The sequence below is a fragment of the Pseudomonas sp. S2_H01 genome (assembly GCF_054668305.1).
This window is the reverse complement of the sequence record NZ_CP162756.1, coordinates 1839907-1897577: the sequence shown is the minus strand read 5'-3', so window position 1 is coordinate 1897577 and position 57671 is coordinate 1839907. Positions and strand designations below refer to the sequence as shown.

The window sequence follows — 57671 nt, the reverse complement described above, 5'->3', positions numbered from 1 at the left end:
CAGGGGTTGGCGTTCAATTGATCCTGCCCATGGAGCTCTGCAGCTGGCTGCGAAGCGAGCCCTGGCCTGGACGGCGCACGCCCCGCGCTCAGGTGCTCGCCTATGCCGTGGAGGAACAGCTCAGCGAGGACCTGGACCAACTGCATCTTGCCATTGGAAAGCCGGATCGGGAGCGTCGGTTTCCACTGTTGATCATCAGCAAGACGACGCTGCTCGGCATTCTGGATGCGTTTCAGCGCGCTGGCATTCAGGTGATTGACGTTTGGGTCGATGCCGACAGGCTGCCCACGGATCGGCCCTATGGGGTCTGGTGGGGCGGTCGGTGGATGTTGGGCGGATCAATCGAGGGTCGACTCGCGTTGTCGGAGCAGGCGCTCGACGTCATGCGTCATCGCCTGCCCATTGATATCCGTTGGAGGGATGAGCGCTCTGACGATTGTCCGGGGTTAAGCGCATTGCTCAGCGCCAGCAACCGAGATTCGATCAATCTGATGCAGGGTGAATTTCGTCCCACGCGTCAGGGTTGGCTCTGGGGCCCATTGCTGCTGACGATGATGGGGGTATTTCTGCTGTCGTGGGGCTTCAGTCTTGCGCGTGCTCAGCATCTTGAGTCATTGGCCGGGCAACTGTATGAGCAAAGCCTACAGCGTTTTCACAGTCTTTATCCAGACCAGACCCGCGTCGTCGATCTGTCGGCGCAGCTCAAAGCGTTGCAGGGTAATGCCGCAGAAGAGCGGGGGCCGATGAGCGCGCTTTTGCAGGTGGCGGAGCAGGTTGTGGGGGGCAGCGGTGTGCAGGTGCAGCGAGCGGAATTCAGCGCGACTGAGGGTTGGACGTTATCGCTGAATGCCGGCAGTTTCGACGCGTTGGAGCGGCTACAGGAGCGCGGCGTGCAGAGCGGGCTACCGGTCCGGTTGGAAGGCGCCAGCAAGAGCCGTGATGGTGTGAAAGCATTATTGACCCTGCAGGGCGGAGCCAAATGAAACCTCGATCGCAATGGTTCGCGGCGTTCACGGGACGCTGGCAGCAATTTGGGCGGCGCGACCAACTGACGCTCATCGTGCTTGCAATGTTTCTGCTATCGGTCGGTATGATCAGCGGCGTCTGGCAGCCAACCAAACAACGCCTTGAACGCGCAGAGCGCAGCTATCAGCAGCGTCTGTCGTTAGTGTCGGAAATGCGGCACGCCAAACCCACGCGCCGATCCAGCGTGGGTCAGCCCTGGGCCAGCCGGATAAGCGACAGCGCAACAGCCGCGGGTCTTGAGTTATTGGAGCTGAACAGGGATTCGGCAAGCCTGCGCGTGGTCGTCAGTGGCGAAGCAGGCGCGCTACTCAGCTGGCTGATTCAGGGCGAGCGTGAGGGCGCACACATGCAAAGCCTCACATTGGACAGGCAGGAAAATCAGCTGCACGCTCGGGTGGCCTGGGGCGTTAATTGAGTAACGAGGACGTGCCTAGACCTGCACATTCACCGCCAAGGGCTGCACCTTGGCAAGTTTCAGCGCCACGCCCAACGCCGCGAGCAAGACCAAACCGATGAACACGCCGATGCCGTTCCAGCCGGCGTAATGCCAGAACACGCCACCGCCGGTGCCCGCGACGCTTGAGCCGGCGTAGTAGCTGAACAGGTACAGCGAGGACGCCTGCCCCTTGGCTTTGATCGCGCGGCGGCCGATCCAGCTGCTGGCGACCGAGTGAGCACCGAAGAAGCCAAAGGTGAACATCAGCACGCCAATGACCACGACGGCCAGCGGGGTGAACAGGGTCAGGGCCAGACCCACCAGCATGAGCACGATCACGGCCCACAGCACGTTTCGGCGTCCGAGCCTGTCCGCCAGTGCGCCGATTTTTGCCGAGCTGTAGATCCCCGACAGATACACGACCGAGAACAGGCCGACCACCGCCTGGCTCAGGTTGTAAGGATCGGCCAGCAGGCGATAGCCGATGTAGTTGAACAGGGTGACGAAGGCGCCCATCAGCAGGAAGCCTTCGAGGAACAGCAGCGGCAACCCTGCATCGCGGAACTGCAGGACGAAGCCTTCCAGCAGGTTACGGGCGTTCAGCGCATTGGGCCGGAAGTTGCGCGAGGGCGGTAGAAACTTCCAGAACAGACCGGCAGCGCCGAGGGCGATCAATCCCATGATCAACAGCGAGGTGTGCCAACTGACGAAGTCGCTCAGCACGCCTGTGATCAGCCGCCCGCTCATGCCGCCAATGGCGTTGCCGCCAATGTACAGCCCCATGGCCAAGCCAATGTTCTGCGGATGAATCTCTTCACTGAGGTATGTCATGCCTACCGCTGCCAGGCCGCTCAACGAAAGCCCGACCAGCGCGCGAGTCACCAGCACGCCTTCCCACGTCGGCATCAGGGCGCTTGCGATGGTGAAAAAGGCGGCTGAGAACAGCGCGAAGACCATCACCGGTTTACGGCCCAGACGGTCAGAAATCGGCCCCGTGATCAACAGGCCGATGGCGAGCATGGCGGTGGACACCGACAAAATCAGGCTGCTCTGGGCCGCGTTGATCGAAAACTCCCGGGACAGCACCGGCATCATCGGTTGCACGCAATAGAGCAGGGCAAACGTGGCGAAGCCGCCGGAGAACAGAGCGAGGACGGTGCGAATGAACGCAGGCGTGTCTTTTTCGATGTAGGTATCGCCCAGCGGGATAGCGGCTTCGATCATTTCAGACTCGGACGCGGCGGGGGGTGCAGCAGTATTCACGATGGACCTCTGGGAGAAGCGGGCGGCGATGTAAAAAAGAATATCGCTGGCTAACCATTCTTTCCAATATATTGTTCGACCTGTTTGATAGGTTTGACGACCTAATAGGATTGTCATGGAACTACGTCACCTGCGTTACTTCATCGCCGTTGCCGAAGAGCTGCATTTTGGACGCGCCGCCGAGGTGCTCGGCATCTCGCAACCGCCGCTGAGCCAGCAGATTCAAGCGCTGGAGCAGGAGCTGGGCGCGCGCCTGTTCGAGCGAACCAACCGACGAGTGGAACTCAGTGAGGCGGGCAGACTGTTCCTCGACGAAGCGCGCCTGGTACTGGCGCAGGTCGAAAAGGCCTCTGATGTGGCGCGACGTGCGCAGTTGGGGGAATTGGGGGAATTGAAGATCGGGTTCACCGCGTCCGCCCCATTCACCTCCAGCATCCCTCAGGCGATCTTTGCCTTTCGGCAACGTTACCCTGCAGTCCATTTGGCGTTGCAGGAAATGAGCAGCAAAGAAGTTGCCGAGCGGCTTGAGGAAGAGTCGATGCAGGTCGGCATCATGCGACCCTTGCCGTTACCGGATTCTTTGGTGGCGGTGGAGCTGTTGCGCGAACCGCTGGTGGCGGTCTTCCGTTCCGATCACCCTCTGGCGGCGGGCAGCGAACAGGGCATGTACCTCAAAGACCTGGCGACGGAGCCTTTCGTGTTCTTTCCCCGGACCTATGGCAGCGGGTTATACGCGCAACTGTTGGATCTGGCCCGGGAGGCGGGATTCAGCCCGATGTTCACTCAGGAGGCAGGCGAGGCCATAACCATCATCGGCCTGGTGGCGGCGGGATTGGGTGTGACAGTGCTGCCCGCGTCGTACCAACGGATGCGGATCGATGGTGTGGTGTATCGAACGTTGCTTGATCCCGAAGCGACGTCGGCGGTGTGGCTGGTGCAGCGCAAGGACCAGAAATCGCCGATGGCGAAGGCGTTTGTCGAATTGGTGACGCGCAAGGCGGGATGATGACGCAACCTTCTGCATGAGCACGCTTGCCCACGATTGCGTTGTGTCAGACATCCACGAGGTTGGATGTGAGGACTCAATCGCAGGCAAGCGTGTGCTTATAGGGTAATCAGGATCGGAAAATCACTGAACCTTCGCCAGATCGCCCTTCAGCGCGACGCCGGCCATCAACGCGCCCGCATGGCACTCGTAAGTGGCCGGGTCCTTGCGCTCGATCTTTTTGTAGTAGCTGGCGATGTTGACCACTGCGTTGGCACCCGCACCTTTGGCAGCCTCATTCAACTGCAGGATCGCCGACTGCAGTACCCACTCGCACGCTTCGGTATCGGTCTTGTTGAAGGCGTTGGTTTTCTTGTTGGTCGCAGCGTTCGGCGACAGCACGGTCACCTTGCCCTTGGGCTGTACGCCCGCCAGGTAGAACTTCACCGAGCCATCGAGCTTCTTCTCCTGAAGCATCTGCGCAACGACCTTGTCGAACGGCAAATACAGCGCGGTATCACGCGCCTGGCTGATGCCCGGCAGGGTGCCCAAAACGATTGCGGCCGTGGCGGCCAACATTTTCAGCTTCATGGTTTCGCTCCTTGAGGTGGACAACAATTACTGCGCGGCTTGGGTAATGCCTTGGGGCGTTACGCCGTTTGCCATGTTCTTCGCGGTGGTTTCAGCCTGATCGTCGCGCAACTCGCGCAGGATGCCCTTGTCCAGCAGTCGCACCCAGCGGTTGTAGTTCTTGTGGATCTTGCCGTCTTTGTAGCTGAGCTCTCGGCTGTCGCGGTATTTGATCTGGTAGTGATCGGCGGTGTACGGGATATCGATTTCTGCGTGGTACTGCCCGCGCACGGTGATCTCTGCCTGAACGAGGTCCGGACCGACCCGCTGCACGCTCCATTTGCGTTTGACCAGTGTGGTCAGGATCGCCTGTTTCATTTGTTCATGATCGGCATGCAGTGTCGTTGGAAGGGTGCGGTCAGGGGTAACCAGCGGTTTACTGGTACAAGCTGCGACGGATAACAGGGTCAGCACGATCAGTGACGCGCGAAGCAGGGAGGGCATTCCATTTCTCCAAAGGGTGGGTAAAGCGATCACGGCCAGCGACGGAAAATCAACGACGTGTTGACCCCGCCAAAAGCGAAATTGTTGTTCATCACGAACTCGTGACTCATGCGCCGGGGTTCGCCGCGCAGGTAATCCAGCTCGCCGCAGCGGCTGTCGACGTCGTCCAGGTTGAGGGTGTGGATGTAGCGGTCGCGGTTCATCATCTCGATGCTGAACCAGGACTCGAGGGCGCCGCAGGCTCCCAGCGTGTGGCCGAGAAAACTTTTCTGCGAGCTGATGGGCATGCGCGAACCGAACAGGCTCTGGGTGGCGAGCGTTTCGGCAATGTCGCCCTGCTCGGTGGCGGTGCCGTGTCCGTTGACGTAGCCGATGGCGTCCGGTGAAAGATTCGCGTCTTCCAGGGCCAGCTCCATCGCCCGGCGCATGGTCAGTTGCTCGGGGCGCGTGGTGTGTACGCCGTCGGCGTTGCTGCCGAAACCGACGATCTCTGCATGGATGTTCGCGCCACGGGCGAGCGCGTGTTCCAGCTCCTCGAGCACCAGCATGCCGCCACCTTCGCCGATCACCAGGCCGTCGCGGCCACTGTCATAAGGGCGCGGGCTGGTGTGCGGCGCGTCGTTTTTCAGGCTGGTGGCGTACAGCGCGTCGAACACCATCGCTTCAGTCGGGCACAGCTCTTCCGCGCCTCCGGCGAGCATCAATGGCAGGCGCCCGAACTTGATGGCCTCGTAAGCGTAACCCACGCCCTGACTGCCACTGGTGCAGGCGCTGGACGTTGGAATCAGGCGTCCGGTGAGGTTGAAGAAGATGCTGATATTCGCCGCCGTGGTGTGCGGCATCATGCGCACGTACGAGTTGGCGTTGAGGCCTTCGGCCACCGAGTTCAGCAGCATGTTGCCGAACGCTTTGATCTCGTCCGTACTGCCGGTGGACGAGCCGCAGGCCACGCCCATGCGCCCGTCACGAATGATGGGGTCGCCGAGCAATCCAGCGTCCTGAAGCGCCTGTTCCGAGGCGCCGACCGCCAGACGGGAGACACGGCCCATGCTGCGCAGTTGTTTGCGGGTCCAGTGCGACGGAACGGCAAAGTCATCGATGGGGCCTGCCAGACGCGTGTTCAGTTCGCTGAAACGGTCCCATTCGTCCATGCGCCGAATGCCGCTGCGGTTGCGGCTGAAATGGGCTTCGATGCTGGCCCAGTCGCTGCCCAGCGAAGTGATACCGGCCATGCCGGTGACGACGACGCGCTTCATCAGCACAAGCCTCCGTTGACCGCCAGGACCTGGCGGGTGATGTACGAAGCTTCCGCCGACATCAGAAAATTCACGGCACCGGCGACTTCTTCCGGGGTGCCCATGCGTTGCGCGGGGATCATCTTCATCAGTTCATCCACCGGCACGTTTTCGTCGAGCATCGCGGTGTCGATCAGGCCCGGCGCGACGCAGTTGACGGTGATCTTGCGTTTGCCCAGCTCGATTGCCAGCGCCTTGGCCGCTCCGATCACCCCGGCCTTGGACGCGCTGTAGTTGACCTGGCCACGGTTGCCGATCAGGCCGGAAACCGACGTGATGCAGACAATCCGGCCCGCGGCGCGGCGGCGAATCATCGGCATCATGATCGGGTGCAGAACGTTATAGAAACCGTCCAGGTTGGTGCGCATGACCATGTCCCAATCCTCATCGGTCAGCGCTGGAAATGCGCCATCGCGGGTCAGACCTGCGTTGCACACCACGCCGTAATACGCGCCGTGTGTTTCCACGTCAGTCTCGAGGATGGACTTGCAGGCAGCGCGATCGGCCACGTCGAACTGCAACACGCGAGCCTGTTGGCCCAGTGCCTGAATGTCGTGTTGAACGGCTTCGGCTTCGGTGCGACCGCTGCGACAGTGCAGCACGATATCGTAACCGGCCTGCGCCAGACGCAAGGCGATGGCGCGGCCGATGCCACGGCTGGAACCGGTGACCAGGATTGAGTCAGTCATGTACGGCTCCTTCGGCCAGATAGTCCGCCGATTGTGGCGGACGATAAACGTTGAGGCGGGCAGTGGCCTGAATGCCGGGGCCGCTCAGATTGCACTCGAACACACCCATGCCGCTGTCATCCTGCAGTGAGCGTTGCGCGTGGATGATCAGTTCGCTGCCCGCCGGAAAATGCTCGACGTTGCACTCGAATTTGCGCGTGCCCAAGAGAAAACCCAGCGCCACCGGCTCCCCCTTCACGCGCGCCTGACAGCCCGCGTAGGCCGCGACGCTCTGGGCCATCAGCTCGATGGCGACCCAGGCTGGAAGGCTGCCGTCCGGGCGATTGAAAAGGCCGCCGGGCCGCACGTTGATGCGGGTGCGGATCTGTTCTTCGTCGAACCCCAGCACGTCGTCGATGAGGATCATGTCGCCCGCGTGAGGCAGCAGGGCGGCGGGGGGCCACGGAGATGGGGTCATTGAGTTCACGCTCCTTCTCCGATGATCAGGCTGACGTTGTTGCCACCGAAGGCAAACGAGTTGCTCATCAGGCGACGCGGTGAATGGGATTGCAGCGTATCGCCCGGTTTTACCCAGGCCATGGCAGGCAGGTTTGTATCGGCCTGAGCGTCCCACACATGAGGCGGTAACTGCCGGTCGGGGTTTGCAGGCGACAGGGTCAGCCAGCAGAACGCCGCTTCCAGTGCGCCTGCCGCGCCGAGGGTATGGCCGCTCAGGGGTTTGGTGGACGAGCACGGCACGCCGTTGGGGAACACTGCATTGACCGCCAGGCTTTCCATCGAGTCGTTGTGCTGGGTCGCCGTGCCGTGCAGGTTCAGATAATCGATCTCATCAGCGTGCACGCCCGCGTTGTTCAGCGCCTTTTGCATGGCCTGTTGTGCGCCGCGTCCATGGGGTTCTGGCGCGGAAATATGATGGGCGTCGGAGCTGGCGCCGGCACCCAGCAAGGCAATGCGGTGGTCGCGGCTGGCTTCTCGCGTCATCAGAAACAGCACGGCCGCCTCGCCGATATTGATGCCGCTGCGGTTGACCGAAAACGGGTTGCAGCGCTCGCTGGAAACCGCCTCCAGCGATGAAAAACCGTTCAGCGTCAACCGGCACAAACTGTCCACGCCGCCACACAGCACGGCGTCGCACAGGTTCATGTCCAGCAGGCGTCGAGCACTCTGCAGTGCGCGGGCGCTAGAGGTGCAGGCGGTGGAAATCACATACGCCGGACCGCTCAATTCAAGCCACGCGCTCAGGAAATTGGCGGGGGCGCTGAGCTCCTGCTGACGGTAGTCATAGTCTTCGGGAAACGCATCGTCGCGCAGGTACGTGGCAATGCCCCGACTGGCCTCGTCGATACCCGAGGTGCTGGTGCCGAGGATCACGCCGATGCGGTCACGGCCGTAGCGGGCGATGGCTTGCTTGATGTCGGGCTCAATCTGCAGGGCGGCCGCCAACAGCAGCTGGTTGTTGCGACTGGTTTGCTGAACAAGCGCGACCGGGATGTCCGGCAGCGGGCTTCTCACGGCGGCGACCGGCAACGAACGTTCCGGCACCCAACCGCTTTCGGCTTGTATGCACGAGGTGTCGCCGGCGAACAGCGTGCGCGCAACACTTGCGCGGTCGTCGCCCAGCGAGCAGATCAGCCCCAGTGCATTAAGGTAGGCATTCATTTCGAAGCCTTGCCTTCGAGCGGGCTGACGACGTATTTCAGTTCGCCACTTTCCAGGGTGATCCGGAAGATGCCTTCCGACGCGTAATCGACTCGCCAGCGATCTTCCATCATGCGCCCGTGGGGCAGCAGCTGGACGCCGGGGTAGTCGAAGCGGACCTCTTGCTCCGAGGTCAGGGCGAACAAAACGGCCGCGAACAACTCCCGCGCTTCGGGGTTTGGCGGTAACAGGCCGTCAGCCTTCCAGGTGTATTCGCGCAATTGCTGACGTGCCACCGGAATGCCCAGCGGGTCCATCAACGACCAGCGCAGGCCATGGCGTTCTTTCTGAACCACCAAGAGCCAGTCCTGACGTTGACCGGCCTGCTCGCGTTGCACGTGCAATTGCTGCGGGAACTTGATGTGCGGGATTTGCGCGGGCAGAGGGGCATGGCTGGTGCAAGCGCTCAGCAACAGCACGCAAACCAGCAGTCGGGCGCGAATCATGGTGTGTCACCTTCAAGTGATGCCTGTGGCGGTTTGCGTGCGACGACATTGACCAATGTCTCTTCACGCTCACCAAAGGGCTTGGGTTTAACCAGTTTCAGACGTTCCAGCACGCCAAAGTCCTTGGCGCGGCTCCACCACAAATAGGGGTAGGAAACGTTCTGTGCGACAAATTGAAAACCTTCTGTGCGCAGCATGTCCAGATATTGCGCCGCGCTCTTCTGCACGTGCATCGGATGGCGGAAGAACCAGCGAATTACCCAGGTGTCGATGTAGGCTTCGGTGGACTCGGCGAACAGCAGATAACCCCCCGGCTTGAGCACGCGATAGAACTCGGCGAGGGCCTTTTCCTGTTCGACCAGGTGATGGAAGGTCTGGTGGCAGAACACCATATCGACGCTGGCATCAGCAAGCTTCAGGGCGGCGCAGTCACTGCCGATCAGCTCGACGTTCAAACCACGGCGTTGGGCTTCTTCGGCGCTGAGTTTCAGGCTGAGCGGGTCGGCATCGACACCGAGAATCTGCGCCGGGTTGAACACCTTATGCAGGTACTGAAAGGACTTCCCCTGACCGCAACCGGCGTCGAGTATCACGGGATGGTGTGGCGGCTGCTCGGTGAACAGGCTGCGCAGGTCGTTGGTCGCGACACGCAGCACGTGATGCTGCCAGGTGTGGCTGCGCAGGAACAGGAACCCCAGCCGGGTTTCTTCGACGTAACTGTCGCTGAAGAACTGTTCGCTCATCGGTCGGTCCTCGCACAGATCTCGGCCAGCATACGCAGGCGGCGCTTGGGTTCGGCAACGAACGGATTGCGCTCATCCCACGCATAACCGGCCAGGATCGAACAGATCATGCGGCGAATGTCGTCGGTGCTATCGGGGTAGAAAATGACGTCCTGGAAACCACCTTCGTACCAGCCCTCGACATACGCGCGGAAGGTGTCCACGCCGCGCTTCAAAGGGGCAGCGAACTCGTTTTCCCAGTCCACGGCCTCGCCTTGCAGCTGACGGTGCAGCACGCCAGCGGCCATGCTGGCCGAGCGCATGGCGATGGTTACGCCTGACGAAAACACCGGGTCGAGGAACTCCGCTGCGTTTCCCAGCAGCGCGAAGCCCTTGCCGTGCAAGGTTTTGACGTTGGCCGCGTAGCCCCCGATGGTGCGCGCGGGGGTGTCCCAGACAGCGTTTTGCAGTACGCGGCTCAGGCTCGGTGTTTCGTCGATGAACGCGCGCAGACAGGCGTCCAGATCGGCAGGCTTGTCTTTAAAGCGCTCTGCGGAGGCGACGACGCCCACCGAGCAGCGACCATCGCTGAACGGGATCGACCAGAACCACACATCGCGCATCGTGGGGTGAACCGTGACCAGAATTTTCTCGCGATCAAAGCCCTGATCATCGATGCGGTCTTCGACGTGGGTGAACACCGCCTGACGTAGCGGGAAGTTCGACGGCGCTTCCAGATCCAGCAAGCGGGGCAATACGCGGCCGTAACCGCTGGCGTCCAGTACGAAGCCTGCCTGCACGCGGTAGGCGGTGCCATCGGCGCGCTGTACGTCGAGCACCGGTTGCTCGCCTGCAAAGTCAGCCGCCGTGATGGTTTGCTGGTAACGGATTTCCACGCCCTGTCGCGCCGCTTCATCTGCCAACAGTTTGTCGAAATGGGCGCGCTGTACCTGGAAGGTTGTCGGCTTGCCGTTGCTGAACGTTTCACCAAAATCGAATGCGCTGTAATCCTCACCGCACGCGAATGCCGCGCCGTTCTTGAGCTGGAATCCTGCGGCCTTTACGGCGTCGAGCATGCCGGCTTCCTCGACGAAGTCCAGGCAGTGTGACAGCAGGCTTTCGCCGATCGAGAAACGCGGGAATTGCTGGCGCTCGATGATCAGAACGTCGTGGCCCTGACGTTTGAGCAGTGCAGCGGCGATGGCTCCGGCTGGGCCGGCACCCACCACGACGATCGGGCGACATTCCATTTCAGCTATTAGCACAAGGTTTCCTTTTCGAGTGTTTGACGGTATTGGCGTCGTGCGAGGGTAGAGGCCGGTCATCGCCAGCCCATGGCGCAAGCAGGAAGCTGAACGCCAGGCCCAGGCTCACCGACAGGCCGAAGTTGCTGACTGCCGGTGTGCTGGAAATCGCCAGCAAGCCGAACGACAGCCACGTGGTGGCTGCCGCGAGCAAGGTGCCCAGCAGGCTGACGGCGGCGCCGCCGACCTGCTCGCGCATGAGAATCGCGTAATCGACGCTGATGGCCGTGACCAGCAACAGACCGAACAGGCTGAACAGCGTCAGCGGCTGACCCAGCCAGCCCAGGCTCGCCAAGCTGCACACGGCAGCCAGCAACGGTAGCGCGATCACCCGCAGCGCGCCGCCCAGGCCGAACGGTACGATCAGCAACAGGACGATCAGCACGCAGGACAGCAGTTTGAGCTCGGCGGCGCTGATCTGCGTGGCGGCGAACACCTTGTTCAGGTCGCCCAGGCGATCAACCAGTTGCACCCCGGGTAAGTCCTGCGCCTGGCTGCGAAGCAGATTGGCATCGTTCAGACCCTGAAGGCTGACGATGCCGGCGACGCCACCGTCAGCGTTGCCCATCCACAGCAGGCGCCAAGGCTCGCCCAACGGGCCGGCCAATACCTGATTGATGTCCTGCGGCGGCAGGGCCCGCAGCGTTGCCAGCTCTTTGTTTAGCGCTTCCACCGGTACGCCCAGTTCCAGCAGCGGTTGCCAATGATCGGGCAACGTATCGAGTGCCTTGCGCGTGGCTTGTTGTTCGGTTGGCGTGGCCACCTGCTGGTTGAGCGACAGATACCCTTGCAGCTTGCCGAGCGCGACCAGTTGATCCAGCCGCTGACTGAGTGCGGCTTGCCGCTCCAGCAACTGCTGCTGATCCGCGCCGCGCACCAGAAAGAACTGGCTGGTGGGCTGATAGCCGGTGATGCGCGCCACCGCGCGCGCTTCATCGGTGAGGCTTTGGGGCGCGGCGATCCACTGGCGGATGTCGTTTTTCGTGGTCAGTTGCCACAAGCCGGTCGCGCAAAAAATCAGCAGTAAACCCAGCAGGACCGGCGTGCTGACGCGGCTCAGCAGTCGGGCGCGAAGGCCCATCAGGCGTTCAGCGACCTTGAGCGGCCATTGTGCCGGGCGCAGCTCGACGCCTTGGAGCAGAGCAGGTAACAGACACACGGCCGTCAGGTATGCGCCGATCAGGCCGGCGGCGGAGAACACGGCAATCTGCGTCAGGGCAGGGAACGGTGTCCAGGCCAGCGCAAGGTAGCCGATGCAACTGGTGGCCAGACTCAGGCTCAGGCCCGACACGGTCAGGCGCAATGCCGGCCAGCTGCGCCACGGTTGCAGGCTCCAGCCCTTGGACAGGTAATGCAGTGGGTAGTCAACGGCAACGCCGATCAGACTCGAGCCCAACACCAGTGTCATGACGTGCATCTTGCCGAACAGCGCAATGCAGGCGGTGGCACCGAACAGCATGCCGACCACGACCGGCAAGAACGCCAGCAAAACCCGCCAGCGTTTGAAGGCCAGCAGCAACAGAAGAAGGATGCCCAGGGTGGCACCGCCGCCGACCCAGGTGATTTCCCGCGTGGCTTGCTGCTGACCATGGGCCGCGTACAGCAGGCCGCTGGCTGCCAGTAATTGAGCGTCGGTCTGGCTGGCCTGGGCGCGCGCCTCATCGAGCAGCGCCGAAACCTTCAGCGGCAGGCTCATGTCGAACGCGTCCGCCTTGGTTCGCGCCCTCAATAGCACCCAGTGCTTGCCGTCGGCGTGGGCGATCAGCGCGCCGCTGCCGATGTCCAGTTGCACCGAACCCTGGGTGGGCTGGCTGTTCTGGATGCGGCCGGTCAGCCCCAGCCAGTCATCCTGGCTGGGCACCAGGCTGAAACCGCCGAACGGGTCGAACAGGCTTTGGACACGTTTCTGAATGAACGCCTGGGGCTGTTCGATCAATTGCGTTCGGTCGCTGTCCGACAGCATCGCCAGTCGGCCTTGCAGCAGTTGCTCACGCAACGCCGGAAGGTCGGCCTGCAGGTTCCACTGAACCTTTTCGAACAGATCGCTCGCCTGCCATTGATCACTGATCTTATGGGCCAGTTCTACTGCTTTCTGTTGATCGGCATGCCCGACCAGCACCAGCATTTCGCGGTTCAACGGCTCTTGAATACGTTGCTCGGCGCGCAGCTCCAGGGCGTCAGGGCTGCTGCCGGGGACCAGTTCCATCAAGTTCGCCGACAGGGGCGCGCCGGCGTGCCATTGCCAGCCCGCCAGTGCGAGCACGGCCAGCAGGACGATCAGGAACAGGCGCGGCAACAGACGTTCAAGGCGCAAAATCAGCGCGCTCCGAATCGCTCAGCGGCGTGGCGCTGGTGCTGTCGATCATCTTCAGCAGGGTGCTGTCGCCCTGGGTTTCCAACAGCTCGATACGTTCAACCAGCGCGCCGCCGTCAATGTTGATCTGCTTGAACACCTGTTGCAGCAGCAGAGAGCGTGGCACCAGTGTCAGTTGCCATGCCTGGGCGTCGCCGGTCACGTGCAAGTCGAAATCACGCTGCAAGCCGCTGCTGTCACCTTGCAGTACCGCCAGGAACAACCGGTTCTGCTCGGCACCGGCGCTTTTGCCGGGAAGCATTTGCCAGCGGCCGTCTTCATCCATCGCGCGCCGGGCGATGCCTGCGGAGGTGATGCGGTAATCCTGTTTGAGCGGCGTATTCAACAGCCACAACAAGCCGAAGTCTTTCGCCAGCACGAAGTCGCCCTTGCTGGTCAGCGGTTGCGGCAGCGAACGCAAGTGTTTTTCCTGAACGAAACGCCCATGGATCACACTCGGTTTTGCCAGTTGCTCACTGAGTTGCTGCAGGTCGAAGGCGTGGGCCAGCGTCGTCAGGCTCAGCAGCAGCAACGTGCAAAATGCTTTGCCAGTGCGCTTCATGACAACGCCCTCTCGACGGCGGCGACGAACACCTTGGGCGAGGCCAGCTGCATTTCGCGACTGTTGACGTCGACCGCGACCTGAACAGTACTGGCGCGGGTCAGACGTTCACCCGTCACCTTGTCTGTGATCAGGTAATCGATCTTCAGACGGTTTTCCCATTCCACGAGGCTGGCGCGCACGTTGATGCGTTGGCCGAACACTGCGCCGCGCACGTAGCGCAGTTGCAGGTCGATCACCGGCCACGCGTAACCCGATTCGAGCATGTGGGTGTAGTTGTGCCCGAGTTTGTCGAGCAGTGCGCAGCGCGCGACTTCCAGGTATTTCACGTAATGCCCGTGCCAGACCACGTGCATGGTGTCGACGTCGAAAAACGGCACCAGCACTTCGGTGTCTTCGTGGATAACGCCTTTGCTACGCATGCAGCCTCCAGTGCTGGTCGGCGATGCGCTTCAGACACAGGCGCAGTTCACCCTCCAGCGCGCGGTCTTCGATGACGGGCGGGAAGTCTTCACGCAGTTGCGCGTGCATGGCGGCCAGCACCGGCGGAAGGGGTCGCGCTTCGGCGTCGCGGCTGCGCAGCCACACGCCCTGATTGGCCGCGATCAATGCCGCTGCCGCGACCTGTTCGGTCAACTCCAGCACGCGAATGGCGTCGCGAGCGGCGATGGTGCCCATGCTCACCTTGTCCTGGTTGTGGCACTCGGTGGAGCGGGAGAACACGCTGGCGGGCATGGTGTTTTTCAGCGCTTCGGCGGTCCAGGCACTGGTGCCGATCTGCACGGCCTTGAAGCCGTGGTTGATCATTGCGCGATCCGCCGCAGCGCCGGACAGATTGCTCGGCAGTCCATGGTTGTAACGCTCGTCCACCAGCAGCGCCAGTTGGCGATCCAGCAGGTCGGCGACGTTGGCGACCAGGTTCTTCAGGCTGTCCATGGCGAAAGCAATGTGACCGCCGTAGAAGTGGCCGCCGTGAAGCACGCGCTCGGCTTCGGCGTCGATGATCGGGTTGTCGTTGGCGCTGTTGAGCTCGATCTCGATGAAGCCGCGCAGCCAGTTCAGGCTGTCGGCCAGCACGCCCAGTACGTGGGGCGCGCAACGCAGGGAGTAACGATCCTGCAAGCGATGCAGCGGCGCGGTGGGTGCGTCGATGGCTAGGTCCTTGCGCAGCCAGGCGGCAACTTGCATCTGACCCGGATGCGGTTTGGCGGCGAACAGACGCTCGTCGAAGTGTTCCGGATTGCCTTGCAGGGCCACCACGTTCAGCGCCGTGATGCGGGTCGCGAGTTTCAACAGGTAGTCAGCGCGGGCAAACGCCAGACACGCCAGGCCGGTCATGACCGCGGTGCCGTTCATCAGCGCCAGCGCTTCCTTCGGGCGCAGCACCAGCGGGTCCCAGCCGAGCTGACGGTGCACATCCGCAGACGGGCGACGCTCGCCGTTGAACATCACGTCGCGCTCGCCGGACAGCGTGGCCGCGACATACGAAAGCGGGGTCAGGTCGCCGCTGGCGCCGACCGACCCTTCTTCCGGAATCAGTGGCAGGATGTCGTGATCAAGAAACGCCTGCAGACGCTCCAGCAGTTCGACGCGAACGCCCGACACGCCATGGCACAGGGAGCGCAGGCGGGCGGCCAATACCGCACGGGTCGCCTGAGCGTCGAGCAGTTTGCCCAGGCCGCAGCCGTGGAAGGTGTACAGATGACGTGGCAGCGCCTCGACGTGTTGCAGCGGCACAGCGACGACGCAAGAGTCGCCATAGCCGGTGGTGACGCCGTAGATGACGCCTTCCTTGTCGAGCAGGGAATCGAGGAACTGCGCCCCCTTGGCGATGCGCTGGCGATAGTCCTTGTCGCTTTGCAGCGCGGTCGGGCGCTGCCGGTTGGAGAGGGCCAGGACTTCCTCAATGCTCAGAGGACGCTCGCCGAAGATGATCGGCTCAGGTGCTTGGTTCGTCATCGGATTTCCAGAACGGGTAGAAGTTGAACCACTGCTGCGGCGCTTGCAGGCAGTAGTGCGCCAGACGGTCGGCGTAACGTTGAGTCCATTGCGCGATCACCTGCTGGCGATCACTGCGCCGCCATTCGATGGCGGCGGCAAACGGCTCGAGCACCACGCGATAACCGGCAGAGCCTTTGAGACAGAAAATCAGGTTGATCGGGCACTTCAACAGGCCGGCCAGCAGCCATGGGCCTTGAGGGAACGCTGCCGAGTGGCCGAGAAAGTCCACCCGAACGTTGCGTCCGCCGTGCAGCGGGACGCGGTCGCCGGCAATCGCCAGCCACTCACCGCGGTCCAGGCGCTGGCTCAGTTGCAGCATGATTGCCGGGTCCAGTTCGCTGACTTGAATCAGCCGCAAGTTGGTGGCGCCGGCTTCGCCCAGCAGGCGATTGAAGCGCTCGGCGTGCTTGGTGTGGACCAGCACGTTCATCGTGACTTTTTCGCCCAGTTCGGCGAGTGCGCGACAGACTTCGAGGTTGCCCAAATGTGCGCCCACCAGCATCTGCCCACGCTCGCCGCGCAATTGATCGCGCAGGTTGGCGGAGTCGATGATTTCGATCTGCTCAAGGCCAAGCTTGCCGTTCCAGACGTCGAGCTTGTCCAGCAACGCCTCGGCGAAGGCCATGAACTGCTTGAAGACACGCCAGGTGGTGGGGCGCAGTTCATGTCGCTGAGTCGAGTCGGCCAGGCGTTGCTGGTATTGCCAGGCACTGCGACGAGCGCTACGACCGAACAGGAAAAAGTACAACACGATGCCGTGCAGTATCGGGCTCAACACGCGGCGTCCGAGGACCTTGACGCCCCAGGCGGTGAGTTTCATCAAAAGGAAACTGCCGCGCTCTTCGTGTTCGGCCCAATGCTGTTTGTTCTCGCCCTCGCTCACGGCAGCCACCGCCGCCAGAGAATCAGCGGAAAACGCGCCAACATGCCGAAGAACAGCTTGGCGTGCATCTTCGAAATCAGCGCGTTGTCATGAAACAGCCGGAAATGCGAGAGCCCGTCCTGCGGGTAATGCACCTTGGTCGGCAGCCACTGCATCGGCTGATTGCGCCACGACAGGCGCACGAGAATTTCCGGGTCGAAGTCCATGCGCTTGCCCAGATTCACGGTGTCGATCAGGTGCAGAACCGGTTTGAGCGGGTAGACGCGAAACCCGCACATGGAGTCGGGAATCTGCAACGACAGGCTGTTGATCCAGACCCAGACGTGCGTCAGGTAGCGGGCGTACAGGCGACCTTTCGGCACGCTGGCGTCGTATTGGGGATAGCCACAGATCAGCGACTTCGGGTGCTGGCGGGAGCTGTCGAGGAACACGGCGATGTCGTTCAGGTCGTGCTGACCGTCCGCATCGACCTGCAGCGCGTGGCTGAAGCCCAGCTTCGCCGCCTCACGCAACCCGGCCATGACCGCACCGCCCTTGCCCTGATTGACGGGCAGTTGCACGAGAAACACGTTGTCCTGCCCGGCCAGTGTCTGGAGCACGGCGGCGCAAGCGGGGCTGCTGGCGTCATCGACCAGAACGCACGGCAAACCCGCGTCCAGCAGCTCCTGAACCACGGCAGGTACGGCCAGTTCGTGGTTGTAAACCGGGATAACGGCGCAGGGGTTATGCATTGAAAAATCCTTTTCGAACACGACGCTGCGCTCCCACAGGTCTGGCGCTCATCCCGCAAATCAGTGACTCAAACATCCGCGTTCACCCACAAAATCCGTCCACTGGAACAGGCCGCGTCGCCATTGCGGTAAGCGAAATGCAGTTTGCCGCGCTCCTGATCGAAGCGAAGCGTGAGGCTGAGGCGATCGCCGGGGCGCACCAGTTGCTGAAACTTGAGCACTTCCATGCCCGCGAAACGGGGCGGCAGGCTCATCAAGTGTTGCCCCAGCGTGATCGCCCAATCCACCTGCACCACGCCCGGCAGAATCGGCGTGCCGGGGAAGTGCCCGGTGAAATGCGCCAGATCCAGGGGCACGACCAGCTCAAGTTGCAGTTCGTCACCGACCTGCTGCTGGCTGACCCGTTCAGGCCCTTGAATGCGGGGCGCCACCAACAGGGCCTCCACCTGCGCTTGAGGCAGCTTGCCCTGGGGGTTGAGCGGCAGCTGGGTCAACAGACGCCAACGCCTTGGCAGCGCAAGCGCCTCGCAGTGAGGCACCAGATGCTGGCGCAAGGCGTTGGTCAGCGCGCGCCGGCCCTGATTGCGCAAGGCGTGAACACCGCTGGCGCTCAGCACCACCAGCGCGCCCAGCGATGCCCGGTTTTCCCGCACCACGCCAAAGCGGGCTTCGCTGACCCAATCATGAGTGGCGAGCGCTTGTTCGAGCAGCGGCAGAGAAATGCGCTTTTCTTCCAGTTTGACGATGCGGTCCAGCCGACCCAGCAGTTCGAAGCGACCCTCTTCGGTAAACCGTGCAGCGTCTGCCGTCTGCTCGACGTGCCCGGCAGGCAGATAAGGGGATTCGATGCGAAGCGCGCCATCGTCGTCCTGGCTCAGCTTCACGTCGTCAAATGCGCGCCACAACGGGTCGCCCTGACGCCAGGCAATCCCGCCGGTTTCCGAGCTGCCGAGAATTTCTGTCGGCCACTGACCCAGGCGGTCATGCAGGCTCTGTGCGGCGTCTGTCGGCAAAGCGCCCCCGGACGAAAACACCCGGCGCACAGCGCTCATGCTGCTCCAGTCGAGGTTATCGCCCATGCGCTTGAGCAGGGCAGGGCTTGCGACCCAGGCGAACGATTCATGCTCACGACTCGCCCGCTGCAGGTCTTCGGGGAAGGGCAATTGCTTGCGCACGAAACGACGACCGGCGCACAGCGGCCACAAAACCCGGAACAGCAGTCCGTAGATATGTTGCGCAGCCACGCTGCCGATGATGCAGGCGTGGCCCAGGTCCGCGCCCCACAACCGCTCCAGGGCCGTGACTTCATTGGCCAGTTGCCGAAGCTTTTTCTCGATCAGCTTGGGCTCGCCGCTTGAGCCGGAGGTGCACAGGCTCAACACGCACGTGTCGAGGTCCAGGGATGCCGGTTCGAGTGGGTCAGCGCTCAGGGTGTCCAGTTGAATATCGCCGGGGAGATCGGTGAGCCACAGGTCAACGCGGTGCGTCCAGCGCTCACGGGTTTGCGCCTGCAGGTCGGACGGCAGCAGGACACTGACGCCCGCGCGCCATGCGGCGAACAGGGCCACGGCGAGATCGCCGGCGTCTTCCAGGTGAATGGCGACGCTGGATACCCCTCGCGCTTGCAGCGCGCTGGCGACACCCAACGTTCGTTCACGCCACTGCGCATGGCTCAAGGCGGGCGAGTGAGCAACCTCACGGGTGGGATCAGCGTCCAGCAACAGCCGTTCAAGGTTCATCCAGCTCATGCACGGCCTCGAACACGCTGGCGAACGATCCATTCGGCGGCAAACAGCGTCGCCATCAAACCGTAGGCAATGAGGCCGGTGTACAGCGTCCACCAACTCAGCGGCGCCCATAGCGTAAGCGCGGCAGCCACCAGGCCATTGAACAGGAAAAACAGGCACCAGACCTGCGTGACGTGGCGCGTATAGCGGATGGCGATGTCTGGCAGGTCGGGGTCTGTCAGGCGAGCCAGCCGCTCCACCATCGGCATACCCCGCAACAGGCTAAGTCCGAACAGCGTCAGCATGAAACCGCTGATCAGCACGGGATACCAGCGCAACAGTCGCGAGCTGTCAAAGACGACCAGCAGCAGACAAAAGCCGATGGCGACCAGTGCCATGCCCAGGTTATCCGGACGTCGCTCACCGGTCAGTACCCGGGCCGCCCACAGAGAGCCGAGCAACAGCGCGAATTGCCAGGGCGAGAAGTGCTCCATGCCGAAATACACGGCGAACGGGTACAGCACACCCGCGAGCACCAGCAACAGGCCGGTCAGGCGACTCATGCGGCGGCGTTGACCAAGCGGTAAACCGCTTCGACCACATCGCCGACGGTGCGTACGGACTTGAACTCTTCGGCGGCGATTTTCTTGCCGGTCTTGCGTTTGATGTGGTCGATCAGGTCGACGGCATCGATGCTGTCGATTTCGAGGTCCTGATACAGATTGGCTTCGAGGGTAACGCGCTCAGGTTCAAGTTCGAACAGCTCAACCATTGCAGTGCGCAGGGTTTCGAAGATGTCTTCACGGGATTGCATGTTCAGTCCTCAGGCCACTTGGCGTGCGTTGACGAAGGCCGCGAGGCTGTCGACGCTGGTGAAGTGGGTGCGTGTGTCTTTGGCGTCGGCGTCGATCTTGATGCCGTAGCGTTTCTGAATGGCCAGGCCCAGCTCCAGGGCGTCGACCGAGTCCAGGCCCAGACCTTCGCCAAACAGCGTCTGGTCGTTGCCGATGTCATGGGTGCTGATGTCTTCGAGGCCCAAGGCATCGATGATCAGCTGTTTAATTTCCAGGTGCAGATCGCTCATCTGTGGCGAGCTCCTTGATGAAGTGGTGGTGCAGATGGTCATTGAGCTTGCGCGACGCCACAGGGGCCGGGCCAAGCGCGGCAAACGCCGCTGGGTCGATATCGTTGCCCACACGCAGGTGAAAATGCGGGCGGCGCAGGGGAATGCGGTACCAGGGTTCGGCCTTGGTCAGGGTGGTCGGCGACACATGGATCGTGACCGGGGTGATGACGTTCGCGCCGCGCAGCGCGATGGCCGCCGCACCGCGATGGAACGCAGGCGCCTTGCCCGGTTGGGTGCGCGTGCCTTCGGGGAAAATGATGAGGGTCTGGCCGATCTGCAGCAGATGGGCGGCGTTCTCCAGCATGTCCGCGCTGCCGTCATTGCTCACATAACCGGTGGAGCGGACCGGGCCCCGGGTGAACGGGTTCTGCCACAGGCTCTGCTTGACCACGCAGTTGGCGTCACGCACCAGGCCGATCAGAAACACCACATCGATCAGTGAGGGATGGTTGGCAATGATCATCTGGCCCGGGCGTCCCAGGCACTCGGCGCCTTCGACTTCGTAGGTCAGCACGCCGACCCTGGCCATAAAGCGGATGAACATCCAGAACAAACGGCTGATGGTCCGGCGGGCGCGGCGTTGGTGGGCACAGGCGTTGCCCGGCAGTAATGCCAGCAACGGAAATATCGCCAAACGCAGGCACAACCCGCCCAGCCCGAAAAGGGCGAAACTCAGGGCTGTTGTCAGCAGTCGCCAGTAGTAGGCGTCACGACTTTTGCTCAGCGGTTGTGTTGCCAGTTCCATTGCCGGTTTTTCCAGGGATGCTGCAGAGCGCACTGTTGTGTCGACAGCGCGCGTAAAAGGTTGAGGGCGTGTGGCCATTTGCTGGAGACATTCGCGCCGTCGTTAGACTGACAAGTGCTCAACGCCAGCTGCCATTCGTCGCCTGGCGTCAACAAAAGCCCGAGTGCATAGGGGAACGGCACGTCGTCGATCCAGGGGGCATAGGCGGCAGGGGGCTGCTCTTCGGTCACGATCAGCAATACGGCGGGTGCCCCTTCGTTCAGCAACGTCGCGGCTTCCAGCACACCATGCTCAAGCCCGTCACCCGCTGCCGCCAAGGCTGTCATTTCACTGGTTTCATTGCGCAGGATGGACCACAGGCCAATCACGGCGTTGTGCACAGAAAGGCTGAATTGGGTCGGCGACAATGGCTGATCGGCCGCCAGATCACTTAGGATCTCGAAGGTGCGGGGCGTCTCGCCGTGTCGTGAGACAAACACCAGCGGCAGTTGTGCGTGCCCTTCAGCCAGCGGCCAACCCACACTGAACGCCATCCGCGCCAAGCGGCTCAGGCGTCGCCGTTGCATGGCGGGCAGAAAAGACACGTCTGGCGCTTCGCCCTGATCGCTCAGGCGTGTCGGGTTCTCGCCCCATTGGCGCCAGTCCTCGACCGTCGTCAGCCCGGGAGCCCACGCGCGCCACTGTGCAATGTTGAAGTTGATCACGAATTATCATCCCGCCCCTATGCGGGCTTACTTCCTGGCTTCGAGTATCCGAAGTGACACCAACCATGGCGCGGCGCTATCACCGAGTGGCGGGCATTATCCCGATGCATGCGATCTGTAGCAATTTGTAAGTAGGTAATTTCACGTATTCACGTAGGATTCGTCCGTTTCTGTTGTCTCTTTTGCCTGAAGCGCTCGCCCTAGTAGCAGGGTTTGCCTAGACTCGGCCCATTCATCGGGTCGCCGGGCGATCCTCCACTGCAACACAGCAACAGGGAGTTTTCACATGCGGCGTGTGGTGTTCAATCAGAAAGGTGGCGTTGGCAAGTCGAGCATTGCCTGCAATCTGGCGGCCGTGAGTGCCCATGAGGGCCACCGGACGCTCTTGATCGACCTCGATGCTCAGGCCAACTCGACGCAATATTTGACGGGTCTGACCGGCGAGGACATCCCCATGGGCATCGCCGACTTTTTCAAGCACACGCTTTCCGCCGGCCCGTTCTCGAAGAAAAACCAGGTCGATATCTACGAGACGCCCTTCGAGAATCTGCACGTGGTGACGGCGACCGCCGAACTGGCCGACCTGCAGCCCAAGCTCGAGGCCAAGCACAAGATCAACAAGCTGCGTAAATTGCTGGAAGAGCTCGACGAGGATTACGACCGTATCTATCTGGATACACCGCCCGCGTTGAATTTCTATGCCGTGTCGGCATTGATTGCCGCAGACCGCGTGTTGATACCCTTCGATTGCGACAGCTTCTCGCGCCAGGCCCTTTATGGCTTGCTCAAGGAAATCGACGAGTTGAAGGAGGACCACAACGAAGAGCTGGAAGTGGAAGGGATCATCGTCAACCAGTTCCAGTCACGCGCCAGCCTGCCGCAACAGATCCTCGACGAACTGATCGCCGAGGGATTGCCGGTGCTGCCGGTCTACCTCAACAGCTCGGTGAAGATGCGCGAATCGCATCAGGCCAACATGCCGCTGATCCATCTGGACCCTCGGCACAAGCTGAGCCAGCAGTTCGTGGAGTTGCATCGGTTGTTGGAGAGCAATGCGGCTGACTGAGGGGGCGCAGGCGCTAGCGGTAGCCACACCTCAGGATGTAATGGTCATAAGCAATACGTCGTCCATCCCAGCAATAGGCCTGCACGACGCTAGTTATCTGGTGGCAGGCGAGGGGCTGGTGTGGGTGATTTGCTGCACAGCTTGATAATCACGCGATACGCGACTGTGGCGGCGATGAGGTCAATCACCCACATGGTGGGAAAATAGAGGTCCTCCGGGTTGGCTATACCTAAACAACTTGCCGCATGGAACCAGTATTCACGTTGTTCCGCGGGCATGGGATATGGGTACGTGTGCAGGAATAACACCGCGAGTATCAGCAGAGTCAAAAACAGTAAAACCTTACACGCCTTATGGGCAAGTGCTTGCATGTGCGATGACCTCTATCCACCCATAAGCGTGCAACCCCGTGGACTTCACGGGTATTTTGCTGGCGCCGGTCAACGCGTGCCCCGATTCCGGTAAACGCTGTTGCCAGAGAAGGCCATGAACTTGCCGATGCCGAAAATGGTCAAGGGCGAAAATTCTGAGTTATTGATTACGAATCGTCCGTGAAAAGCCATAGAAACTCCCGTCGATAGCTTGCTTCTGCCGTACGCGCAGCACTCGCCGAACAACGAAAAAATTAAAGTCGTCCACGGTACGCAACGCCATGCCTAGGTGCTGTCAGGGCCTTCGCGGTGTCTTGTATGAAAAATCCGTAGAGCCCTCTCTGTTAATGATGTGCAACAGAGCGTCTAAACCACTCTCGGTGGATGTTCTATCTGGATGGATTTCGTCAGGCGTTTCGCCCGCTTACGCGCCTGCTCTGCCTCATCCTTCGGAATGGCAATGGCCGCGTCCATATCCGCCACCAGATGATCCTGGCTGGCGATCAGTCGATTGCTGCCTTCTGCGCAGCCGCATTTCACGGTCTGCGTGTGCGTGGCCACCGCGATCAACTGATCGATGAAGGTCGGGTTGCCCTGGGCAATGAACCCGACTTGCTCGCATTCGGGACACCATACCGGGTCGCCCATGCGGGCCAGGCGGCGGTCCTCCCATGTCAGTGATCCCGAGGCCTTCAAAACGGTGCCGCCTGTCGTCGTCGCGTCGCCTTCTCTGATCGCACGTGTCATCGCTTACTGCTCCAGGGTTGCGGTGGGAATGGCAAACCCTAGACGCTGATGTCGGCGACCGTCGTGCTGAAAAGCGCTTTCAGAAATGACCTACATCGTTGGCTGTCGTGCGCTTCAAGCTTTGGCGAAACAGCTGTCAAATTCCGTGGCTGGCGAGCCAGGCGATCAGTTGCTGAAGCGGCATGGCGCCGCTCTGGCGCGCGACTTCGCGGCCGTTCTTGAACAGAATCAGGCTGGGAATCGAACGAATGCCCAACTGGGCCGAAAGTTGCTGATTGGCTTCACTGTCCAGCTTCGCCAGACGCACGCGACCGCTCAACTGCACGGCCGCCTGCTCGAAGGTGGGCGCAAAGGATTTGCACGGCCCGCACCAGTCCGCCCAGACATCCACCAACAACGGCAGATCGCCCTTGATCTGACTGGCGTAGTCGCCTTGGGTGAGGTTGAACGGCTTCGTCAGCAGAACAGGCTGCTTGCAGCGACCGCATTTGGGCTGATCAGCGACCCGGTCCGCAGGGATGCGATTGAGGCCGTTGCAGTGAGGGCAGGGGATCAACAGAGCGTCGGACATGGTGGCTACCTGAGAGAAGGGCTGATAACCGGTAAGTGGAGGCTGGGGCGAGTTTTATCAAGTTGATTGCTCACCTTGTGTTCTGAGTGTTCGGCAACGCTCAGGATGTCTTGATTAATACGCTCGCGACCTTGGACGCGCGGGTGTACAGGCGATTTTGTTTCTGTGGTTTATCCCAAAGAACCCCCCGTTCGCCCAGCTATCCGCCCTGCATCTCCATCGATAGCCTCCCATCAAGGGGCTATCAATCCACCTTCCGGACATCCGCCCCTGACCCTTCATTGCCAGGGAAACGCCGATGATCAGTCAGTTGCAAAACGCTCTTTCCGCCATCATGCCGAACAAGGTGGCCGCGTCGACCTCTTCCGAAAAACCGAGTGATCCGGCCGTTGTGGATAAAACCACGAAGACGCCTGCCGACAAGGCGACCTTCTCAACCCTCGCCAGCCAACTGAGCGAAAGCACGGCGCGTGCGGCCGCGCGGGATGCGGTCATGACCCATGCCGAGTTAGGCAAGTATGGCCTCAATCGCATCAACGAATTTCTGGTCGAATCGCCCAAGGCCAACAACTACACCCGGGCGATGGAAGTGCCCGATACGCGTGACCCCGAGCTATTGGACCGGGCGCGAAGAGCCAGTGAGTTTGTCACCCTGACGCTGGCTGGTCACTCGAATGCGAAGAGCCCGTTTGAGAAGCTGTCTCGCGAACAGCTCAACGTGATTGCCTACGATGACAGCGGCGCGTTCACCCTGAACGAACGACGCGCGGCGTACCAGGGCGTGCAGAAAATCGACGATGCCTGGCGCAAGACCGCTATTCCCGCCGGTATCCTCGAGCAAGCCCGCACAGGCAACGCGACAAAGTTCTACAACGAAGCCCTCAGCTACTACAAATCGCTGCCTGCCATCGAAAAAGCAGTGGACTACCCAAAGGACACCGAGGCCCTGCTTAAAGCAAGGATCAAGTCCGATCCCGCACTGCCGAGTTTCCCGGGCGCCGTGACCCGTCAGGGCGGCGATCGCAAACTGACGCTTTACGACATCCTCGCCGGGATCGTCGATACCCAGAAAAGCAAGGCCGACCCGGGCAGTCCGCTGCTCAGAAAGAAATTCACCCCCAGGACTTCGGCGACGCCAGTGTCGTGGAATGAACGATGGGCCAAGCAAGAGGCCTCTGCGGCCAAGGCGGTCAAACCCGTACAGGCAGCGTCCCTCTCAACGTCCCTCCCTGGTGGATCGAGCGCCACCGCGTCAATGGGTAAGGGAGAGGCGGTGAGCAGTTCGACGCCGACTGCAGAATAGTCGGCGGTATCACTTCAAGACTGAACGCTTATGGGAGTTGCAAAGAGGGTAATAGTGTTGTGCTCCAAAAGGACTATCCGTTCGAGTCGTTGTGGTGATGGTGGGTATCTGATTAGCTTTTTTCAGATCTAACAAAAAGGATGATCAAAATGAAAAATGCCAAGACGATTAAATCTGCCATCTCGGTGGTTGCAATGCTTAGTGCGGGATCGGCTATTGCGACGCCGCAGGTTACCGTAAGCTTTACTAACAATACGACGGAGGTTGCGACTTACCAGTCCGGTGGTAGCAGGAACGAATTGACGACGTATTCGAACGCCTCTCCTAAACCTTCCAATGTGGAGAGCAGAAGTACTCGAAGTTATATCGTAAGTGCGACGGGCTCTTCACCCATTACCTATGCGATGGTGACGTAAAAATCCGGGGGTTAGTCGTGCCAGTTCACGACCAGTTATCTGATGAACTCTACGCCGGGTGGTGTCAGAACACCCAAGTGGAATAAAAACGCTGTCGCCAGTGGTGGTGCAAGATGTGACATCAGTATCACTGCTGTGAACTATTCCAATCACGATTGGAGCGTAAATCTCATAATGCGTTAATAGGTTCAGCTTAAGGGTGGCCGCTAAATAAGTGGCCATCTTTAATATGACAATACTGGAGGGCGATATGATCCAAGGCATAGGCGTCGCGATAACGGCACCTGTCAGTGTGAAAGTGGACAAAGAAACCACCGCTGGCAGTGAGGTTGTGAAAGAGCCAGATTCTTCGAGGGTGCAGACGGATAACGCAAATGTGTCTCTGCTGGCCCGGCAATTAAGTGAAAGCGCGCTTCGATCCAGCAAACGAGAACAGGAACTGTCTCGTGATGAACTGGCTGCTTATGCAAAGAAGCAGATAAACAATTTTGCGTTGGACGGGTACACGTTCGGGAAATCCCGGCACGATGTGGAGCAGCCCGACACAGATGATGCCGAACACCTGGCTCGTGCGAAACAGGCCACCGAATACGTCAACCAAACCATCAACGGTAGCCGTTACGCAAAAAATCCGTTTGCAGGCTTGTCTCGAGATCAGTTGTCACTCATTGCTTACGATGACAGTGGCGGTTACACCATCAATGAGCGGCGGGCGGCGTGGTCTGAAAGTGAGCGTATCAAGTCTGAATGGGAGAAAGGAGCGGTCACTCGCTGCCAATTGGAAAGCGCGCAAACTGGGAGGGTTCCGGTGTTCCTCACGGAGGTCCTGAACTTCTACAGAGGGCTGCCAAAGATTGAGCAAGTTCAGGATTGCTACCCAGGAGATTACGAAGCTGAGTTACTGGAGAAGATTCGTGTGGAGTTGGCCAGCCGCGGTGGGGAGCCAAATGAGCTGGCGGAGCGAGGACTCAATTTGTACGACATTCTGGCGAGTATCGCGGTGGCAGAGAAAAAAGAGGCAGAGGCCATAAGTGACCTCTCTGTACAAAAGCACTCTGCGCAGGCGCCCACCTCGGCCTCTGTTTTCGATAAGCCTTCTCCGTCTTGTGATGCCGAACCCTCGTCGATCACTACGACGAACAACTGATCTCCAGATGCTTGCCCCAATCCGGCGGACGCTGTGCATAACTGTCCATGCCGGGCTGTTCCTCGAATGGCGTGCACAGCACTTGATGCAGTCGGCGGACTTCGCTGTAGTCGCCTTGCTCGGCGGCTTCGATGGCGCGTTGGGCGAGGTAGTTGCGCAGGATGTAGAGCGGGTTGACGGCGTGCATCCGGGCGCGACGGTCTTCCTGATTTGTGGCCGGTTCGCGGGCGATGCGGGTTATGTACATCTGGGCCCAAGCGTCGAAGCCGAGCATGTCGACGAAGTCGTCGCGCAGGCGACTGACGGTGATGTCGGCGGACTCTTCGCCCAGGCGGCGGAAGAACAGGCTGTAGTCGACGGCGCTGCTCTGCATCAGTTGCAGCAAGCGGGCGATGAGCTCGGCATCGTCATCTTCGGCCGTGGTCAGGCCAAGGCGGCGACGCATCAGATCCAGGTAGTGCGCCTGGTACAGCGGCAAGAACATGCCCAGTGCTTCACGCAGCGCTTCGACGCTGATGAACGGCGTCAGGGCTTGAGCGAGTGCGCTGAGGTTCCACTGGCCAATCGGCACTTGATTGCTGAAGGAGTAACGCCCTTCGTGATCCGAGTGGTTGCAGATGAAGTTCTGATCGAAGTCGTCCAGAAAGGCAAACGGACCGAAGTCAAATGTGATGCCCAGAATCGACATGTTGTCGGTGTTCATCACGCCGTGGCAGAAACCGTAGGCCTGCCACTTGGCGATCAGTTCGGCCTGACGTTCAACGATCGTGCGGAACATCGCCAGATAGGGTTCCGGCTGTTCCAGACATTCGGCGTAGTGCAGCGACAGGACGTGGTCGGCCAGTTCTTTCAACTGATCGTTCTGCTTGGTGTAGAAGAAATATTCGAGGCTGCCGAAGCGCACGTGGCTTTGCGCAAGCCGCAACACCATCGCTGCGCGTTCCTGCTTTTCCCGCCAGACCGGCGTACTCGAGCCGATCACGCAACCCGCGCGACTGGTCGGGATGCCCAGCGCGTGTAGCGCTTCGGACGCGAGAAATTCGCGGATGGAGGAGCGCAACACGGCGCGACCGTCGCCCATGCGCGAGTAGGGCGTCTGGCCTGCGCCCTTGAGGTGCAGGTCCCAATGTTCGCCTGCGTCGTTGTACACCTCGCCGAGCAGCAGGCCACGGCCATCGCCCAGGCGTGGGTTGTAGGAACCGAATTGGTGGCCGGAATAGACCATGGCGCGCGGGTCGGCTTCGGCCCATAGCTTGTGGCCGCTGAACAGCTCGGCGAACACCGGCTCTTCGGCTTGCGCAGCGTCCAGGTCCAGTAGCGCCAAGGCCGCATCGCTTGCGACCACCAGGCGTGGCTCGGCAATGGGTTCGGGCAGTACGGACGTGGAAAACGCGTCGCCCAGGCGGGCGAAGCGATTATCGAAGGTCAGCTCGTCGAGGGCTTTCAAGGGATGCCTCCAGCAGAATGTCCGACCATTCTGCTGGGATTCTTCGGGTCAGTCGAGCTTGACGTCCGGCGGCTCAGGCACATCCTTCGGGGCGGAGGGCATGGCAGTCGGCGAGGCGGGCGTCGGTGCGATGGTTTTCGGCTCTGGCTCGATCGGCACCATTTTGTACTCCTGTCCCTGCATGTTCTTGAGGTAAACCTCCATCTGCCGGAACGAAATATTGATGTGCTGTTTCTTGAATTCCTTGTTAATGAACCGGTTGATCTCGTCGAGCACCGGGTTGCGGTCCCCAAGGTCGCGCACGTGCATGCGCAGTTCATGGTCGAGCGTGCTCTCCCCGAAATTCAGGAAATAGACGATCGGCTCAGGTTCCTTCAGAACCCGAGGGTTTTCACGTGCGGCCTTGAGCAGAAGGTTGCGAACAAGGTCCAGATCGGAGCCGTAGTCCACGCCAAGCTTGAGCGTGACGCGGGTGATGGTGTCGGTCAGCGACCAGTTGATCAGTTGCCCGGTAATGAACGTCTTGTTCGGGACAATGATGTCTTTGCGGTCGAAGTCGGTGATGGTCGTTGCACGAATGCGGATCTTGCTCACCGTCCCCGACAGGTTGCCGATGGTGATGGTATCGCCGATCCGCACCGGGCGTTCGAACAGGATCATGATGCCGGAGATGAAGTTCGCGAAGATCTCCTGCATGCCGAAACCCAGGCCAACCGAGAGTGCGGCGACCAGCCATTGCAGCTTGTCCCAGCTGACGCCCAGTGCCGACAGCGTGGAGACGAAACCGACGCCCGCGATGATGTAGGACAGCAGCGTTGTGGTGGCGTACGAGCTGCCCTGCTTGAGGTTCAGCTTGGACAGCACCAGCACTTCCAGCAGACCGGGCAGGTTACCCGCCAGCACGAAGGTGATGCCGATGATCACCAGTGCGCCGATGAGGTCGCCCAGGCTGATCGGAACCATGCTCATGTTGGCGCCGGTGCCACTCGTGTATTCGTACAGGGTGATGTTGTCCAGGTACGAGAACACCGTGATCAGGTCGGCCCAGACGAAGTACAGGGCCCCGACGAAACCGGCCAGCAAGGCCAGACGAATCAGTCGCAGCGACTGCTGGTTGACCTGTTCGATGTCCAGTGTCGGCTCTTCCACCGGTATCTCGCCGTCGCCCGCCTCTTTGGCAGCCTGACGTTTGGCCAGCGCTCGCTGATAGGCCAGACGCCGCGCCGCGACGCCAAGGCCGCGAACGAAGGCGGCTTCGATGACCAGCCACAGCATGAGGACGTAGAGGGTATCGATCAGTCGGTCGCTGAGTTTCAGCGCGGTGTAGTAGTAGCCGAAGCACACGGCAACGAACAGCGCGACCGGCAGCGCGGTGAAGGCGAGGCCCACTGCACGACGGAACAGTGAGGCGTTCTGGTGGGTCGGGCTGGTGAGCAGCAAACGGCCGAGCAACCACGTCATCAGGGCGTAGCAGGTCAGCACCACGGCGATGCCGATGACATCGTCCGCCAGCGCCGACGGTTCATGCTCCGCGACGGCAACCACGGTGACCAGCGCCAGCACCACCAGACCCAAACGACGAATCCAGCCGCGCAAAAATTCCACCTGAGGCTTTTCCCAGCGGAAGTGCAGCTGCGCCACGCCACCCGGCGCCAGAATGCGGTACGCGGTGTAGAACACCAGCCAGGCCAGCGAAATTTGCAACAGTGCCGCGCCCAGATTGACGTTCTGTTCCCGCGCGTCGATCTGCAGCGCCAGCGCACACGACGCCAGCGCGAGTGACAGCGGCATGGCCAGCAGGATGTTGATGAAAATCGCCAGCGGCGTTTGCCATTGCCGATCACGCTTGAAGTGTCCGATGTCCCCGTGCAGCCGGTTGAGCTTGTCGTAGAGCGCCTTGCGCTTCCACATCAAGGCGCCGATCACCAGCAGCAGCGGCAGGAAAATCAGGGGGCGCTGGGTCAGGCCGTCGGCCAGTTCACTGAGGCTGGAGGTCCAGGGCAGGGTGGTGATCTGTTTCATCAAGCGCGGCTGAACGCGCTCGAACCATTCCAGATCCAGCGGTTTGTTGCTCGGGATCCAGAACATCTGCTCGTCGAGGGTCTGACGCAGGCTAAGCGCCGTGCTGACCAGTTGCTTCTGGTTCAGCTGCAACGTGATGGACTCGTTGAGCAGCGCGCTCAGTTCGCGGTTGAGGCGTTCCAGCAGGTCGGTTCGGGTGGTTGCCAGGTCCAGCAGCGTCTTGCGCAGCGCCGGGGTGACGTCTTCCGGCTTCTGCGTTGCCAGCAAGCTGTCGACGTAGTTGCTCGGGTTGCTCATCTGTTCGCGCTGCTGATTGACCTCGAACTGATACAGGCGGATGTCGGCGATTTCGTCGGCCAGGCCGCTGTCCAGTTTCAGCTTGGGCAGAGACTGCTTCTGTTTGTAGAGAATCTTGGAGAGCAGCAGGCTGCCGCTCAACACGTTGATCTGTTCGTCCAGCGCCTGATCGGTCTGGGTGATGGCGTCCAGCTGGGTCTTGGTCTTGAGGTTCTGTTGCGTCAGTTCGTTAAGGCGGTCGGTGCCGCGCAACAGGTAGTCGGAGAGTTTGAGGTTCGCCGCACTTTCAGTCGCCAACAGGCTGCTTCCGCCGGCCTTCTGCGCTTCGATCGACAGCTGCGTCACGGTTTCCTGGGACTGCGCGCGGCGTTTGTCGTTGATCAGGGTCTGCAGGTCCTGGATTTCCTGATCCTGACGGGCGACCTTCTCGGTGAGCAAGTCACGTTGGCTGCCGCCTAGATCCTGCAACTGGCTGTTGCCCGCCAGTTCCTGACGACGCAGCGCGATCAAGGCGTTGATCGAGGCCAGTTCGGCGTTCAGCTGATTGCGCTGGTCGGCATTGATCGCCTTGCCGGCGTCTTTGCCGCTCTTGAGGATGCCGTTGATGGTCTGGATGCGCGTCTGGCTGCTGCTGATTTCCGCTTGCGCACGCTCGGGGCGGGTCTGCGCGGTAATCGTCATGCTGTTGGCATCGTTCAGGGCTTTCTGCAGGTCGGCCTGCTGGGTGCTGCGGTCGCTGAGCATCTGCTCAAGTTGCGGAACGCTCATGTTGGCGTAACGCTGGGCGACAGGCACCTGACGAATGCCTTTGAGGCGCGTCAGCTCTTTCTGGTTCTCGGTGGTCTGCCTGGGCGCGTCGGCCAGCTGTTTCTTCAGGTCATCGAGCTTCTTCTGGTTGTCCTTCTGGCTGGCGAGGAAACCGAGCGTCTGCTCCAGCACTTGCTGCATTGCCTTTTGATCGTCAGGCGACAGTTTCCGGTCGGCGATCTTGTCCAGGCTCTGCTGAACGGCTTCGCTGGAAGGTGGAGGCGTGTCGGCGGCAAGCGCCGGGAGTGACGACAGGCATAGCCCAAGCAGGGCCGAGGCAAAAAAAGTACGCAGCGTGAACATAGACACCGGGTCGAACAATCAGGAAAGGAGAGCAGTTTAGAGGAAGAGCCCGGGACCCGGGCGGCTTCCTTCGGGGAATCTGACGCCCACTTTGAGGATCTTGTTCCCGTCCATAACCGCAACTGTCCAAATAGTTCCGTTCCATTCGACCTGGTCGCCGACAATCGGGGCGCCGCGATTCTTCTGAATGATGAACTGGCTGAGCGGCATATTCGAATCCAGGCCGTCGAGCTTCAAACCGTACAACGCCGCGACAGCCCCGAGCTGAGCGTCTCCCTCGAGCACGAAGTCGCCGAAGAAGCGCAAATCCAGACCCCTTTGTGGTGCCTGGCTGAACAGCTTTCCGAGCGCCGGAAGGTTGTGTTCATGGCCAATGACGCAGAGCAGGTCACCGGTCTCCAGAACCGTACTACCCGACGGATGGAGCAGTTGCTGACCCCGAAAAAGGGCGGCGATGCGTGTGCCTTCCGGCATTTTCAGCTCGCGAAGGGCGGCGCCGATGCACCATTTTTCCGCGCCGAGTCGGTAAACGAACAACTCCCACTCGCTGGTCACGTGGACTTCCAGCGCCGCTCGTGAGATCGGCGCAGGATCCGGCGGAACCGTCACCTTCAGCCATTTGGCGACCCACGGCAGGCTCGTGCCCTGAACCAGCAGCGAGACGAGCACGATAAAGAACGCCAGGTTGAAGTACAGCTGAGCGTGCGGCAGGCCCGCCATCAACGGAAACACCGCCAGAATGATCGGCACCGCTCCGCGCAGGCCGACCCAGGCAATGAACGCCTTTTCGCGACCGTGAAACACCCGGAACGGAAGCAGGCCGGCGAGCACCGACAGCGGGCGCGCCACCAGAATCATCCACAGCGCCAGGCCCAGAGCGGGCAGGGCGATGGGCAGAAGGTCATGGGGCGTGACCAGCAGGCCCAGCACCAGGAACATGCCGATCTGCGCCAGCCAGGCCATGCCGTCGAGCATGTGCAAAATGCCGTGACGGCTGCGGATCGGTTTGTTGCCGAGCACCAGGCCACACAGGTACACCGCCAGAAAGCCGCTGCCGTGGATGGCGTTGGTCAACGCGAACACCGCCAGGCCGCCTGCGACCACGAGGATCGGATAGAGGCCGTTGGCCAGATTGATTCGGTTGACCAATTGCAGCATCAACCAGCCGCCGCCCAGACCGATGATGCCGCCGATGCCGAACTCCTGAATCAGATGCCCCAGCAGGCTCCAGTGCAGCCCGGTCTGGCCGCTGGACAGCATGTCGATCAAGGTGACGGTGAGGAACACCGCCATCGGGTCGTTGCTGCCGGATTCGATCTCAAGGCTGGCGGTTACCCGCTCGTTCAGGCCCTTGCCGCCGAGCAACGAGAAGACGGCTGCAGCGTCCGTGGAACCGACGATAGCGCCGATCAGCAAGCCTTGAATGATGTTCAGGTCAAACAGCCAGGCCGCAACCATGCCGGTCAGCCCGGTGGTGATGAGCACCCCGACCGTGGCCAGCGACAGTGCGGGCCAGAGCGCTACGCGGAAGCTCGCGACCCGCGTTCGCAAGCCGCCGTCGAGCAGGATCACCGCGAGTGCGAGGTTGCCGACCAGATAAGCGGTGGGGTAGTTGTCGAAGATGATGCCGCCGCCGTCGACGCCCGCGACCATACCGACCGCCAGGATGATCACCAGAATCGGAATGCCAAGGCGCGAGGACAGCGAGCTGACCAGAATACTTGCACCCACCAGCAACGCGCCGATCAGGAACAGGCTGTTGATGGTCGTGGCATCCAAGGGCGGTACTCCAGACATAAGCAGAAATTGAAAGCACGGGCGGACTGACCATGCAGTCGGCGTGCCAAGGGATTTAACCTGTTGAATTGGCAGGCTGTCAAAGCTTTGCCAATTAATACATGGCGCGCCCGAAGGCTGATCGCAATCGGGGTGACCGCGTTCGCGCATGTCATAACTATCTATCGCAGCAGACTGGACGGCCTGTGATCACGTACGGCTTCCCTCCTTCAAGGACTCAGGAAGCCATGACTTCTGCAACGCATCAGTTCAATCCCAATGACCAACAGGTAGTGCGGGAAACCGCTCGCCAGTATGTCGCCGACTATCCGGATCTGCATGACATGGCCCGTCGTGCCGCACAGCGCATCATCTTAAAACGCACCGGTAAGCGGCTAGAGCCGGAGACTGTCTACTGGCATCGATTCAGCGGTGCCGTCAGCAGTCCTCGGACGTTTTCCGGTTGGGAGCATGCGGGCAAGCCGGTCGAGTCGATGACCCTGATCGAGTTGCTCATGCGCCGTTTTACTCCACAGGATCAGGTGTCAACTGACGAGCTTTCGATGTACGGAGGCTTTTACACCGACCGGGCGGATCACGGCATTTTCAACGAGAACAACGAGGTGCCGCTGCTCGCCCGAGACGTTCTTGCGGATTTTTGGGCGCTGGATTTCAGTGCGGGCTATCAGCAGAAACGCGAACGGTTCTGGCGCGATCATGATCAGACCTTCTGCGTGCTCGCCAAGGCTGAGTACCTTGCGGCAGCAGGGCGCTCATTGCGTGATGGGCAGATCTCCATTGCGGATTTCGATGCGTTGATCGACGGGATGTTGGGCGAGGGGATCGCCAGCCCGACGCGCGCCTTGCTGCAAGCACCCGTCCGGTCGACGACCAAAAACACGTTCCACTGGCTGGATATCGGCGGCTTCAAGGCGCGCGACATCTTGCGAATGGTCGACGAGCACGGTGCCCAAACGCTGTATGTCCCTGGGGAACTCACGCCGTTTCATCGTTTTGCCGGGGCGCGTGAGGTGTTTGATTGGGTCAAGGCACGCTTTGCGTCAACGGCCACCCGTGAAGCGGCACGCAATCACTTTCTGCGTTCATCCGTTGATCTGCCGACGCGCATCGCAGCGTTCGATCAGCTTATCGACAGGTTACTCGTCCACGAATGGGAAGAGGGCCGGGTCTTGGTCAATCAGATCAAAGAACCGATCCCGGGTGATCCCTTCGAGTATTTGCGTAATAACGCCAAAGAGGACATGGCGGCCGATGCTCGCGTGCTGTTGACCAGCAACACCGAACTGCACAAGAAAATCTGGATGGGGTATCTCGATGCCTTCGTTCGGGTCTCGGGCAACCTTGCGTTGTTGGGCTGGCCGATCGCATTGGCGGTGATCGGCGCCAGTGCCGTCAATATCGGGCTGAACATTGATCAGGCCTTCTCGGGCAAGACGGCCGCTCAGCGCAAGGCCGGCGTATTGGGCGCGATCGTCAATGCCATATACCTGGCCTTCAATTTACCCCTTTTGACCGGCAGCGCCCGTGCCGCAGTGCGCGGGGCGGACGAGGCAGTGTCGTCGCCAATACCCGTCAGCCAAGAGCCCGCGGTCGACGCACTGGCCAACCTGAACGGTAACCATCTGACCCTCGACGGGGTGACGCCGCAGGCGACCACGGGAAGATGGCGGGGCATTCAACAGCTCGCAAACGGCGAAACATGGATCACGCTGGGCGGACTGCCCTACCGGGTGCTGTTCGATGAATCGTTGCCCGGTTGGAAGGTGGTGGACCCGCAGAACCCGTTCGCTTTTTCTTCGGGGCCGCCTGTTTTCCTGAACCCTCACGGCGAGTGGGAGCAGGTCGCCAGAACCGGCCTGGCGGGCGGTGCTCCTTTTGACATTCCCTTGGGTACATCCGTGCAGCCAACCTCCACGGCCTACGGTGTCACGGGTTCCACCTTCTGGGATCACTACATGCTGATCAACGTTTACGAGGAAAAGCATCTGGCGGAGGCGGCGATTGCGCGTCAGGAAGCCGTCATGGATATCTACCGGATGGAGCCGGAAGAAGAGGTGGTGACCGACTCCGAAGGCGAGGAGGTGCACATTGATCCGTGGGACGCCACGCCCCGGGTGTTCAGAACCCCCGATGCGACATTTCATGCCCCTAATATTCGTCGCTACACCGATGATGGCGGGGTCTATAACCAGTACCTGCGCACCGGCACGGTCTACGAAGACGCAGAGCACCCCGGATTGGCGACGACGGCCGAACAGGTCGAGGACATCCGGCGGTTCGTCGATGACATCGGCACATTGGGCTTTAACAATGACGTCACGCTATATCGTGGCGGCAGCGGTGAGCGAAGCACCTCGGGACAGTTCTTTCGCAGTGGCCGCGTTCAGGTGGGTGATGTGCTCACCAACACCGACATAGCCTCCTTCAGCGAAAACCCTTATCAGGCGCGCACGTTCGCCAGCAATCAAGCGGGCGCCAACGCTGTTTCCATTACGGCACCGGTTACCTTTGACGACAGTTCGGTGGTGTTCGAACTGCCGGCAAAGCAGTACCTGAATGCAACGCCGATTGCGCCGTTCTCGACCAGCCCCGGAGAGGCTGAGTCGGTGTTTCTGCCTGGGCGCTATTTCCAGATCGAGCAGCTCGATGAGGTGCGCGGCGCCTTCTACCGGTTCATGAGGGTGCGAATCAAAGAAGTGTCAGCACCGGTTGCGGGTCGACAGCTGTTGAATATGCGCACTGGCGAGCCGTTCAGTCGCGCGGCCTATGCAGCGTTGCTGGGGCCTGAGGGCACATCGCTGGTGGATCGTTTCTTTCCTCAAATGCTGACTTCGCAGGTGTGACCGCTAAAGCACTGCCCCATAAATAGTTACCGCCTCCGGCTTTTTTCAAGCTGATTACGTGCATGACTTTCCTACAGACAAGGACAGGAAGTCATGCAGTCAACCACGCTCGGAATGACCACCATCAACGCGCCCCGCGCGTTATCTGACGGCGAGACGCTTCAACGACGCGCCGCCGCGCTCATGGGGACATACCCCGACCTTTACGCCATGGCGTTTCAGGCTGCCCGTGCGATTGTCATCAGGCACACGGGCAAACCCTTGGATCCGGCTAAGGTGTATTGGCATCGCTTTAACCGGGCGAACAACAGCGGCGCCACCTTCACCGGTTGGGAACACGTAGGGCCGCCGTCCGAATCCATGACGCTGATCGAACTGGTCATGCACCGCTTCAGTGCCAGTGACACGGTGTCCGCTGATGAGCTGAACACCTACAGCGGCTTTTACACGGTGGGTGCCGATCAACGCTTTTACAACGAACACAATGAAGTCCCGATGCTGCCCAGCGACGTGCTGCAGGATTTCTGGAAGCTGGATTTCGCCACGGATTGCAAACACAAGGTCGAGGCGTTCTGGCGTGCTCATGAGCAGGATTTCTGCACGCTCGCCAAGATCAACCTGCTGTCGTCGGCAGGCTTGGCGTTGAGCAAAAAGCGGTTATCGATGGACGATTTTCAGACCGTGCTGATGGCGATCACCGGTGCTACCGACCCCCACGTGACGTGGGACATGCTGCAGGAGAACCCGGGCTTTTCGGCGGGTGTGACGATGCAGGTGTTTCAGCTTGCAGGGCACGAAGCCAGAGACATGCTGCTCATCAAGAACGGGCAGGGACGCCGGATCGTGTTCAAGCCCGATGTGCAACCGATGTTCCAGTGTTTTGCCGATGAACCCGCGCTGTATCAATGGGTGCAATCGCAACTGCGCGAGCCTGAAACGAAGGCGGCGCTGGTGTCGCATTTCGCACGAGGGGCCGAGCAGCTGGCATTTGCAGACGCCAGACTGTCCGCGCGGGCTGATCAGCCATGGTCGGCCGAGCAGACGCTCATCGGCGATTCCCCGGCCGCGAGCCCGCAGTCTGTTTTCGAGCGCTTGCGCGACACAGCGCAGCGTGAAATGAACGAGGACCTCAACGCCCAATTGACCAGCAATGCCAGCCTGCGCAAACAGATGTGGATCGGCTATCTGGGCGCGTTCATCCGTATGGCCGGCGGTGTGGCGCCGCTGGCGTGGCCGGTTGCGCTGAGCCTGGTGGGCGCCGGCATCGCCAGTGTGGGTTTGAATATCGACCAAGCCATCCATGGGCGTACCAAAACGCTGCGCAAGGCGGGCGTGATCGGCGCGATCATCAACGCGGTGTACCTGTTTCTCAACCTGCCGCTATTGGCCAGTATCGGTCGTGCGGGAGAAGCTGCGCCGTTACCTGAGCGTGCATCCGGAGCGGACACTGAGTCACTGGCGGGCCTTGAGGGCAATGAGGTATTGGACGACATCCCCGCAGACACGGGGAACGTAAATACCCGCGGCGTCCATGTGCTGGAAAACGGCGAAACCTGGATCACCCTGGGTGATCTGCCCTACCGCGTGCGGTACCTGAACGACCTCAATACCTGGGCCATCGTGGATCCCCACAATCCGTTCGCGTTCAGCGGCGCTCGTCCGGTCCGCCTCAATGCGCTGGATCAATGGGAGTTGCTTCAGCCGCCGAAACTGGTGGGCGGCAAGCCGCCGGTGGAGACGCCAGGTGAATCGCCCAAGGCATCCGGTTCCCAAGCGGCGAAACCGTATGCCACGACCTCGTCGCCCTTCTGGGACACCCACATGCAATTCAATCTGGACGAAGAGCGGCGCCTGTCAGCGTTGGGTAATCAGCGTCAGGCGTCGGCGGTCAATGTGTACGAACTGGACTCCGACGAGGAAGTGGTTTCCGACTCAGAGGGCGAAGACGTGGTTATCGACGCCTGGAATGAAAAGCACCGGGTATTCAAAACCACAGACAATGCTTACTTCGGAGGTGCGATCACCCGCTATACCGAGGACGACGATGCCTACAACGTTTTCTTGCGCACGGGAGAGCAGCGGGGTACGGATCAAATCGAGGCGCTCGAGCGTCTGGTCGAGGACATCTCGGAGGTAGAGCCCAACAATGACGTCGCGTTGTATCGAGGCGGCAGTGGTGAGCGAGGCACTTCGGGGAGGGTATTTCGTGAGGGCAAGCTCAAGGCAGGCGACGTGCTGGTCAATACGGACGTTACTTCGTTCAGTGAAAACCCTTACATCGCCAGGGTGTTCGCCAGCAGCCAGGGCGGGGCCTCGTCGGCCAGCCACAAAGGTGCGATCACGTTTGACGACACCTCGGTCGTATTCGAATTACCGGCGGGCGAATACTTGAACGCGACTCCCATCAGCCCGTTCTCGGAGAGCCCGAATGAGGTCGAATCCGTGTTTCTGCCGGGCCACTACTTCCAGATTCAGCGCATCGAAGAAGTGGCGGGCAGCAACTACCGGTTCATGAATGTCCAGCTCAGACAGATCCCGGTCGAGCAGGTGTCGGGCCCCGCGTATGACTTGCGCACCGGTGAGGCGTTCAGCCGAGACCAGTACGCCGCCAAACTGGGCGAGGACGCAAAGGCGCTGGTGGACGCGTTCTTCCCCCCGAGATCCTGATGCGCTGAGTCAGAACCAGTCGTTCTGCATCGACAGGCACACGTCATCGCGGGCTTGCAGAATGGCCAGTTCGTGATGGCAGGCCGGTACTTCCCACGTCAGGAAGTACCGGGCCGCCTGAAGCTTGCCTTTGTAGAAATCCGCGTCGGCCGTGTTGCCGGTATTCAGCCCTTCCTGCGCGCGGATGGCTTGTTCCAGCCAGCGCCAGCCGATGACCGTGTGACCAAATGCCTTGAGGTACAGCGCGGAGTTGGCCAGCGTGGCCGTGACCTTCCCTTGAGCGAGATCGGTGAGCAACTCCAGGGTGACCGATTGCAGCCGAGCGACGAGTTGCTCCAGCGGCTGGCGCAGTGTGGAGAGCGATTCGTGCGCGTGTGCACGCTCACAGGTATCGGCAATCAACCTGACCAACTGCTTGAGGCCCGCGCCACCGTTCTGCGCCAGCTTGCGGCCCAGCAGATCCAGCGACTGAATGCCGTGGGTGCCTTCATGAATCGGATTGAGGCGGTTGTCGCGGTAGTACTGCTCGACCGGGTATTCACGCGTGTAGCCATGCCCGCCGAGAATCTGGATCGCCAGTTCGTTGGCCTTGAGGCAAAACTCCGAGGGCCAGGATTTGACGATTGGCGTCAGCAGGTCGAGCAGTTCATGGGCGAGCTTGCGCTGATCTTCGGTTTCGCCTGTCTGCGTGTCGTCGAACAGGCGGGCCGCGTAAAGCCCCAAGTCGAACGAGCCTTCCACGTAGGCTTTCTGGGTCAGCAGCATGCGTTTGACATCCGCGTGCTGAATGATCGAGACCGGTGCGCTTTCCGGGTTCTTGCTGTCTGGCAGCCGACCTTGCGGCCGCTCGCGGGCGTACTCCAGCGAGTAAAGATAACCGGCGTAACCCAGCATGACCGCGCCCATGCCCACGCCTATCCGCGCTTCGTTCATCATCTGGAACATATAGCTCAGGCCGTGGTGCGGCTTGCCGACCAGATAGCCGACACACTCGGCGTTGTCGCCAAAATTCAGCGCCGTGGACGTCGTCCCGCGCCAGCCCATTTTGTGAAACAGTCCGGCCAGCAGCACATCGTTGCGCGCGCCAAGACTGCCGTCGTCGTTGACCAGAAACTTCGGCACGATGAACAGCGAAATGCCCTTCACGCCCGGCGGTGCGTCAGGCAGTTTGGCCAGCACCAGATGCACGATGTTTTCCGACAGCGGATGGTCGCCGCCAGAAATAAAGATCTTGTTGCCGCGCAGCCGGTAGGTGCCGTCTTCGGCGGGCTCGGCACGGGTACGAATGTCCGACAGCGACGAGCCCGCATGCGGCTCGGTCAAGGCCATCGTGCCGAAGAAGCGCCCCTCGATCATCGGTTGCAGGAAACGCTGCTTCTGCTCGTCGCTGCCGAAGTTTTCGATGAGGTTCGCCGCGCCCATGGTCAGAAACGGGTACGACGTCGACGCCGCGTTGGCCGACTGAAAATGCGCGAAACAGGCTTGAGACAGCAGCGTCGGTAATTGCATGCCGCCCGCTTCAAAGCTGCGCGCCGCGTTCAGAAAGCCGGCCTCCAGAAACGCGTCCACGGCGGGCTTCACCTCAGGAATCAAAACGGCCTCGCCGTTCTCATAACGGGGCTCGTTCTCATCGTTCTTGCGGTTGTGCGGCGCGAAGTACTTCTCGGCGATGGTCCGGGCGGTGGTGATCGCTGCGTCGAACGTCTCGCGGCTGTGCTCGGCAAAACGCTCACGTTGCGTCAGCGCTTCGGCATCCAGCACTTCATACAGCTCGAAAGCCAGATTGCGTGAACTGAGCAGCGTCTCGGACATGGCGGCGTACCTTTTGTTGGAGTGCCGTGAGTCTAGGTGTGCCAGAAAGGGGTGAACAGCAAGATTGATCTGGGTGATGGAGGGGTAGAACGGGGGTCGAATTCAGTCGCGACGAGCATCGCGAAACGGCAGGAGCGCGCTTGCCCGCGATTGCGATCGATCAGACACCGTTGTGGTGTCTGCGTTGACGCATCGCGGGCAAGCGCGCTCCTACACGAGGATTGCGTGCCGTCTGTTACATGAAGCAGGCACCTGAAGCTACCCGATCGTCATCAAGCTCGCATTACCACCTGCCGCAGCCGTGTTAACGCTCAATGCACGTTCAATCACCAGACGTTCCAGCGCGATACCGGTTTCGCCTTTGGACAGGCCGTGAACGCCGACGATGGCGCCGCTGCGTAGGGCAACCTGCTCGCAGATGGCACGCAACTGGTCGGAGTCGCCGTGGTGCAGGACGGCTTCGATGACGACGTCGTCCTTGTTCCAGTCGCTCACCAGCTTGACGCGCGCTTGCACGTCTTTCGGCAGGCGTTTGTACAGCGGCTTGCTCAGCTCGTTGTCCGGCACGATGGCCGTGCTGCCGACGGCCATCACGGCTGCCAGCTGGGTCAGCAGGTCGGTTTCGTCTTCGGCCAGGCACAGCACATGCTCGCGCGGCAGGATGCTGTAGCTGTTGCGCTCGCCGGTTGGGCCCGCCAACAGGCGGGTGACGCCGCTTTGCGATTGCTCGGCGAACTGCGTGCACAGGGTGTCGAGCTCTGTCAGCTGTTGGCTGGCAGCCCAGGCCTTCAGTGCGGTCAGCGGCTTGAGCAGGGTTTCACGCATGCGTGTGTCCGGCGCAGTTTCGGCATCACGGCTGGCGAACGACTTCTGCACGGCATCGACGGGTCGGGTCGACAGCAAGCGGTACAGGTACAGCGGGCCACCGGCTTTCGGGCCCGTCCCCGACAGGCCTTCGCCACCAAACGGCTGTACACCCACCACGGCACCGACGATGTTGCGGTTCACGTACATGTTGCCGGCGTTGACCGAGTCGATCACCTTGGCGATGGTTTCGTCGATGCGCGTGTGCACGCCCAGCGTCAGGCCGTAACCGGAGGCGTTGATCTGTGCGATCAGTTGGTCCAGTTCTTTGCGCTTGTAGCGCACGACGTGCAGGACCGGGCCGAAGATTTCACGTTGCAGTTCGTCGAAGCTTTCCAGCTCGATCAGGGTCGGCATGACGTAGGTGCCACGCTTGATCTCGTCGCTGTCGGCGATGGCAACCTGATACACGTTGCGGCCTTTGTCACGCATGGCCTGGATGTGTTTCTCGATGCCGGCTTTGGCGTCGGCGTCGATCACCGGACCAATGTCGACCGACAAGCGTTCCGGGTTGCCGAGGCGGTTTTCAGCCATGGCACCTTTGAGCATTTCGATGACGCGGTCGGCGGAATCTTCCTGCAGGCAGAGTACCCGCAGCGCCGAGCAACGCTGACCGGCGCTGTCGAAAGCGGACGACACCACGTCGATGACCACTTGCTCGGTCAGGGCGGAGGAGTCGACGATCATCGCGTTCTGGCCACCGGTTTCGGCGATCAGCGGAATCGGACGACCTTGCGCATCAAGACGACCGGCGATGTTGCGTTGCAGCAGACGCGCGACTTCGGTGGAACCGGTGAACATCACGCCTTTGACGCGCTCATCACCCACCAGTCGCGCGCCGACGGTTTCACCACGGCCCGGCAGCAGTTGCACCACGCCTTCCGGAATGCCGGCTTCGAGCAGGATACGCACGGCCTGTGCGGCCACCAGCGGCGTTTGCTCGGCAGGCTTGGCCAGCACGGGGTTACCGGCGGCCAGAGCAGCGGCGACCTGACCGCTGAAAATTGCCAGCGGGAAGTTCCACGGGCTGATGCACACCACCGGGCCCAGCGGGCGGTGCGCGTCGTTGCTGAAGTCGTTGCGTGCCTGAACGGCGTAATAGCGCAGGAAATCCACGGCCTCGCGGACTTCGGCGATGGCGTTGGCGTAGGTTTTGCCGGCTTCACGGGCCAGCAGGCCCATCAGCGGCTGGATGTCGGCTTCCATCAGGTCGGCGGCGCGCTCAAGGATGGCGGCGCGTTCGGCGGGCGGCGTGGCTTGCCAGATCGGGCCTGCGCTGAGGGCGCTGAGCAGCGCATTGTCGACGTCTTCCAGGCTCGCTTCCTGAACATGGCCGACGACGTCACGCAGGTCAGACGGGTTCAGAACAGGCGCTTCGGCGCCCGCGCTGACCGGGCTGCCCAGCATCGGGCCGGCTTTCCAGTCGTTGTGCGCAGTGGCCAGCAGTGCCGAGGACAGCGAGGCCAGGCGATGTTCGTTGGCCATGTCGATACCGGCCGAGTTGGCGCGTTCGCGACCATACAGGTCACGCGGCAATGGAATGCGTGGGTGCGGCAGACCAAAACCCCCTTCTTGCGTGGCCATGCGTTCGATGCTCGATACCGGGTCGGCGACCAGTTCCTGAATGGAGATCGACTGGTCGGCAATGCGGTTGACGAACGAGGTGTTGGCGCCGTTTTCCAGGAGGCGACGAACCAGATACGCCAACAGGGTTTCGTGAGTCCCTACCGGGGCGTACACACGGCACGGCCGGTTCAGCTTGCCATCGGCGACCTTGCCGACAACCTGCTCGTACAGCGGCTCGCCCATGCCGTGGAGGCACTGGAACTCGTACTGACCGGGGTAATAGTTCTGACCGGCAATGTGGTAGATCGCCGACAGGGTATGGGCGTTGTGAGTCGCGAACTGCGGGTAGATGACTTCCGGTACCGACAGCAGTTTGCGCGCGCACGCAATGTAGGAGACGTCGGTGTACACCTTGCGGGTGTAGACCGGATAGCCTTCCAGGCCTTCGACCTGGGCGCGCTTGATTTCGCTGTCCCAGTAAGCGCCTTTCACCAGACGGATCATCAGGCGATGACGGCTGCGACGGGCCAGATCGATGACGTAGTCAATCACGTACGGGCAGCGTTTCTGGTAAGCCTGAATCACGAAGCCGATGCCGTTCCAGCCGGTCAGCTGCGGTTCGAAACAGAGGCGTTCGAGCAGGTCCAGCGACAGCTCCAGGCGGTCGGCTTCTTCGGCATCGATGTTCAGACCGATGTCGTATTGCTTGGCCAGCAGGGTGAGGGACAGCAGGCGCGGGTACAGCTCTTCCATCACACGCTCGTACTGCGCGCGGCTGTAGCGCGGGTGCAGCGCCGAGAGCTTGATGGAGATGCCCGGGCCTTCGTAAATGCCGCGGCCGTGCGACGCCTTGCCGATGGAATGGATCGCCTGCTCGTACGAGGCGAGGTACTTCTGCGCGTCGTGTTCGGTCAGCGCTGCTTCACCGAGCATGTCGTAGGAATAACGGAAGCCTTTGGCTTCGAACTTGCTGGCGTTGGCCAAGGCTTCGCCGATGGTTTCGCCGGTGACGAACTGCTCGCCCATCAGGCGCATGGCCATGTCGACGCCCTTGCGGATCATCGGTTCGCCGGACTTGCCAATGATGCGGCTCAGCGAGGACGTCAGGCCGGCTTCGTTGTGGGTGCTGACCAGTTTGCCGGTCAGCAGCAGACCCCACGTGGCGGCATTGACGAACAGCGACGGGCTGTTGCCCAGATGCGGATGCCAGTTACCGGTGCTGATCTTGTCGCGGATCAGCGCATCGCGAGTGCCTTTGTCCGGGATGCGCAACAGCGCTTCGGCCAGACACATCAGGGCCACGCCTTCCTGGGACGACAGCGAGAACTCTTGCAACAGGCCCTGCACGATACCGGCGCGACCGCCTGCGCTCTTCTGGTTGCGCAGCTTTTCGGCAATCGAAGCGGCCAGCTTGTGCGTTGCGTCAGCCATCGGAGCAGGCAGCCGTGCCTGTTCCAGCAACATCGGCACGACCTCAGGCTCCGGGCGGCGATAGGCCGAGGTGATGGCTGCGCGCAGTACGGACTGGGGCAGGATGCTTTCGGCGAACTCGAGGAACGCCTGATGGGCGTTATCCACCGGCAGTTCGCCTTGGTCATCGGCGTCCTTGTTGCCTTGGCCGTTGAGTTCGCTAAGGGTTGCACCACCCTCGAGTTTTTCCAGGTAATTGAAAATCGCCTGCTTGATGAGCCAGTGCGGGGTCCGGTCAATGGACTGCGCAGCCGCTTTCAATCGCTCGCGGGTCGGGTCGTCGAGTTTGACACCCAGGGTGGTGGTCGCCATGTTTTGTCCTCATAAGAGCCACCATGTGTGTGGCTATAGCTGCCGCCAAGAGTAGCTGCGTGAAAGTAAGGGTGCAACCGGGTGCAACCGGTTTTTTCCAGATATTTCCGATGAACCGTCCACGGGCGGACGAAGGCGGGAAATCCGGCGCACAGCCTTGGTGCCAGCGGCCTGCAAGAGGCATCGCAGCGCGCAAAAAAAGAGCAGGAATTCCAGTTGGTTACAATTTATGAAGGAAAAGTTGAAACTAATTCTCATCTCTGGGTTGCGCCCGGCTTGCGATGTTGACTAGCATGCGCGCCCTTGGTGCAACCCGTTGCTCCTGCCATAAAAACAACGCACGGACACACAATGAGCGTCAGCAATCCTACTCTGATCACGTTTGTGATCTACATCGCGGCCATGGTTCTGATCGGACTCATGGCTTATCGCTCCACCAACAACCTGTCGGATTACATTCTGGGCGGACGTAGCCTCGGGAGCGTCGTCACTGCGCTTTCAGCGGGTGCTTCCGACATGAGCGGCTGGCTGCTCATGGGCTTGCCGGGTGCCATCTACCTGTCGGGTCTGTCTGAAAGCTGGATCGCCATCGGGCTGATCGTGGGCGCTTATCTGAACTGGCTGTTCGTCGCCGGTCGTTTGCGCGTCCAGACCGAGCACAACGGCGATGCGTTGACCCTGCCGGATTACTTCGCCAGCCGGTTCGAAGACACCAGTGGCTTGCTGCGGGTGATTTCGGCCATCGTGATTCTGGTGTTCTTCACCATCTACTGCGCCTCGGGCATCGTTGCAGGTGCGCGCCTGTTCGAAAGTACCTTTGGCATGTCGTACGAAACGGCACTCTGGGCTGGCGCTGCAGCCACCATCGCCTACACCTTCATCGGTGGCTTCCTGGCCGTGAGCTGGACCGATACGGTGCAAGCCACGCTGATGATTTTCGCCCTGATCCTCACGCCAATCATCGTTCTGCTGGCCACCGGTGGCGTCGACACCACGTTCCTGGCCATCGAGGCGAAAGATCCGACCAGCTTCGACATGCTCAAGAACACCACCTTCATCGGTGTGATTTCCTTGATGGGTTGGGGGCTGGGTTACTTCGGCCAGCCGCATATCCTGGCCCGCTTCATGGCGGCGGATTCGGTCAAGTCGATCGCCAAGGCTCGCCGTATCTCCATGACCTGGATGATCCTGTGCCTGGGTGGCACGGTCGCGGTGGGCTTCTTCGGCATCGCCTACTTCTCGGCGCATCCGGAGGTTGCAGGCCCTGTCACAGAAAACCACGAGCGTGTGTTCATCGAACTGGCCAAGATCCTGTTCAATCCATGGATCGCGGGCGTGTTGCTGTCGGCGATTCTGGCGGCGGTCATGAGCACCTTGAGCTGTCAGTTGCTGGTGTGTTCTAGCGCGCTGACCGAAGACTTCTACAAAGCGTTCCTGCGCAAGCAGGCTTCGCAGCGTGAACTGGTGTGGGTCGGTCGTGTGATGGTGCTGCTGGTGGCGTTGATCGCCATTGCCCTGGCCGCCAACCCTGAGAACCGGGTGCTGGGATTGGTCAGCTACGCATGGGCAGGCTTCGGTGCTGCGTTCGGTCCTGTCGTGCTCATCTCCGTGATGTGGAAAGGCATGACCCGCAATGGCGCGCTGGCCGGCATTCTGGTGGGCGCTGTGACGGTCGTGGTCTGGAAGCATTTCGAGCTGCTGGGCCTGTACGAAATCATTCCGGGCTTCATCTTCGCCAGCCTCGCCATTGTGGTATTCAGCCTGCTGGGCAAAGGCCCTTCAGCCGGCATGCAGGCGCGATTCGACGCGGCTGAAAAAGAGTACCGCGCAGCGTAAATCGTCTGGCCTTACTAAAAGCCCGCACTTCCTGGAAGCGCGGGCTTTTTCATTTGGGGCAGACGCTCGGTCAGGACTTGTTGTGATCGACATCCAGATTGAAGAACATCGCCTTGCCGCCTTCGCTGGTATACCCGGTGTTGTCCTGGGTATAGACCCCGGCCTTGAAGTACAGCTGCTGCTTGCTCCAGGTCGCGCTGATGCGGTCGTTCCACACCATATTGTGCGCCTTCACACTGAGCAGCCCGGCCTTGTTGAGGTGGATGACGTAATTGAAGGTTTCGTTGAGATGGATGCCTTCAGCAATGGTGAAGATGCGCGGCTTCTTGTCGTTGGGATGGAATCGCACTTTGGCGACGATGATCCCGTCCTTGGTGGCATCCTGGTATTGATATTCGAGCTTCAACAGTGGTTGAGTGCTCTCGTACACGTGGATCTGACCGATCACCACGCGCCCGGAAGACGGGACCTGAATGACCTTGAGCTTGGCGTTCAGAAAGTTGTCGGCTTCGGTGTAGGTCCAGTTATGCAGCGTGCCGTTGGACCAGGTTTCGCGCAACTCGGTGCGTGGGTAGATCGCGTTGGCGGTCCTTGCGCCGGTCACTGGCGCCCAGAAGCTGATATTCGATGACCCTGAGGTGAAGTACTTGTCGTCGTAACCCTGGAGTAGCTGCTTTGTTTCAATGGTGGTGGGGGGCGAGCCCACTGGAATGCTCAGATTCCAGGTTCCCAAATCAATCATGTTGTCTTTCGTCCGATATGTCTCATTGCCAGCAAACGTGTCTGGCGCAAGGGTTTGAGGGGGTCCCCTTATACGTTTCGCCTCGCCGTTTGTTAACGTGAATCCGTCGAGTGGCTGAGGTCAATGTGCCGCTATATTTGATGCGCGGCAGGGTGGGGCGACCGCTCAGGGCGATGACCGTTAGTCGGGTTGGATCCCGATTTTGGATGGCAAAACGGTGGCTCTGCTTCTTTTTTTTCCATTCGGGTCTAGAGTAAGCGCCAATCGGATCATGGGCGGAGCCCCTTCACAAGGCAGTAGAAGTGAATGAGTAGCAGCATGGAATGCGCGCAATCCCAACCTCCCAACGGCAAGTCAGTCTTGTTGGTCGTCGACGACTATCCAGAAAACCTGGTCACGATGCGTGCTGTCCTGCAGCGTCAGGACTGGGAAATCGTCACCGCCAGTTCTGGCATGGAGGCGCTGGGGCTGCTGCTTGATGTAGACGTCGACCTCGTCCTGCTCGATGTGCAGATGCCCGAAATGGACGGTTTTGAAGTTGCCCGCCTGATGCGCGGCAGTCAGCGAACGCGCCTGACGCCGATCATTTTCCTGACCGCCAACGAACAATCCCGCGACGCCGTGCATAAAGGCTATGCCAGCGGTGCGGTGGACTACCTGTTCAAACCGTTCGACCCCAACATCCTCAAGCCCAAGGTTCAGGCCCTGCTGGAGCATCAGCACAATCGGCGCGCCTTGCAGAAACTCAGCCGCGAGCTGGAGTCGGCACGAGCGTTCAACGCCTCGGTATTGGCCAACGTTGCTGAAGGGATTCTGGTGGTCAACGAGGACGGCATCATCAGCTTTGCCAATCCGGCGATCTGTCGATTGCTGGGCATGACCGACGGCGAGCTGCGTGGCACCGGGTTGTGCTGTTATCTGGAGGAGCCGGCGGTCACTGAGTGGACCGACTCGGGGTTCTATCATCACTACCGACGCGCCGACACCTATCGGGTTCACGATGCCGTCATGCGCACGCCTGAGGGGCGCCAGTTGCCGGTGGCGTTGTCTTGCGCGCCCTTGCCGGAAGAACAGAAAGCGATGGTGTTGAGCGTGCTCGACATGTCGGTAGTGCGAGATCTCTACAGTCAGCTTGAGCAACAGGCCGTGACCGACTCACTGACTGGCCTGCTCAACCGTCGTGGTTTCTACCAGACCGTCGAAGGCATGTTGTTGCGTAACGAGCACGCCGGTAAGTACCTGGTGGTCCTGTACCTCGATCTGGACGGCTTCAAGCACGTGAACGACTCGCTGGGTCATGATGCCGGGGATCAGGTGCTGGTCTGGGTTGCCGAGCAGTTGAAGGAGTGCCTGCGCCCGTATGACGTGCTGGCGCGCATGGGCGGCGACGAGTTCGTGGTCGTGATCGACGGGCTGGACTTTCCCGAGCATGCCGCCAAAGTCGCGGAAAAACTGATTGATCGCGTGTCTGCCCGGCGTCATGTCGACGGGATCGAAGCAACGTTGGGCGCCAGCATCGGGATCGCGGTGTACCCGGACTGCGGCACCCACCTGGACGGCTTGTTGCGCGCGGCGGACATTGCCATGTACGAGGCCAAGCGCGCAGGCCGTCAGCAGTATCGCTTCTACGATCAGTACATGAACGGTCGCGCCCGTTCTCGGTTAATGCTCGAAGAAAGCGTGCGCACGGCAATCGAAGGCAAGGACTTCTCTATCGTCTACCAGCCGCAGATCAACGTGATCACGGGGCGAACCCGTGGCTTCGAGGCGCTCTTGCGCTGGAATCACCCGGACGCTGGCGATGTGCCTTCGAGCTTGTTCATCCCGTTGCTGGAAGAAACCCGGCTGATCAACAAACTGGGTGGGTGGATCTTCGAGCAGGGCGCAGCACAGCTGCAGCGGTGGGACGGGGTCTTTCCGGCTGATCTGGTGATGAGCGTCAGCGTCAGCCCGGCGCAATTCAGCATGCCCAATCTGGCGGCCGAGTTGCAGCGCGCCATGCACAATCACGGCCTGCAACCACGCCAGCTGGAAGTTGAAATCACCGAGCCCTCGCTGGTTCACAACCTGGTGCACAGTCGCAAGCAACTGCAAAGCCTGCACGACATCGGCGTGCGAGTTTCACTGGATGACTTTGGCGCAGGTGACAGCTCGCTGGCCCACCTGCGAAACCTCGACCTGGATACGCTGAAGATCGACCGGCACTTCATCAGCGGCATGATGAGTTCGCCGCGTGATCTTGCCGTGGCGCGCACCATTATGGATTTGTGCCGGATGCTGAACATTGAGGTCATCGCCGAGGGCGTGGAAACGCTGGAGCAGTATCAATGGCTGGTGGCCAACGGCTGCGAGATCATTCAGGGCTTCCTGCTGGCGCACCCGATGACGCCGGACGAGGCCGTGCGTTTTGTCGAGCCGATTGTTCTGCCCACGACGCATCCGCTGCTTGTACAGCACTGACGCGGTAGACTGCCGCCCTTTCACTCCTTCGATCTGAACATGACCCTCACTGCGACAACGCCGCTCAAATACCTGCAGGCCTATCCGGCTTCATTGCAGGATCAGGTCCGGCAACTGATTGCTCAGGACAAACTGGGCGCCTACCTGGAGCAACGCTATCCGGGACGTCATGACGTGCAGAGCGATAAGGCGCTGTACGCGTATGCGCTCTCGCTCAAGCAGGAATACCTGCGCAACGCGCCCGGCATCGACAAAGTGCTCTTCGACAACCGTCTGGACCTGACGCACCGTGCGCTGGGTTTGCACACCACGGTGTCCCGTGTGCAGGGCGGCAAGCTCAAGGCGAAGAAGGAAATCCGCGTGGCGTCGTTGTTCAAGGACGCCGCCCCCGAGTTCCTCAAGATGATCGTGGTTCACGAACTCGCGCACTTCAAAGAGACCGAGCACAACAAGGCGTTCTACCAGTTGTGCGAACACATGCAGCCGGGTTACCACCAGTTGGAATTCGATCTGCGCATCTACCTGACGTGGCGGGACACGCAGCAGGGTTAGCGATCACCTTTATCTTCGACAAGGACCTGACGATGGACGTCAGCAAGACCAAAAGCAGCTTCTATCGCCGTCTGTACGTGGCGTACCTGATCGACAGCGGGATCGCCAGCAGCGTCCCGGCCTTGACCGACGTCACGGGCATGCCGCGCCGCACCGCGCAGGACACCATCGCGGCGCTGGCCGATCTGGACATCGTCTGTGAGTTCGAGCAACTGGACGGCGGGCGTAACCACGCAGGCGGTTACCGGATTCGCGATTGGGGCGCGATCGACAGGCAGTGGATTGTGCAGAACCTGCAGCAGGTCAAAGCGGTGTTGGGGTATCCCTGAGGGGATGGCCAGAGATAGAGACTGTGGGAGCGAATTCATTCGCGAGAAGTGGTTACATCCGATACACCTGTATCGACTCTACTCCCGTATCGCGAATGAATTCGCTCCCACAGGTCCTGCGCACAACGCCGGTTGAGGAGACTTACAATCTCAATCCAGATCCCGGCGCATGCCGAGGTGCGGGATGCCATCTTCGACATACACCTCGCCCACCGGATTAAAACCATAACGGCTGTAGTAACCCTGCAGATGCGCCTGCGCGGACAGATAGATCGGCTGGTCCGGCCAGTTGCGCTCCGCGTGTTCCAGCGCCTGCACCATCAGTTCGTGGCCCATGCCCTTGTTGCGCATTGATGGAGCAGTCACCACACGGCCGATGGTCACGTCACCGTTCTGCTGGATCGGGTCCAGCAGGCGCAGGTACGCCACCAGTTCGTTGTCTTGCCACGCCATCAAATGCCGGGTGTCGCCCAGTAAATCCTGACCGTCGACGTCCTGATACCAGCATTTCTGCTCCACCACGAACACCTGCGCGCGCAGTTGCAGGATGGCGTACAGCTGCTCTTTGCTCAGGGCGGTATGGTGTTTGCAAATCCAGTTGATCGACATGTCGCCAGCTCACGAAAAGAAGTCCATGACGGATACTAAACGCATATTGCTGTCAGCCCAAAGTCACCGTGTGGTGACCCTTCACAGGTGGGCGGCGCATGCCATTGTTTTCTTGTGCGACTTTTTTGAACGACCGCACAAACATCGTCCTCTTAACAGTTGTGGAAAACGTGGAACAGGTCTTCAATGAAGGCCACTTGCTATCGCTATACATCGCCATATCGGGGCCATGCAAATTGCCCGTTGCTCGTACCAGGGACGTCACAGTGTCGCTTTATTGCCGCTGAAACCATTGCAGACTGGCCGTCTGCCTAAGGATTTTGAGCATGTCGCGTTTGCTTCGAGCCGTGGGTCTGTTGGGGTTGCTGCTGATCGCTCAGGACGCCCTGGCGCAGAAGCTGCGGCTGGCAGGAGACGCTTGGGCGCCTTATGCGGATGTTTCGCTGCTTAACGGCGGGCTTTCCACCGACTTGATTCGCACCGCGCTGGGCCGTGCCGGTTACACCACCGAATACGAGCAAGTGCCTTGGGCGCGAGCCATTCATGGTGCCAGCGAGGGGCGCTACGACATCCTGATCAATGCCTGGTACAGCGAAGACCGTACGCGCATCGGCCAGTTTTCCGGCGAGTACCTGATCAACCGCTTACGCTTTCTCAAGCGCAAGACTTCAACCATCGACTACCAGAACCTCACCCAACTGCACCCGTACTCAATCGCCGTGGTGCGCAGTTACGCGTACTCGCCCGCGTTCGACAGCGATGCCGATTTGAAAAAGGTGCTGGTCGCGAGCTTCTCGACCGCCGTGCGGATGTTGGCGGCGGGGCGAGTGGAATTAACCGTTGAAGATGAGTACGCCGCTCGTTTTGCGCTCAGTCGCGAGCCTGATGAGGTGCGCGACAGCGTTGAATTCCTGCCCAAATCACTGAGTGAAAACAGCCTGCATATTCTGGTCAGCCTGAAGAATCCCGATCACGAAAAAATCGTCGCGGACTTCGACAAGGCCATCGCGGCCATGAAAGCCGACGGCACTTACGACAAGCTGTTCAAGCTGCACGGTCTGTAATGTCCGACACTTTCTCCGGCGCCTTGATCAAGTGCGCGGCGAGTGTGCGCAACGGCCCGAGCTGGCGGCAGATCAATGCCAATTGGGTCTGCACCAGCCGCTGAGCCTCGTCGAGCTCTTCCGGCATCTGCTCCAGATCCGCGGCCAGCGCCTCCTCGGCATCGCTGTGCACCGCGACAGGTTGACGTGTTGCCAGGCTCTGGGCGATCTCATCGATGCTCGCGGCCAGGCTGGCGCCGGCGCCCTCGATCAATTGCTCCCGCGCATCACCCGGCAGCTGGGTGTCCCGGTGCGCGCCCAGGCCCGACAAATAACTGAGCAGCGTGTGCGACAGCACCAGGAAGCGGAAGCCCACGTCGGCTTCCTTGCGGAAATGCCCAGGCTCCATAAGCATGTTCGCCAGCGTGGTCGAGAGGGCAGCATCGGCGTTGTGGGCGTTACGGCGGGCAAGCCGATAGGCCAGGTCGTCACTTTTGCCTTGCGCGTATTGCTGCATGATCTGACGCAGATAAATGCTGTTGCAGGACAAGGTGTTGGCCAGCACTTTGTTCAGGCGACGACCTTGCCAGTCAGGCAGGAACAACAGCACGGCCAGGCCTGCGATGAGGCTGCCCAGCAAGGTGTCCATCAGGCGTGGCAGGAACAACCCGTAACCGTTTCCGACCTGATTGAAGCAGAACAGGATCATGACGGTGATTGCAGCCGTCGAAAGCGTGTAGCGCGTGGTGCGGTTGACGAAGAACACCACGCCGGCCAGCACCGCGCACATCGATTGCAGAACCGGTGTGGTGATCAGGTCGAACAGAATCCAGCCGGCGGTCAGGCCGATGGCGGTGCCGATGATTCTCTGGCCGAGTTTGCGTCGTGTGGCGCCGTAGCTTGGCTGACAGACAAAGACCGTGGTCAGGATGATCCAGTAGCCCTGCGACGGGTGAATCAGGTGAAGCATGATGTAGCCGATCACCAACGCCAGCGGCAGGCGCAGGGCGTGCCGGAATAAAAGTGACGTGGGCGTCAGCTGCAGACGGATGCGGGTGACGACGTCTTTGAGGGTGCGGGGAGAGCGGTCCAGCAGGCTGCTGTCGGTGGCATCGGCGAGCGCGTCTGGGTTGCTTGCATCGCTGAGCAGGCGATCCAGCGTCCCCAGATTGTTCGCCAGTGCGCGCAGAGAGCGCAGCAATCCACGCCACGCGGGATTGCTCTGAATCCTCAAGTGTTCGAGGGAGGCGCGCAGGTCGTCCAGGGCATGGGCGAAGCTGTCGTCGTAGATAAACGGTTGGCGCAACTGGATCGACACCGACAAGTCGCGGCAGGCGTTGCCTTGTTGGCGCAGCAGGCGCTGACAGCGGAACAGCACGTCGCTGTGGAAGAACGCCTCGGCCAGCGAGTTGTAAGGATAATGCGAGGAACTGGCACGCTCGTGGATGTCCTGGGCGAGGAAATACAGCTTCAGGTAGCGGCTGACTTTGGAGCCAGGACGCCCGCTGCCGACCCGGTTGAGGATGATTTCCTTGGTCACGTTGAGCGCGGCCACGACCTTGCCGTTCTGTTTGGCCAGCTCCAGGCGCCGGGCTTCGACGTCCAGGGTACGAATCGGCTCGAAGAGCTCCGATTTCAGCTTCAGGTACAGGCCCAGTTCGCGAAACAACCGCGCCAGTGCTTGCTGCACGGGCTGATTAGAGAACAGCATCTGCCACAGCACCGATAGCAGGCCATACCACGCCGCTCCTGCCACCAGCAGCATCGGCTCGTGCCAGAAGTCGGTGACTTCGCCGCCGCGCTGATCCACGCCGATCATGGTGTAGACCGACAGAATCAGCGTCGCGTAGGCGATGGCGCCATAACGCTCGCCCAGGGCGCCGAGCATCGTCAAGCAGAACGCCGCCAGGGCGAACGCGCAAATGAACAGGACGGGGTAGGGGAAAAGTAACTCGACGGACAGCGCCGCGATGCTGAAGCACACCAGCGTCACCGCCAGGGCATTGAGGCGGCCTTGCCAGCTGTCATCGGTTTCGGACAGGGCGCTGGCGATAATCCCGAGGAACAGGGGGATGACCAGCGACATTTCATTTTGGTACCAGCACAGCGCCATGCTGCCGGTCAGCGCGATGAAAACCCGCACGCTGTAGGAAAACTTGTCCAGCGCCCAGAGGCGGCGGAAGGTGTTGCGCAACGATTTCGATGCCATGAACGCTGACGGCCTTGTTCGCGATTAATTCTGCTGTGGGATATGTACAGCGCCCGGTGCGCGCTGTACATCCGCTTGGCAAAATTTATTCCAAATTCGCCATAGACGCCCAGCCCTTTGGGCGCTGCCCGGCACAAACCCCGTGGGAGCATCCGACACCAACCTGCGGGGGTATCCGGCAATACCCTTGCAGGAGCTGCCGGAGGTTACGACGGTGGCGAATGCGGTCTTTCAGCTGCCAGAGGTGTGTCGACTGCCCCGGCCTCTTCGCGACCCTCGTAACCTCGGATTGCTCCCACAGGGACCGCGTGATGCGACGGATACTGCCCGGCACAAACCCTGTGGGTGTTGCCCGACAAAAATCCTGTGGGGGCTTGCCCGGTATACGTTGTGGGAGCTGCCGGAGGTTACGACGGTGGCGAATGCGGTCTTTCAGCCGCCAGAGATGTGTTGACTGTACTGGCCTCTTCGCGACCCTCGTAACCTCGGATTGCCCCTACAGAGACCGCGTGGTGCCATCTGCCCGGCTCAGACGTACTGCGCCGCCGCATACGCGGAAGCCCAAGCCCACTGAAAGTTGAAGCCGCCCAGATGCCCGCTGACGTCCAGCACTTCTCCGATGAAGTACAGCTTCGGCGATTTAAGCGACTCCATGGTTTTGGACGACACCTCCCGCGTGTCGATCCCGCCCAGCGTCACTTCGGCCGTGCGATAGCCTTCGGTCCCGGCCGGAACCACCTGCCAGCTCGACAGTTTATGGGCGATGTCGGCCAGTTCGGCGTGGGTGTATTGCTTCATCGGTCTGGACACGAACCACTGGTCTGCAATCAGGTTGGCCATCTTCTTGGTGAAGATCTCGCCGAGCAGGGTTTTCAGCTCGCTGTTGGGGCGTTCGGCTTGTTGCTCGGTCAACCAGCTGTGGACGTCGTGATCGGGCATCAGGTTGATTTCCACGGCATCGCCCGGATGCCAGAACGAAGAAATCTGCAAGATTGCCGGACCGCTGAGGCCGCGATGGGTGAACAGGATGTTCTCGCGGAAGGTGACGTCGTTGCAGCTCACGAGGCAGTCCACCGAAGTGCCGGTCAGCTCGGTGCACAGCGCTTTAAGCTGATCGGTGATGGTGAACGGCACCAGGCCTGCGCGCGTCGGCAGCAGGGTGTGACCGAACTGCTTGCCGACCTGATAGCCGAAGCCTGTGGCGCCCAGTGTCGGAATCGACAGGCCACCCGTGGCGATCACCAGCGACTCGCAGCTGATGTCGCCCAGAGTCGTGCTCAGCAGGTAGCCAGTCTCGGTGTTCTCGATGGTCTGCACCGATGTGTCCATGTGCAAGCTGACGCCTGCGGCCTCGCACTCGCTGAGCAACAGGCCAAGAATGTCGCTGGACTTGTTGTCGCAGAACAGCTGGCCGAGTTTCTTCTCGTGGTACGGCACGCCGTGTTTACCGACCAGCTCAATGAAATCCCACTGGGTGTAGCGGGCCAGCGCGGATTTGCAGAAGTGCGGATTTTGCGAGAGGAAGTTGGCGGGCTCGGTGTACATATTGGTGAAGTTGCAGCGGCCACCGCCCGACATGAGGATTTTCTTGCCCGGCTTGTTCGCGTGATCGATCAGCATGACCTTGCGGCCACGATTGGCCGCGGTAAACGCACACATCAAACCTGCGGCGCCAGCGCCGATGATCACAACGTCAGTAACGGGCAAAGCGGTGTCCTCAGGAGAATCGGTGGTGTGTCAGAAGGCTTGATCGTTCCCACGCTCTGCGTGGGAACGCATGTTGCGACGCTCCGCGTCGCCGGGACGCGGAGCGTCCAGCACGGCATTCCCACGCAGAGCGTGGGAACGATCAAATGCGGCGTTTCGGATGCTTACAAAATCCGCACCCGCAACGACTTGCCCTTGATCTTGCCGTTGTTCAGACGCTCCAGCGCCTGCTTGGCGATGCTGCGCTCGACCGCCACATAAGCCTGGAAATCGAAAATCGCGATCTTGCCGACCTGAGTGCCCGGAACACCCGCTTCGCCCGTCAGCGCGCCAAGGATGTCGCCCGGACGAAGTTTGTCCTTGCGGCCCGAGCCGATGCAGAGGGTCGTCATTGGGGGCAGCAGCTTGCCGCCTTCTTTGCGCGTCAGCTGGTCGTACTGTTGCCAGTTAAGAGACGCTTTCTGCAGTTCTTCCACGGCGCGTGCACGCTGGCTTTCGCCCGGCGCAACGAGACTGACGGCGATGCCGGTCTCGCCCGCGCGACCGGTCCGGCCAACGCGGTGAATGTGGATTTCCGAGTCACGGG

Annotated in this window: 49 protein-coding genes (2 of these 49 only partly in view); 14 read left to right on the top strand and 35 right to left on the bottom strand. The window is 60.8% G+C overall.

The annotated features are described in order from the left end of the window. Positions 1-983, top strand: the 3' portion of a protein-coding gene (gspL, locus tag AB4N84_RS08315) for a type II secretion system protein GspL (protein ID WP_460045940.1). Its footprint begins 127 nt before the window's first position; only the last 983 of its 1110 coding nucleotides appear in the window; its start codon lies beyond the left edge, outside the window; its stop codon occupies positions 981-983. Further along, complete coding sequence (gspM, locus tag AB4N84_RS08310) at positions 980-1441, top strand: type II secretion system protein GspM (RefSeq protein WP_460045938.1); 462 nt, start codon at positions 980-982, stop codon at positions 1439-1441. Before gspL ends, gspM begins: the two co-directional genes overlap by 4 nt. A 15-nt stretch (positions 1442-1456) precedes the next feature. Here the strand turns inward: gspM and AB4N84_RS08305 are convergent, their stop codons facing one another. Next, positions 1457-2725, bottom strand: coding sequence for an MFS transporter (locus tag AB4N84_RS08305; protein WP_460045937.1), 1269 nt, complete (start codon positions 2723-2725; stop codon positions 1457-1459). Between the two features lie 115 nt (positions 2726-2840). Here AB4N84_RS08305 and AB4N84_RS08300 point away from each other — a divergent pair, with 115 nt between their 5' ends. Beyond that, positions 2841-3731 (top strand): LysR family transcriptional regulator, encoded by an 891-nt coding sequence (locus AB4N84_RS08300; protein ID WP_460045936.1) that lies wholly within the window; start codon positions 2841-2843, stop codon positions 3729-3731. Positions 3732-3854: 123 nt separating this feature from the next. On the opposite strand, the gene AB4N84_RS08295 is transcribed toward AB4N84_RS08300, so the two are convergent. The 21 genes from AB4N84_RS08295 to AB4N84_RS08195 form a co-directional block, all read right to left on the bottom strand. Beyond that, positions 3855-4301, bottom strand: coding sequence for an excinuclease (locus AB4N84_RS08295; RefSeq protein WP_074751606.1), 447 nt, complete (start codon positions 4299-4301; stop codon positions 3855-3857). Between the two features lie 27 nt (positions 4302-4328). After that, positions 4329-4784, bottom strand: coding sequence for a hypothetical protein (locus AB4N84_RS08290; RefSeq protein ID WP_074751608.1), 456 nt, complete (start codon positions 4782-4784; stop codon positions 4329-4331). Between the two features lie 29 nt (positions 4785-4813). Continuing rightward, positions 4814-6040 (bottom strand): beta-ketoacyl-ACP synthase, encoded by a 1227-nt coding sequence (locus AB4N84_RS08285; protein WP_460045934.1) that lies wholly within the window; start codon positions 6038-6040, stop codon positions 4814-4816. Beyond that, positions 6040-6768 (bottom strand): 3-oxoacyl-ACP reductase FabG, encoded by a 729-nt coding sequence (fabG, locus tag AB4N84_RS08280; RefSeq protein ID WP_460045933.1) that lies wholly within the window; start codon positions 6766-6768, stop codon positions 6040-6042. The genes AB4N84_RS08285 and fabG overlap by 1 nt, the downstream gene beginning before the upstream one ends. After that, entirely contained in the window at positions 6761-7225 is a 465-nt protein-coding gene (locus tag AB4N84_RS08275; RefSeq protein ID WP_074751614.1) for an ApeP family dehydratase, read from the bottom strand. Before AB4N84_RS08275 ends, fabG begins: the two co-directional genes overlap by 8 nt. Positions 7226-7230: 5 nt before the next feature. After that, positions 7231-8427 carry a beta-ketoacyl-[acyl-carrier-protein] synthase family protein gene (locus AB4N84_RS08270; protein ID WP_460045932.1) on the bottom strand — a complete coding sequence of 399 codons (1197 nt, stop codon included), beginning with the start codon at positions 8425-8427 and terminating at the stop codon, positions 7231-7233. Further along, positions 8424-8912, bottom strand: a complete 489-nt coding sequence (locus tag AB4N84_RS08265) for a hypothetical protein (protein ID WP_460045931.1) — start codon at positions 8910-8912, stop codon at positions 8424-8426. Before AB4N84_RS08265 ends, AB4N84_RS08270 begins: the two co-directional genes overlap by 4 nt. After that, positions 8909-9655 (bottom strand): class I SAM-dependent methyltransferase, encoded by a 747-nt coding sequence (locus AB4N84_RS08260; RefSeq protein ID WP_460045930.1) that lies wholly within the window; start codon positions 9653-9655, stop codon positions 8909-8911. The genes AB4N84_RS08265 and AB4N84_RS08260 overlap by 4 nt, the downstream gene beginning before the upstream one ends. After that, on the bottom strand, positions 9652-10884 hold the full coding sequence (locus tag AB4N84_RS08255; RefSeq protein ID WP_460046963.1) for an NAD(P)/FAD-dependent oxidoreductase: 1233 nt from the start codon (positions 10882-10884) through the stop codon (positions 9652-9654). The genes AB4N84_RS08260 and AB4N84_RS08255 overlap by 4 nt, the downstream gene beginning before the upstream one ends. Before the next feature lies 1 nt (position 10885). Beyond that, positions 10886-13252 carry an MMPL family transporter gene (locus tag AB4N84_RS08250; RefSeq protein ID WP_460045929.1) on the bottom strand — a complete coding sequence of 789 codons (2367 nt, stop codon included), beginning with the start codon at positions 13250-13252 and terminating at the stop codon, positions 10886-10888. Then, entirely contained in the window at positions 13242-13853 is a 612-nt protein-coding gene (locus tag AB4N84_RS08245) for an outer membrane lipoprotein carrier protein LolA (protein ID WP_460045928.1), read from the bottom strand. The genes AB4N84_RS08250 and AB4N84_RS08245 overlap by 11 nt, the downstream gene beginning before the upstream one ends. Beyond that, positions 13850-14275, bottom strand: coding sequence for an acyl-CoA thioesterase (locus AB4N84_RS08240; protein ID WP_460045927.1), 426 nt, complete (start codon positions 14273-14275; stop codon positions 13850-13852). The genes AB4N84_RS08245 and AB4N84_RS08240 overlap by 4 nt, the downstream gene beginning before the upstream one ends. Next, positions 14268-15812, bottom strand: coding sequence for an HAL/PAL/TAL family ammonia-lyase (locus AB4N84_RS08235; RefSeq protein ID WP_460045926.1), 1545 nt, complete (start codon positions 15810-15812; stop codon positions 14268-14270). The genes AB4N84_RS08240 and AB4N84_RS08235 overlap by 8 nt, the downstream gene beginning before the upstream one ends. After that, positions 15793-16674 (bottom strand): LpxL/LpxP family acyltransferase, encoded by an 882-nt coding sequence (locus tag AB4N84_RS08230; RefSeq protein WP_083370646.1) that lies wholly within the window; start codon positions 16672-16674, stop codon positions 15793-15795. Before AB4N84_RS08230 ends, AB4N84_RS08235 begins: the two co-directional genes overlap by 20 nt. A 59-nt stretch (positions 16675-16733) precedes the next feature. After that, the gene (locus tag AB4N84_RS08225; protein ID WP_074751632.1) at positions 16734-17468 is read right to left on the bottom strand and encodes a glycosyltransferase family 2 protein; all 735 of its coding nucleotides are present in this window, start codon (positions 17466-17468) and stop codon (positions 16734-16736) included. Positions 17469-17536: 68 nt separating this feature from the next. After that, on the bottom strand, positions 17537-19216 hold the full coding sequence (locus AB4N84_RS08220; protein ID WP_460045924.1) for an AMP-binding protein: 1680 nt from the start codon (positions 19214-19216) through the stop codon (positions 17537-17539). After that, positions 19213-19758: a COG4648 family protein gene (locus tag AB4N84_RS08215; RefSeq protein ID WP_074751636.1), complete on the bottom strand. Its 546-nt coding sequence runs from the start codon at positions 19756-19758 to the stop codon at positions 19213-19215. Before AB4N84_RS08215 ends, AB4N84_RS08220 begins: the two co-directional genes overlap by 4 nt. Continuing rightward, complete coding sequence (locus tag AB4N84_RS08210) at positions 19755-20009, bottom strand: acyl carrier protein (RefSeq protein ID WP_074751638.1); 255 nt, start codon at positions 20007-20009, stop codon at positions 19755-19757. Before AB4N84_RS08210 ends, AB4N84_RS08215 begins: the two co-directional genes overlap by 4 nt. Before the next feature lie 9 nt (positions 20010-20018). Next, positions 20019-20279, bottom strand: coding sequence for a phosphopantetheine-binding protein (locus tag AB4N84_RS08205; protein WP_074751640.1), 261 nt, complete (start codon positions 20277-20279; stop codon positions 20019-20021). Continuing rightward, positions 20254-21066, bottom strand: coding sequence for a lysophospholipid acyltransferase family protein (locus AB4N84_RS08200; RefSeq protein WP_460045923.1), 813 nt, complete (start codon positions 21064-21066; stop codon positions 20254-20256). The genes AB4N84_RS08205 and AB4N84_RS08200 overlap by 26 nt, the downstream gene beginning before the upstream one ends. Next, positions 21042-21770, bottom strand: coding sequence for a beta-ketoacyl synthase chain length factor (locus AB4N84_RS08195; RefSeq protein ID WP_460045922.1), 729 nt, complete (start codon positions 21768-21770; stop codon positions 21042-21044). Before AB4N84_RS08195 ends, AB4N84_RS08200 begins: the two co-directional genes overlap by 25 nt. A gap of 286 nt (positions 21771-22056) precedes the next feature. On the opposite strand from AB4N84_RS08195, the gene AB4N84_RS08190 reads away from it, so the two are divergent. Then, complete coding sequence (locus AB4N84_RS08190) at positions 22057-22836, top strand: ParA family protein (RefSeq protein ID WP_074751646.1); 780 nt, start codon at positions 22057-22059, stop codon at positions 22834-22836. Positions 22837-22925: 89 nt separating this feature from the next. Here the strand turns inward: AB4N84_RS08190 and AB4N84_RS08185 are convergent, their stop codons facing one another. From AB4N84_RS08185 to trxC, 3 genes are all read right to left on the bottom strand, one after another. Next, complete coding sequence (locus AB4N84_RS08185; RefSeq protein ID WP_460045921.1) at positions 22926-23207, bottom strand: hypothetical protein; 282 nt, start codon at positions 23205-23207, stop codon at positions 22926-22928. A 366-nt stretch (positions 23208-23573) separates the two neighbouring features. Next, positions 23574-23954 carry a PAAR domain-containing protein gene (locus tag AB4N84_RS08180; protein ID WP_074751650.1) on the bottom strand — a complete coding sequence of 127 codons (381 nt, stop codon included), beginning with the start codon at positions 23952-23954 and terminating at the stop codon, positions 23574-23576. Between the two features lie 136 nt (positions 23955-24090). Continuing rightward, the gene (gene trxC, locus AB4N84_RS08175) at positions 24091-24525 is read right to left on the bottom strand and encodes a thioredoxin TrxC (protein ID WP_460045920.1); all 435 of its coding nucleotides are present in this window, start codon (positions 24523-24525) and stop codon (positions 24091-24093) included. Positions 24526-24823: 298 nt separating this feature from the next. Here trxC and AB4N84_RS08170 point away from each other — a divergent pair, with 298 nt between their 5' ends. The 3 genes from AB4N84_RS08170 (at position 24824) to AB4N84_RS08160 (ending at position 27391) form a co-directional block, all read left to right on the top strand. Next, on the top strand, positions 24824-25828 hold the full coding sequence (locus AB4N84_RS08170; protein WP_460045919.1) for a hypothetical protein: 1005 nt from the start codon (positions 24824-24826) through the stop codon (positions 25826-25828). 149 nt (positions 25829-25977) lie between these two features. Next, positions 25978-26244 carry a hypothetical protein gene (locus AB4N84_RS08165; RefSeq protein WP_460045918.1) on the top strand — a complete coding sequence of 89 codons (267 nt, stop codon included), beginning with the start codon at positions 25978-25980 and terminating at the stop codon, positions 26242-26244. A 250-nt stretch (positions 26245-26494) separates the two neighbouring features. Next, the gene (locus tag AB4N84_RS08160) at positions 26495-27391 is read left to right on the top strand and encodes a hypothetical protein (protein WP_460045916.1); all 897 of its coding nucleotides are present in this window, start codon (positions 26495-26497) and stop codon (positions 27389-27391) included. Here the strand turns inward: AB4N84_RS08160 and selO are convergent. The 3 genes from selO to AB4N84_RS08145 are packed head-to-tail and all read right to left on the bottom strand — an operon-like array spanning position 27375 to position 34046. After that, a complete protein-coding gene (gene selO, locus AB4N84_RS08155; protein ID WP_460045915.1) occupies positions 27375-28838 on the bottom strand; it encodes a protein adenylyltransferase SelO in 1464 nt (487 codons plus the stop codon). The two genes, AB4N84_RS08160 and selO, sit on opposite strands and share 17 nt — an antisense overlap. Before the next feature lie 48 nt (positions 28839-28886). Further along, a complete protein-coding gene (gene mscK / locus AB4N84_RS08150) occupies positions 28887-32267 on the bottom strand; it encodes a mechanosensitive channel MscK (protein WP_460045914.1) in 3381 nt (1126 codons plus the stop codon). A 36-nt stretch (positions 32268-32303) separates the two neighbouring features. Beyond that, a complete protein-coding gene (locus tag AB4N84_RS08145) occupies positions 32304-34046 on the bottom strand; it encodes a potassium/proton antiporter (RefSeq protein WP_074751664.1) in 1743 nt (580 codons plus the stop codon). Positions 34047-34291: 245 nt separating this feature from the next. On the opposite strand from AB4N84_RS08145, the gene AB4N84_RS08140 reads away from it, so the two are divergent. Together AB4N84_RS08140 and AB4N84_RS08135 are read left to right on the top strand one after the other, a co-directional pair. Continuing rightward, positions 34292-36907, top strand: coding sequence for a dermonecrotic toxin domain-containing protein (locus AB4N84_RS08140; RefSeq protein WP_460045913.1), 2616 nt, complete (start codon positions 34292-34294; stop codon positions 36905-36907). A gap of 93 nt (positions 36908-37000) precedes the next feature. Continuing rightward, positions 37001-39574 (top strand): dermonecrotic toxin domain-containing protein, encoded by a 2574-nt coding sequence (locus AB4N84_RS08135; RefSeq protein WP_460045911.1) that lies wholly within the window; start codon positions 37001-37003, stop codon positions 39572-39574. A 9-nt stretch (positions 39575-39583) separates the two neighbouring features. On the opposite strand, the gene AB4N84_RS08130 is transcribed toward AB4N84_RS08135, so the two are convergent. Both AB4N84_RS08130 and putA read right to left on the bottom strand, forming a co-directional pair. Further along, positions 39584-41386, bottom strand: coding sequence for an acyl-CoA dehydrogenase (locus AB4N84_RS08130; protein WP_460045910.1), 1803 nt, complete (start codon positions 41384-41386; stop codon positions 39584-39586). 258 nt (positions 41387-41644) lie between these two features. After that, positions 41645-45598 (bottom strand): trifunctional transcriptional regulator/proline dehydrogenase/L-glutamate gamma-semialdehyde dehydrogenase, encoded by a 3954-nt coding sequence (putA, locus tag AB4N84_RS08125; RefSeq protein WP_460045909.1) that lies wholly within the window; start codon positions 45596-45598, stop codon positions 41645-41647. 351 nt (positions 45599-45949) lie between these two features. On the opposite strand from putA, the gene putP reads away from it, so the two are divergent. After that, positions 45950-47434 carry a sodium/proline symporter PutP gene (putP, locus tag AB4N84_RS08120; RefSeq protein ID WP_460045907.1) on the top strand — a complete coding sequence of 495 codons (1485 nt, stop codon included), beginning with the start codon at positions 45950-45952 and terminating at the stop codon, positions 47432-47434. Between the two features lie 70 nt (positions 47435-47504). Here putP and AB4N84_RS08115 read toward each other — a convergent pair whose 3' ends face one another. Beyond that, entirely contained in the window at positions 47505-48176 is a 672-nt protein-coding gene (locus AB4N84_RS08115; RefSeq protein ID WP_074751676.1) for a polysaccharide lyase family 7 protein, read from the bottom strand. 306 nt (positions 48177-48482) lie between these two features. Between AB4N84_RS08115 and AB4N84_RS08110 the strand changes: the two genes are divergently transcribed. From AB4N84_RS08110 to AB4N84_RS08100, 3 genes are read left to right on the top strand one after another with little or no spacing between them, the layout of a single operon-like run. Next, positions 48483-50636, top strand: coding sequence for a two-component system response regulator (locus AB4N84_RS08110; RefSeq protein WP_460045905.1), 2154 nt, complete (start codon positions 48483-48485; stop codon positions 50634-50636). A 39-nt stretch (positions 50637-50675) separates the two neighbouring features. Beyond that, positions 50676-51188 carry a YgjP-like metallopeptidase domain-containing protein gene (locus tag AB4N84_RS08105; RefSeq protein WP_460045903.1) on the top strand — a complete coding sequence of 171 codons (513 nt, stop codon included), beginning with the start codon at positions 50676-50678 and terminating at the stop codon, positions 51186-51188. Positions 51189-51220: 32 nt separating this feature from the next. Continuing rightward, positions 51221-51517 (top strand): winged helix-turn-helix domain-containing protein, encoded by a 297-nt coding sequence (locus tag AB4N84_RS08100; RefSeq protein ID WP_460045902.1) that lies wholly within the window; start codon positions 51221-51223, stop codon positions 51515-51517. Between the two features lie 150 nt (positions 51518-51667). Here AB4N84_RS08100 and AB4N84_RS08095 read toward each other — a convergent pair whose 3' ends face one another. Then, the gene (locus AB4N84_RS08095) at positions 51668-52126 is read right to left on the bottom strand and encodes a GNAT family N-acetyltransferase (RefSeq protein WP_074751684.1); all 459 of its coding nucleotides are present in this window, start codon (positions 52124-52126) and stop codon (positions 51668-51670) included. Between the two features lie 326 nt (positions 52127-52452). On the opposite strand from AB4N84_RS08095, the gene AB4N84_RS08090 reads away from it, so the two are divergent. Beyond that, positions 52453-53190: a substrate-binding periplasmic protein gene (locus AB4N84_RS08090; RefSeq protein WP_460045900.1), complete on the top strand. Its 738-nt coding sequence runs from the start codon at positions 52453-52455 to the stop codon at positions 53188-53190. On the opposite strand, the gene yccS is transcribed toward AB4N84_RS08090, so the two are convergent. The 3 genes from yccS to dbpA all read right to left on the bottom strand — a co-directional run. Beyond that, positions 53171-55378: a YccS family putative transporter gene (yccS, locus tag AB4N84_RS08085; protein WP_074751688.1), complete on the bottom strand. Its 2208-nt coding sequence runs from the start codon at positions 55376-55378 to the stop codon at positions 53171-53173. The genes AB4N84_RS08090 and yccS overlap by 20 nt on opposite strands. 528 nt (positions 55379-55906) lie before the next feature. Beyond that, positions 55907-57085: a BaiN/RdsA family NAD(P)/FAD-dependent oxidoreductase gene (locus AB4N84_RS08080; protein ID WP_460045899.1), complete on the bottom strand. Its 1179-nt coding sequence runs from the start codon at positions 57083-57085 to the stop codon at positions 55907-55909. Between the two features lie 164 nt (positions 57086-57249). Then, a protein-coding gene (gene dbpA, locus AB4N84_RS08075) for an ATP-dependent RNA helicase DbpA (protein ID WP_460045897.1) crosses the window boundary here: on the bottom strand, positions 57250-57671 show its final stretch. 958 nt of this gene lie beyond the right edge of the window; only the last 422 of its 1380 coding nucleotides appear in the window; its start codon lies beyond the right edge, outside the window; its stop codon occupies positions 57250-57252.

Bases quoted from the DNA above. Each gene is read 5' to 3' on its own strand.
- AB4N84_RS08095 (WP_074751684.1), bottom strand. From the start codon at position 52,126: ATGTCGATCAACTGGATTTGCAAACACCATACCGCCCTGAGCAAAGAG.
- AB4N84_RS08190 (WP_074751646.1), top strand. From the start codon at position 22,057: ATGCGGCGTGTGGTGTTCAATCAGAAAGGTGGCGTTGGCAAGTCGAGC.
- AB4N84_RS08135 (WP_460045911.1), top strand. From the start codon at position 37,001: ATGCAGTCAACCACGCTCGGAATGACCACCATCAACGCGCCCCGCGCG.
- AB4N84_RS08115 (WP_074751676.1), bottom strand. From the start codon at position 48,176: ATGATTGATTTGGGAACCTGGAATCTGAGCATTCCAGTGGGCTCGCCC.
- AB4N84_RS08090 (WP_460045900.1), top strand. From the start codon at position 52,453: ATGTCGCGTTTGCTTCGAGCCGTGGGTCTGTTGGGGTTGCTGCTGATC.
- yccS (WP_074751688.1), bottom strand. From the start codon at position 55,378: ATGGCATCGAAATCGTTGCGCAACACCTTCCGCCGCCTCTGGGCGCTG.
- AB4N84_RS08200 (WP_460045923.1), bottom strand. From the start codon at position 21,066: ATGGAACTGGCAACACAACCGCTGAGCAAAAGTCGTGACGCCTACTAC.
- AB4N84_RS08285 (WP_460045934.1), bottom strand. From the start codon at position 6,040: ATGAAGCGCGTCGTCGTCACCGGCATGGCCGGTATCACTTCGCTGGGC.
- AB4N84_RS08245 (WP_460045928.1), bottom strand. From the start codon at position 13,853: ATGAAGCGCACTGGCAAAGCATTTTGCACGTTGCTGCTGCTGAGCCTG.
- mscK (WP_460045914.1), bottom strand. From the start codon at position 32,267: ATGTTCACGCTGCGTACTTTTTTTGCCTCGGCCCTGCTTGGGCTATGC.
- AB4N84_RS08180 (WP_074751650.1), bottom strand. From the start codon at position 23,954: ATGACACGTGCGATCAGAGAAGGCGACGCGACGACGACAGGCGGCACC.
- AB4N84_RS08165 (WP_460045918.1), top strand. From the start codon at position 25,978: ATGAAAAATGCCAAGACGATTAAATCTGCCATCTCGGTGGTTGCAATG.
- AB4N84_RS08260 (WP_460045930.1), bottom strand. From the start codon at position 9,655: ATGAGCGAACAGTTCTTCAGCGACAGTTACGTCGAAGAAACCCGGCTG.
- AB4N84_RS08225 (WP_074751632.1), bottom strand. From the start codon at position 17,468: ATGCATAACCCCTGCGCCGTTATCCCGGTTTACAACCACGAACTGGCC.
- AB4N84_RS08240 (WP_460045927.1), bottom strand. From the start codon at position 14,275: ATGCGTAGCAAAGGCGTTATCCACGAAGACACCGAAGTGCTGGTGCCG.
- AB4N84_RS08105 (WP_460045903.1), top strand. From the start codon at position 50,676: ATGACCCTCACTGCGACAACGCCGCTCAAATACCTGCAGGCCTATCCG.
- AB4N84_RS08110 (WP_460045905.1), top strand. From the start codon at position 48,483: ATGAGTAGCAGCATGGAATGCGCGCAATCCCAACCTCCCAACGGCAAG.
- AB4N84_RS08300 (WP_460045936.1), top strand. From the start codon at position 2,841: ATGGAACTACGTCACCTGCGTTACTTCATCGCCGTTGCCGAAGAGCTG.
- AB4N84_RS08235 (WP_460045926.1), bottom strand. From the start codon at position 15,812: ATGACGAACCAAGCACCTGAGCCGATCATCTTCGGCGAGCGTCCTCTG.
- AB4N84_RS08220 (WP_460045924.1), bottom strand. From the start codon at position 19,216: ATGAGCTGGATGAACCTTGAACGGCTGTTGCTGGACGCTGATCCCACC.
- AB4N84_RS08270 (WP_460045932.1), bottom strand. From the start codon at position 8,427: ATGAATGCCTACCTTAATGCACTGGGGCTGATCTGCTCGCTGGGCGAC.
- gspM (WP_460045938.1), top strand. From the start codon at position 980: ATGAAACCTCGATCGCAATGGTTCGCGGCGTTCACGGGACGCTGGCAG.
- AB4N84_RS08295 (WP_074751606.1), bottom strand. From the start codon at position 4,301: ATGAAGCTGAAAATGTTGGCCGCCACGGCCGCAATCGTTTTGGGCACC.
- AB4N84_RS08290 (WP_074751608.1), bottom strand. From the start codon at position 4,784: ATGCCCTCCCTGCTTCGCGCGTCACTGATCGTGCTGACCCTGTTATCC.
- AB4N84_RS08275 (WP_074751614.1), bottom strand. From the start codon at position 7,225: ATGACCCCATCTCCGTGGCCCCCCGCCGCCCTGCTGCCTCACGCGGGC.
- AB4N84_RS08130 (WP_460045910.1), bottom strand. From the start codon at position 41,386: ATGTCCGAGACGCTGCTCAGTTCACGCAATCTGGCTTTCGAGCTGTAT.
- AB4N84_RS08100 (WP_460045902.1), top strand. From the start codon at position 51,221: ATGGACGTCAGCAAGACCAAAAGCAGCTTCTATCGCCGTCTGTACGTG.
- putP (WP_460045907.1), top strand. From the start codon at position 45,950: ATGAGCGTCAGCAATCCTACTCTGATCACGTTTGTGATCTACATCGCG.
- AB4N84_RS08160 (WP_460045916.1), top strand. From the start codon at position 26,495: ATGATCCAAGGCATAGGCGTCGCGATAACGGCACCTGTCAGTGTGAAA.
- AB4N84_RS08265 (WP_460045931.1), bottom strand. From the start codon at position 8,912: ATGATTCGCGCCCGACTGCTGGTTTGCGTGCTGTTGCTGAGCGCTTGC.
- AB4N84_RS08215 (WP_074751636.1), bottom strand. From the start codon at position 19,758: ATGAGTCGCCTGACCGGCCTGTTGCTGGTGCTCGCGGGTGTGCTGTAC.
- AB4N84_RS08210 (WP_074751638.1), bottom strand. From the start codon at position 20,009: ATGCAATCCCGTGAAGACATCTTCGAAACCCTGCGCACTGCAATGGTT.
- fabG (WP_460045933.1), bottom strand. From the start codon at position 6,768: ATGACTGACTCAATCCTGGTCACCGGTTCCAGCCGTGGCATCGGCCGC.
- AB4N84_RS08205 (WP_074751640.1), bottom strand. From the start codon at position 20,279: ATGAGCGATCTGCACCTGGAAATTAAACAGCTGATCATCGATGCCTTG.
- putA (WP_460045909.1), bottom strand. From the start codon at position 45,598: ATGGCGACCACCACCCTGGGTGTCAAACTCGACGACCCGACCCGCGAG.
- AB4N84_RS08140 (WP_460045913.1), top strand. From the start codon at position 34,292: ATGACTTCTGCAACGCATCAGTTCAATCCCAATGACCAACAGGTAGTG.
- trxC (WP_460045920.1), bottom strand. From the start codon at position 24,525: ATGTCCGACGCTCTGTTGATCCCCTGCCCTCACTGCAACGGCCTCAAT.
- AB4N84_RS08170 (WP_460045919.1), top strand. From the start codon at position 24,824: ATGATCAGTCAGTTGCAAAACGCTCTTTCCGCCATCATGCCGAACAAG.
- AB4N84_RS08230 (WP_083370646.1), bottom strand. From the start codon at position 16,674: ATGAAACTCACCGCCTGGGGCGTCAAGGTCCTCGGACGCCGCGTGTTG.
- AB4N84_RS08255 (WP_460046963.1), bottom strand. From the start codon at position 10,884: ATGGAATGTCGCCCGATCGTCGTGGTGGGTGCCGGCCCAGCCGGAGCC.
- AB4N84_RS08185 (WP_460045921.1), bottom strand. From the start codon at position 23,207: ATGCAAGCACTTGCCCATAAGGCGTGTAAGGTTTTACTGTTTTTGACT.